The following is a 53,451-nucleotide window of genomic DNA, read 5'->3' on the forward strand; positions in this document are numbered from 1 at the left end:
TCGCCAGGAACAGGATGACGAACGGCAGCGCGAGCCCGTCGTTGACGCCGGACTCGACGTTGAGCAGCTGCCGCAGCCGCGGCGGCACCTTCTCGCCGGCCCCAGGGGGCCGGCACCGCGCCGACACACGACCCACGCCACGAGCCGATGGAGTGAAGGGACCTCTCATGAACGTCGGGCACCGGCACGGCGACCGGCTCATCGCCTGGACGGCCCGCGCGACCTGGGCGCCGCTGGCGGGGACGGCCGTCGCCGCGGCGGCCTCGATCGCCGTCTCCCTCGCCCTGCCCTCGGCGGTGGGCGCGGCGGTGAACGCGGTCCTCGCCGGAACGGGCTCCACCGCCGCCTACGCCGAGCTCGCGGTGCTGCTCCTGGCCGCCGCGCTCGCCGACGTCGTCTCGGGCGTCGCGGGGATCACGTCCGTCGCCGCCGCCACCAGGCTGCTGCGCCTGCGCGCGATCGACCGGGTGCTGCGGACCGACGCGGCGGGCGCGGGCGCCTTTCCCGCCGGGGAGCTCGTCAACCGCCTCGTGGGCAACACCGCGACCACCGGTTACGTGCCCGCGACGCTGCTGCAGATCGCGTCCGGGCTCGTCCTGTCGGCGGGCGGCGTCGTCGCGCTCTTCACGATCGACTGGCGGGTGGGCGTCGCCTTCCTGAGCGGCGTCCCGGTCGCGCTCGTCGTCATGCGGGTGTTCGTCGCCCGGGTCTCCGGCCTGTACGGCGACTACCAGCGGGCCCAGGGCCGGCTGGCCGCGCGCCTCGCCGAGACCCTGGCCGGCATCCGGACGGTCCGGGCCGCGGGCACCGCCGACCGGGAGATCGCCCGCGTGCTGCGGCCGCTGCCCGAGCTGAGCGCCGCCGGGCACGCCCTGTGGCGGGCGCAGGCGCAGAGCGTGTGGCGGATCACCCTGATCCTGCCGCTGGTGGAGGTCGTCGTGCTGGCCGTGGCGGGGCTCGGCGTCGCGCAGGGACGGCTGCCGGCGGGCGCGCTGCCGGCCACGGCCGGCTACACCGCCCTGGGCCTGGTGTTCGTCGAACAGATCGACCCGCTGCTCGGCATGGCCTTCGGCCGGTCGGCGGCGGTCCGCGTGCACGACGTGCTCGCCCTGCCCGTCCCGGCCGCCGGCACGCGGCCGCTGCCCCCCGGCCCGGGGACGCTCTCCTTCCGTGGCGTGACGGTGCGGCGCGGGCAGGCCCCGCTGCTCGACGGCGTCGACCTGGAGATACCGGCCGGGGTGATGACCGCCGTCGTCGGCGGCTCGGGCGCGGGCAAGACCACCCTCGCGCTGCTGGCCGGCCGGTTGGCGGACCCGGACGACGGCCAGGTCCTCCTCGACGGCGTGCCCCTGCGCGACGTCGATCCCGGGCCGCTGCGCGATGCCGTGGCGTACGCGTTCGAACGCCCGATGCTGCTCGGCGGCGACATCGCCGGGGTGATCTCCTACGGCGCTCCGGCGTGCGCCCCGGAGGCGGTGCGCGCCGCCGCGAAGGCCGCGGCCGTGCACGACGTGATCCGCCGCCTCCCCTTCGGGTACGCCACCCCGGCGGCGGACGCGCCGCTGTCCGGCGGCGAGGTGCAGCGGCTGGGACTGGCGCGGGCGTTCCTGCGGCAGGCCCGGGTGACCGTCCTCGACGACGCCACCTCCAGCCTGGACACCGCGACCGAGGCCCGGGTGAGCCGTGCCCTGGCCGAGGGCATGCGGGGGCGCACCCGTCTGGTCATCGCGCACCGCCCGGCCACGGCCGCCCTGGCCGACCTGGTCGTCTGGCTCGACGCCGGCCGGGTGCGCGGGCGCGGCACCCACCAGGAGCTGTGGCGGGACCCGGCCTACCGCGCCCTGTTCGCCGCCGAGCACGCCGACACCCCGCGACGGGACGAGGAGGACACATGGACGTCCGCACGGTGACCGGGGCCGAGGCGGACCGGCGGCAGGCCGTCCGGCCCTGGCGGTTCCTGGCGGGGCTGCTGCGCGCCCGGCGGCGCCCGCTGCTGCTGGCGCTGGCGTGGTCGCTCGTCGAGTCGGCGCCCGCGCTGCTGGCCGGGCTGCTCGTCGCCACCGCGGTGGACCGCGGCTTCCTGGCGGGACGTCCGGGCGTCGGCATGGCCTGGCTGGGCCTGCTGGGCGCGACGATGGTCGTCAGGTCGGTCGCGACCCGGCTGATGTTCCCGCAGCTCGCCGCGGTGGTCGAGCCCATGCGCGACGAGCTGGTCCGCGCCGTGGCCGGGGCGACCGTCCGCCGTGCGGCCGACGGCGGCCAGGCGCCGGACGCCGCCGCGCTCAGCCGCCTCACCGGGCAGGTCGAGACCATGCGCAAGCTGGTGTCCACGATGCTGCGCACCAGTCGTGAGCTGGGGATGTCGGTGATCGCCGCGCTGGTGGGGCTACTCGTCCTGTCGCCGGTGGCCGCCGCCGTCGCCGCCGGGCCGCTGGTGCTGACGCTGGCCGCGTTCGCCAGGCTGATGCCGGCGCTGACGGCCCGGCAGCGCGCGCTCGTGCTCGCCGAGGAGCGGCTGACCGCGCAGGCCACGCCCATCGTGGCGGGGCTGCGCGACGTCGCCGCCTGCGGGGCGCGGGCCCAGGCCGCGGACACGTTGCGGGCCCTGGTGTCCGCGCAGGCCGCGGCGGCCCGCGCGCTCGCCTGGGCGGGCACCGGCCGCCGGGTCGCCGTCCTGCTCGGCGCGCACGCGCCGCTGGTCGGCCTGCTCCTGCTGTCCCGTCCGCTGATCGAGGGGGGCCGGCTGAGCGCGGGAGAGGTGGTGGGGGCGGTGACGTACCTGTTCACCGGTCTGGAGCCGGCGCTGCGCACGATCCTCGACACCCTCGGCGGGTGGGGGGTCGGGCTCGCGGCGACCACGCGCAGGATCGCCGAGACGATCGCCGTCCCCGGCCCGGCGGAGGTGGGCACGCCGGCGACCGCGGTCCCGGCCGGTCACGAGCTGCGGGCCGAGCGCCTGACGTTCGCCTATGCCGCGCGGGCCACGCCGGTCGTGCGGGACCTGGACCTGACGATCGGCGAAGGCGGGCATCTCGCGGTGGTCGGGCCCAGCGGCGTCGGCAAGTCCACGCTGGCCCTGCTGATGACCGGGCTGCTCCGGCCGACCGGCGGGCGGGTGCGGCTCGGCGGGCGGCCCCTGGACTCGATCCCCGGCGCGTCGGTGCGCAGCCGGATCGCGCTGGTGCCGCAGGAGGCGTACGTCTTCGCCGGGACGGTCCGGGAGAACCTGGCCTACCTGTGGCCGCTCGGCGAGAGCCCGGACGACGAGCGCCTGCGCGCCTCCGTGGCCGCCGTCGGCGCCGGACCGCTCGTCGAGCGGCTGGGCGGCCTCGACGGGGAGATCGACGAGCCGTCCGCGCTGTCGGCCGGGGAGCGGCAGCTCGTCGCCCTGGCCCGCGTGCACGCCTCCCCCGCCGACGTCCTCATCCTGGACGAGGCGGGCTGCCACCTCGATCCGGCCGCCGAGCTGCGCGCGGAGTCGGCGCTGGCGGCCCGGCCCGGCACCCTGGTCGTGATCGCGCACCGCATCAGCTCGGCCGCCAGGGCACGCCAGGTCCTCCTGATGGACGGGACCACCGTGCTCACCGGCACCCACCGGGAACTGATCGACCGGTCCCCCCTGTACGCCGACCTGGTCGGCCGCTGGCACGACGACGGGACACGGTAGACCGGTGGCCCGTCAGGACCCGGCGGCGTCGGTGCCGGCGTCCAGCGCGGTCTCCAGCACGGCCAGGAAGTGGTCGACCGGCCCGATGCAGGCCACCGCCGACCCCCCGGAGATCCGCCCGGCGTAGGGCAGCAGCTTCTCGTACGTCGTCCAGCAGGCCGCCACGTCGCCCACGGCGGCCTGGGCCGCGCCCTGCAGGCAGGTCATGGTCAGCCACGACCAGTCCATCGGCGGAGCGGGCCACCCCTGCCCGGCCAGGGCCACGGCCTGGCTCCGGCGCCCCTGGGCGCACAGCTCCAGCACCCGTGCGTCGTGTTCCACGGTGGGGTGGATGCCGCTGATCAGGTCGATGAGCGGGCCCGCCTCGGCCATGGCGCCGCGCTGGTAGTGCAGCATGAGGCGGCCGTTCACCGCGACGGCGCCCGCGTACCACATGCCGATCCGCTTGGCCTGCCGTTCGGCCTCGCCGTACAGCGCGTCGGCCTCGGCGAACCGGCCGGCCAGGGTGAGCCGGTTGGCCCGCCACATGGTGTGCTGGAACCGCGGCCACGGCAGTTGCAGGTCGTCGAGCAGCGCCTCGCAGCGGGCGGCCGCCAGGTCGGCCCCGGCCAGGTCGCGCATCTCCAGCCGGTAGTGGGTGTCCATCATGTGGGCGAGCAGCTCGAAGCCCGGCGTCCGGGTCCGCGCGGCCAAGCCGTGCAGCTCGTCGGCGATCTCCATGAGCTCGGCGATGTGGGTCGCCTGCGGCACGGACAGCGCGCGCGCGTTCAGCGCCCGCATGAGCAGGTGCGGGTCCGCGATCCGGCGGGCCATCGCGACGGCCTCGGCCGACAGCGACAGGCATCGCAGGTCGTCGTCGCTGCCGTTGTACAGTTCCTGCGCCAGGCCGCCGAGCAGCAGCGTCCGCTCGACGCCGTCGGTCTCGGGCAGCGCGCTCAGCGTGGCCTCGAACTGCTCCACCAGCCGCAGTTCCACCGGTTCGTACGGGTTGCGCAGCGTCCAGATGGCCGGCGCGTCCAGTGCGGTGAGCGCGCGGGTGGTCAGGGCGGGGTCGGCTTCGGCGCGCTGGGCCACGCGCAGGGCCTGGGCCCGCAGGTCGCGCGCGCCCATCGCGTCTCCGGCGTCCAGCAGGGCGCGCACCTGGTGCAGCAGGAGTTCCACGTGCTGGGCGGGGGCGCCGTCGCAGGCGCCGTGCGCGGCGACGGCCCGTCCCCACCAGGCGGCGGCCTCCTCGTGCGCCATGCGCCGGCTCGCCTGCCCGGCCGCCGCGCGGGCCCAGTGCGCCGTCTCCCGATACGCCAGCGGCCCGGCCTCCACGGCGTGGTGGGCGATGACGGTCACGTCGGTGCTCGGCCTGGCCGACAGGGCCCGCATCACCTCCCGGTGGAGCACGCCCCTGCGCAGCGGCGGGACGCCGGCGATCAGCGTCTCCCTGACCAGGTCGTGGACGAACGTCATGACCCCGTCGCCGCTGGTGACCAGCCCGGCCTGGGCGGCCCAGTCGAGCAGCTCGTAGGTCTGCTCCGGCCACGACGCGCAGGCCCGGAACACCTCGACGACCAGGCCGGGATCGAAGCTGCGGCCGATCAGGGCGGCCGGCTGGAGTATCTCCGTCGCCCGCGGCCCGAGCATGGCCAGCCGGCGGCGGATCAGGTCGGACACCGCGTCGGGCACGACCTCCAGGCCCTGCCCCTGCGCCATCAGCCGGACGCTCTCGCGGACGAAGAACGGGTTGCCGCCGGTACGCCGGGCCAGCAGCTGGGCCGTCGAGCCGTCCACCGGGACGCCCATCTCCCGGGCGAGCGTCCCGACGTCGGCGGCGTCGAGGCCGCTCAGCCGGATGCGCACGAGGTCGTAGCGGGCGAGCTGGTAGAGGACCTCGTCCACCGAGAGGTTGAAGGAAGCGGCGGGGGTGACCGTCCGGTCGTCGTGCGCCGCGTCGCGGAAGGCGGTGACCAGCAGCAGCGGGCGCTCGCCCGGGTACGCCTCGGACAGCACGGCGACGTCCCTGAGCAGTTCGAGCGTGGCGGAGTCCGCCCAGTGCAGGTCGTCCAGGACGATCACCAGGGGGCGGGCGCGCGCGGCCTCGACGAGCCACCGGGCGACGGCCCGGTTGCGGTGCGGCGAGGCCGGCGCGCCGGTGGGCCAGTCGTCGTCGAGCAGCCCGCTCAGCGCCTGGCGCTCGGCGGGCGGCACGGTCCCGGCCAGCGCGCGCAGCACCTGGAGCCACGGCCACAGCGGCGGCACGCCCTCCCCTCCGCGGCAGCGGCCCCACAGCACCAGATGTCCGAGGTCCACGCAGTCGTCGCGGAACGCCTGCAGCAGCCGGGTCTTGCCGATGCCGGGCTCGCCGCTGACCGCGGCGACCACGACGCCGTTGTGGTGCGCCGCGCCGGGCAGCGCCGTCAGCTCCGCCAGCCCCCGCTCGCGGCCGATCAGCCGTCCCCGCGCCGCGCGCCGGGCCTGATCGGCCTGCGCGGACGCGTCCTCACCGGCGTGCGCGGCGGCCTCCTCACCGCCGCCCGCCACGGTGGCCTCCTCACCGCCACGCGCCACGGTGGCCGGAACGGCCTCGGTGCGGACGAGGGACAGCCGCACGGGCCCCGGCTCGGGCGGCGGGGTGATCGACCGCGCCTGCCGGAGGATGTCCTTCTCCAGTTCCCGCAGCTCGGGCCCGGGATCGAGGCCGAGCTGGTCGGCGATGACCTGCCGCGCCCTGCGTAACGTGGCCAGCGCGTCGGCCTGCCGCCCGGACCGGTAGAGAGCCAGGGCGCGCAACCACCACAGCCGTTCGCGCAGCGGGTGCTCCGCCGTCTCGGACTCCAGCTCGTGGATCACCGGCTGCGGGCGGCCGGCGTCCAGCAGCGCCTGGGCGCGGGACTCGATCGCGTTCATGCGCAGCTCGCCCAGGCGGTTCACCTCCGCGGCGGCCCACAGCTCGTCGGCGAACTCGCCGTAGGGGACGCCGCGCCAGAGCCCGAGGGCCTCCTCCAGCAGGGGCAGCGCCTCGGCGGGCGGGCGCAGCTCGGCGTCGGTGACCAGCTTGGCGAAGCGCAGCGCGTCGACGTCCATGGTGGCCAGGAGATAGCCGGGCCGGCGGGCCACCAGCAGCCGGGGCGGCGTGCGCGGCGGGCGTGACGGCTCCAGCACCCGGCGCAGGTTCGACACGTAGACGTGCACGGAGCCCACTGCGGTCGCCGGCGGCCTGCCCTGGTACAGGTCCTCGATCAGCGTGTCGGTGGAGACGACCGTCCCGGCGGCGGCCACCAGCCGGGCGAGCAGGGCGCGCTGCCGGGGCCCTCCGGGGCTGACCGGGCCGCGGGCGCCGAGGATCTCGAACGGCCCGAGCACCCGGAACCGCACGCCCGCCGCACCGGTCCCGCCGTCGGAGCCCTGCTGTCCGAGCCCTCCGCACCGTTCCCCATCGGCTGTCTCCTCGTGACGAGAGGTTCGCGACATCGCTCCATCGTGGCCGCTGCCCGGCCCGGTCTCGTCACTCGGGAGGGTGATGCGGAAATCAGTCCCGGGCGGGACGCGGGGGTCTGCAACTTTCGCGGCAGTAGATGTCCACCCTTGGTTTGATGCGCCGGGGGTGGTGCCGGGGTTAGCGTGACGGGTGCCCTTCACCGCCCCGTCCATCGTCCGGCGGGTGTTCGCGGTCCACCCGCTGCTGCTCGACGGCGCCGTGGCCCTGCCGCTCGTCGTCGGCACCTGGCTGTGGGAGATGTTCGAGCCGGGCCGGGGGCGGCCGGGCGACGCCCTGTCGGTGGCCTTGACCGTGCTGGTCAACGCGCCGCTGGCGCTGCGCAGGGTGACGCCGGTGGCGGTGCTGCTGGTGTCGGTGGGCGCCTCGCTGGTCTACCACGTGCTGGGCTACCACCTCGGGCTCAACAGCATCGGGCCGCTGGTGGCGCTCTACTCCGTCGCCGCCCACCGGTCGTGGGCGTGGTGCGCGGCCGGTGCGGTGCTGATCGTCTTCGAGTGGACCTACGCCTCGGCGCAGCAGCCGGGCGTCGCGCTGTGGTCGGCCGCCGCGCAGTCGTGCATCGTGGCGGCCTGCGGGGTGGGCGCGGGCACCAGCGTGCGGCTGCTGTCGGAGCGCACCGGGCAGCTCGCCGACCTGGCCGCGCAGCTGCGCGCGGAGCAGGGCGCCGCCGCCCGGCGGGCGGTCACCCGCGAACGGGTGCGCATCGCCCGCGAGTTGCACGACGTCGTCGCCCATCACATGTCGGTCATCTCCGTACAGGCCGGGCTGGGGCGCTACGTGGCGCTGAGCGATCCGGCCACCGCCCACGCCACGCTGGGCGTCATCGCCGACACCAGCCACGAGGCGCTGACCGAGATGCGCCGCCTGCTGTCGATCCTGCGCATCGAGGCCCACGACGACGACGAGGGCCTCTACGCCACCGCGCCGGGCCTGCTGGCCCTCGATCCGCTGGTCGAGCGCATGCGCGGGGCGGGCGTGGCCACCGAGCTCGTCGTCGAGGGCCGGGCCCGGCCGCTGCCGTCCGGCCTCGACCTGTGCGCCTACCGCATCGTCCAGGAGTCGCTGACGAACGTGCTCAAGCACGCCGACCCCGGCCGGGTCGAGATCCACATCGGCTACGGTCCGGCCACGCTGACGTTACGCGTCAGCAACGACGGCGCCGCCGTCCAGGCGGAGGACGGGCCGTCCGGCGGTCACGGGTTGATCGGCATGACTGAACGTGTCAGGCTCTACCAGGGGTCGATCACCGCCGGGCCGCTGCCCGGAGGCGGGTTCGAGGTCCTGGCGACCTTCCCGCTCCCCGTGCCCGGTGCCGACGATCGGCCGCCGTGACGACCGTGAAGCAGGTGCGAGATCAAAGTCCTCGTCGTCGACGACCAGGTGCTCATCCGTGCGGGTCTGGCCGCGCTCCTGCGCGCCGCGGGCCTGGAGGTCGTGGGCGAGGCCGCCGACGGTGAGGAGGCCGTGCGCCTGGCCGCCACGCTGCGGCCCGACGTGATCCTCATGGACATCAGGATGCCCGGCATCAACGGTCTGACCGCGACCGAGCGCATCCTGGCCGCCGCGCACGACCCGCCGCCCAAGGTGCTCATCCTGACCACGTTCGACCTCGACGAGTACGTCTACAACGCGCTGCGCCTGGGCGCCGGCGGGTTCCTGCTCAAGGACACCCCGCCCGAACGCCTGATCGCCGCCATCCACACGGTCGCGGCGGGCGACATCCTGCTGGCCCCGGCCGCGACCAGGCGGCTGATCGAGGCGTTCACCGAGCCGCCCGCCCCGCTCCCCTCCCCCTCCCTCGACCGGCTCACCGGCCGCGAGACGGAGGTGCTGCGGCTGGTCGGGCACGCGCTGTCCAACAAGGAGATCGCCGAGCGGCTGTCGGTCAGCGAAGGCACGGTCAAGACGCATCTCAATCGGCTGATGGCCAAGCTGGGGCTGAGCAGCCGGGCGCAGGTGGTGGTGGTGTCGTACGACGCCGGCCTCGTCCGCCCCGGCCGCCCCCTGCCCCGCCGGACGGCCGCCGACGACCAGGGCTAGCGCAGGGCGGCGGCCGCGGTCAGCGGTCGGGCGTGAGCAGGGGCTTGACGTCGAGGATCGGGGTCGCGTCGAGCGCCTCCAGGTTGCGGACGTGCACCCGCCGGCCCTCGACGGCCAGGATGTGCACGGTGTGCAGGCCGATCGGGTTGGGCCGGTCGGGTGCGCGGGTGGCGAAGACGCCGGTGAGCGGCCGGGCGGCGTCGCCACGCGGGTGGACGGCGAGGGTGTCGCGGTCGGCCCGGTCGAGCCAGGTGAGCAGCAGCACGTCGGTGCCCGGGGTCAGGCCGTCGAGGGCGGCGGCGTACCGGTCGTCGAAGACCAGCCAGGCGTCGGGGGCTCCCTCGTCGGGCTGCCGGGGCGCCGCCATGCGATCGGTCAGTGTCGACTCGACGCGCCCGACCGGGCGCAGCGTGGGTTCGGTCACGAGTCCTGGATCTTTCCCCGTGCGGGGACGCCGGTCAAGACCGTCGATCGCCCGAAGCCCGCCGGAGGGCCGGCGGCGGCCAGGACGACGCCCGGCTCGCCCGTGCCGTCGACGGCGGCGACCTTGTCGGCGTGGCCGAGCAGCGCGGTCTTGCCGATGCCCGGCTCCCCCACGACGACCAGGGCGCCGCTGCCCCCTTCCCGGGCGCCGTCCAGCAGTCCGTCGATGTCGGTCGCCAACCTCTACTACGAGCTCGGCCACGACCCGGGCGCCTACGCCCCCAAGCCGCGGGTGACCGTCCCCACGGCCGTGCTGCTGGCCAAGGACGACGTGACGATCCGCCGCTTCGCCGAGCGGGACGCCGACGTCCGGCGCTGGACCGAGCTCGACCGCGGCGGCGCGTACCTGGCGCTGGAGGTGCCGGAGCTGCTGGTGGCGGACGTGCGGGCGTTCTTCGGCCCACTGGCGGCTGCCTGACCGGCGGGCCTGAAGGATTCATGGCCCGGCTGATGACATCCGCATCTGGTGAGCGGCCCGCCCGGGGGGCAAGGTGGGACCGGCATTGCGCCGGCGGCGTGTCGAGAACGCGGCGCCGGCTCCGTCCTGGGAACATCGGCGGCCGGCGAGCGGCCGCGTTTGACGAAGGAGGCCCGGCGTGGCGATCCAGCGGATGGACAACGTGCTCATCGTCGTCGAAGACCTTGACGCGGCGATCGCGTTCTTCCTCGAACTCGGCATGGAGCTGGAGGGCAGGGGGCCGATCGAGGGGCGCTGGGCGGAGCGGGTCATCGGGCTCGACGACGTCCGGCAGGAGGTCGCGATGTTGCGGATCCCGGGCGGCGCCGGCGGGATCGAGCTGGCCATGTTCCACACGCCGAAGCCGATCCGTCCCGAGCCGGCGGACCCGCCGGCGAACACGCTGGGCATCCGCCGGGTCATGTTCGCCGTCGACGACGTCGAGGACGTCATCGCCCGCCTGCGCCGGCACGGCGCCGAGCTCGTCGGCACGCTGGAGCGGTTCGAGGACAGCTACCTGCTGTGCTACGTCCGCGGCCCCGAGGGCATCGTCGTCGGCCTGGCCCAGCAGCTCGGCGGGTGACCGGGCGGCCGGTGCGTCCGTGCCGCTAGGGCCGCCGGACCGCGGCGAGGTCGAGCTCCAGCGCCACCTTCCTGGCGACGAGTCCGGCGGCGGCGTTCCATTTCACGCCCCAGTCGGTGCGGTCGATCGTGACGCCGTCCTTGAGCCGCAGCCGCAGGCCGTCCCCGTCGCCGGTCAGCTCCAGCTCCAGGGTGATCGGGTTGCGCACGCCGCGGATGCTCAGGTCCCCGGTGACCTGGAAAGCCGTCTCACCGGTCCGCTCCACCCGGTTCGAGGTGAAGGTGATCACCGGGTGGTCGGCGTCCTTGAGGTACTTGCCGCGCAGGTACCGGTCGCGCTGCGGGTTGCGGGTCTGGACGCTGCCGGCCTGGACGGTGAGCTCGATGCGCGACCTGGACGGGTCGTCGCCGTCCAGGTGGCCGGTTCCCGTGAACCGGTCGAACCGCCCGTGTACGGCGGGGCCGACGGTGTGCCGGGCGACGAAGCCGATCCGGGTGCGGGCCTGGTCGAGGACGTAGTCGCCGGTCAGGGCGCGAAGGCTGGTGGTCATGCCGGGCGCTCCTGGTCGCCGGCGGGGGCCGCGCCCGGCAGCGGGCTGGCGTCGAGGTACCTGACCTCGTAGACGCGTTCGGCGAACTTCCAGCCGTCGCCGGTGCGCTCGTAGCGGTCGTGGTAGAGGGCGTGGTTGGCGTGGGAGCCGCCGTCGCGCATGCGCCCGAACTCGTAGATGTAGGCCCGGCCGGTCGCGGTGTCGCCGTCGATCCGGATGACACCCGGATGGACGTTCTGCACGAAGAACTCCCAGAGGCCCTGCCCCCACTCGATCCCGGCGCGGATCGCCTCCCGGCCGGCGAACTCCTTGCCGATGTGCGGCCATCGCATGACGCCGCCGGGCGTGAACAGGGATTCGACGCGGTCGTAGTCGCGGGTCATCACCGCGTCGGTGAGCTCGCCGCGCAGCGCCTCGATCTCGACGCGGTCGGCTACGGCTTGCAGGTCGGTCATGTGGTTCTCCCCCTCGCTCAGGTGCTCCCAGCATCGAGGCAGGTCGGAGGGCGAACAAGGTAGGGTTCGTGGGGCGATCCATAACATGGGGGTTATCCGTGGAGCTGAGGGACATCGAGATCTTCCTGACGCTCGCCGAGGAACTGCACTTCGGCCGTACCGCCGAACGGCTGCGCGTCTCGCAGGCGCGCGTCAGCCAGGCCATCAGCAGGCAGGAACGGCGCCTCGGCGTGGCGCTGTTCGACCGCACCAGCCGGCGCGTGGCCCTGACGCCGGTCGGCCGCCGCCTGCGCGAGGATCTGCGGCAGGCCTACGACCTGCTCCAGGAGGGGCTGGCCCGGGCCGAGGCCGCGGGGGTGAGCGCGGGCCGCACCCTGCGCCTGGGCGTGTTCGGCCACGCCGGCTACGAGCTGCGCCCGCTCGTCGACGCCTTCCGCGCCCGTCATCCCGGCGCCGAGGTCCGGTTCAGCGAGGTCACCGGCGGCGACCCGTTCGCCGCCCTGCGCGCCGGGGACGCCGACGCGCACGTGTTGTGGTTGCCGGTGGCCGAACCCGATCTCACCGTCGGCCCCACCGTGCTCGTCACCGGCCGGGTGCTGGCGGTGTCGGCCGGGCATCCGCTCGCCGGGCGGCGCGGCGCGTCGCTGGAGGACCTGGCCGACGAGCATGTCGTCGACCTGGGCCCCGCCGCCCCGGAGTACTGGGTGGCGTCCATGGTCCCCACCCGCACGCCGCTGGGCCGCCGCATCCCGCGCGGGCCCGTCGCGCGGACGTTCCACGAGATCCTGGCCCTGGTCGCCGCCGGGCAGTGCGTGCATCCGCTGGGCGAGATCGCCGCCCGCTACAACCGGCCGCCCGGCGTCGTCTTCGTGCCGCTCCACGACGCCCCGGCTCTCCGGTTCGCCCTGGTCTGGTCGTCCACCGGCGACGGCCCCGCCGTCCGCGCGTTGGCCAGGACCGCCGCCGACCTCGGCCCGCTCTCACTCGGCGGGAACGGCGAGCCGGGCTGAGGCCCCGCCGGCCGGGCTGAGGTCCGCTCCGGCGCCCTACGCGGTGGTGGGTGCGCCCGCGACGCGGCGTTCGCCGCCGTTGCGCTCCTGCCAGAACCGGTACACCTCGACGGCGTCCGCGCGCGGCTCGTGGCGCATCGGCAGCCGGCGCTGCTGCCAGGGCTTGGCGAACTCGTCGTAGAAGGTGCCCAGCTCGAAGTACTTGCGGTCGTCCACGTAGTGGGGCTCGTATGCCTCGCGGGTGGTGAGGAAGACGACCTCGGCCGGGGAGCAGTAGTACAGCGCGCCCAGGCACATCGGGCAGGGGTGGGCCAGCACGTAGATGGTGGTGTCGGTCAGGTGCTCGGTGCCGAGCCTGGTGCAGGCCTCGCGGATGGCGAGGATCTCCGCGTGGGCGGTCGGGTCGCCGGTCTGGGCGACCTTGTTGGCGCTCTCGGCCAGGAGCTCGCCGTCCCTGACGATGACGGTCGCGAACGGGCGGCCGCCCTCGGCGACGTTCTGGCGGGCGAGGTCGATGGTGCGCTGGACGAAGTCCATGAAGGTCCTCCGGAAGTGGCCGGGCGGGGCCGCCGTCGGGGCGGCTCCGCGAGGGACGGGCCCCGGGCCCGCGATCGGGCCCGGGCTCGGTCAGAAGGGCTTGGTCGGCAGGTACTTGCCGTCCAGGGTGATGACGGCGCGCTCGCCGCCCTCCGGGTCGGCGACCTTCTTCACGTCGAGGCGGAAGTTGATCGCGGAGATGATGCCGTCGCCGAACTGCTCGTGGATCAGGGCCTTGAGGGTCGTCCCGTAGACCTGGAGCATCTCGTAGAAGCGGTACATGGTCGGGTCGGTCGGGATCCGGTCCGGCATCGAGCCGCGGATCGGGATGGTCTGCAGCAGCGCCGCCGCGTCCTCGCCCAGGTCCAGCAGCTCGGCCACGGCCCGGGCGGAGCTCTCCGGCAGCGGGTGCTGGCCGAGGACGGCGGCGGTGGTGAAGGCCACCGACAGGCCGGCGGCGTCGGCGATCTGCTGCCAGGACAGGTCCTTGCGGATCTTGGCCTCGACGGCGGTGGCGGCCAGGGCCTGGCGGGCGGTGGGGTCGAACTGTGCATGCACCATTTGTCGGTACGTCCTTCTCTTCAGGTGGTGTCGGGATGGATGCGGGCTCCCCGCGGACGGTCGCGCGCGGGAACCCCGGAGCCGGGTCAGGCCGTGAGCGCGGCGCCCGCGGCGGTCAGGTCCTCGACGCGGCCGGTCGGGATGTCGTAGACCCAGCCGTGCAGGGTGACCTTCCCCGCCGCCAGCGCGCGGGCGACCGACGGGTGGGTGGCCAGGTTCGCCAGCTGGGCGAGCACGTTCTGCCGCACCAGTGCCGGCACGTCACCGTGGGTGGCGGTGCGGGCCCGGGCGGCGTCCGCGTGCCGCAGCCAGGCGGCGACGGTCGGGGCGCCGCTGAGGTCGTGCCCCTCTGCGAGGGCGGTCATCGCGCCGCACGCCGAGTGGCCGCAGACGACGACGTCCCGCACGCCCAGCGCGGCGACCGCGTACTCGATGCTCGCGGCCACCCCGTCGGCTTCGGGGCGGTAGGCGGGCACCAGGTTGCCGGCGGTGCGGATGACGAACAGGTCACCCGGCTCGGTGCCGGTGATCAGCTCGGGGACGACGCGGGCGTCGGAGCAGCCGATGAACAGCGTGTGCGGTGTGTGATGGGTGGCCAGACGGGCGAAGAGCTCCGCCTTGGCCGGGAAGACGTCCCGCTGGAAACGGGCGACGCCCTCGGCGAGGTCCTGCATGGTCACTCCCTTCGGCGGTGGCCGGCCCTTTTGGGCTGCTGACATCCAGGATGTATGACCTGGCCCTATAGTGTCCAAGAGGCGTTCCGCCTGATAGTCATTGCTCTCATCTATAGTTTGTCCATGGCCGCTCTCGAACTGCGTCACGTGCGCTACCTGCTCGCCGTGGCCGAACACGGCAACTTCACCCGCGCCGCCGAGGAGCTGCACATCTCGCAGCCCACGCTCTCCCAGCAGATCAGGCAATTGGAGCGGACCCTGGGCGTGCAACTGCTGGACCGCACCGGCCGCGCGGTGCGGCTCACCGACGCCGGGGCGGTCTACACCGACCACGCCCGGCGCGCGCTTCGCGACCTGGCCGCCGCCGAACGCGCCGTGCACGACGTCCAGGACCTCTCCCGCGGCCACCTGCGGCTGGGCGTCACCCCGACCTTCACCGCCTACCTGGTCGGCCCGCTCACCGCCGAGCTGCACGTGCGCCACCCGGCCGTCGACCTCACCCTGACCGAGATGACCCAGGACCGCATGGAAGCGGCCCTGCTCAGCGACGAACTCGACCTCGGCATCGCCTTCGCCGGCCCCCACCTGCCCGGCGTCACCCCCACCGCGCTGTTCACCGAGACCCTCAGCCTCGTCACCGGCACCCCGCACGCCCGGACGCTGGCCGCACCCCTACCGGTGCGCGCGCTCAAGGGCGAACGGCTCGCCCTGCTCAGCGGCGACTTCGCCACCCGGGGCCACATCGACGCCTACTTCGCCCGCCACCGGGCCGCCCCCCGCATCGCGGTCGAGGCCAATTCCATCCAGGCGCTCACCGAGATCGTGCGCCGCACCCCGCTGGCCACCGTCCTGCCCGACGCCATCGCCCACGGCCACCCGCAGCTCACGCCCGTCCCCCTCGACCCGCCGCTGCCCAGCCGCACCGTCACCCTGCTGCACCGCGAGGGCGCCTACCGCAGCGCCGCCGCCCGCGCCTTCACCGAGCTCACCGGAGACTTCGTCCGCGCCCGCGGCTACGCCCCGCCCGCCTGAACCCCGGCGCGCAGCGGGCATGTTTCGGTCAGAAGCCCGACACATGCCCGGCCGCCGACTCGGAGCCGCCGTCGCCGCCCGGCGCCGCCGGTTCGCCGGTCGCCGGGACGCCTCCGTCCGGCTGGACGGCGGCGGCCTGCGCCGGTTCGTCGTGCTGCCGGCTCGCTCCGGCCTGGGCCTGCTGCGCCGCGTCCGGACCGCCATGGGCATGGCCGGTGTCACCGGACGCCGCGGCCGCGGTCTCGGGCTGGGAGCCGGGCAGCGGGTGCCAGCCGCCGTCGGGCGACTGGTAGGCGGCCGAGACCAGCTCCGTCGTCCCGGTCTGGCCGCCGTCGCCGGCCGTCCCGTCGTGCACGGGGAGCGGGTGCCAGGCGCCGTCGTGCCCCAGGAACCAGGCCGCGTTCAGCTCGACCCCCGGCGTGCCGCCACCGGCGTCGGGCGAGAGAGGCGCGGCGGGCGGGACGGGGTGCCACGAACCGGCGGCGTCCTGCGTCCAGTCCAGGTTGACGACGCTCTGGGCGCCCGCGATCGTGTGGCCGTCCGGGCCGATGGGATGCCAGGTGCCCTCCGGGCCGCGCCAGCCCGACCCCGCGGTGCCGGGCGGGTCGCTCGCCGACACCTGGTGCCAGGCGCCGGCGGCGTCCCGGTAGCCGCCCTCGGTGTGCGTGATCGCGCCGGGGACCGGGGTGGAGGAGATCGCGTGCCAGGCGCTGCCCGGTTCGTACCACCATCCGCCCTGGAACTCGACGATCCCGTGCGGCGTCAGCGGGGCCGCGGCTTGGTGACGGTGTTCCGTGGCGGGACCGGCCAGGTCGGGCAGCGCGTGCAGCGGCGGCGCGACGTCGGAGGGCAGGGTGAACGCGGCCTCCTCGGCGCTCCCGTGGACCGCCCGGAAGAGGGAGTCGCCGAGGTCGTGGGCGACGTCGTGGCCGGTGGCCGCCTCGATGCCCTTGATCGCCGTGGTGCCCACGCCGTAGCCCGCCAGCGCGGCGCCGACCAGCGCGCCGGCCGGGGTGGTGACGTCCAGCAGCCCCAGCGTGGCGGAGTAGACGCCGGCGAGCCCGGTCGCGGCGGTGGCGGCGCCGTCGAGCACCTGTTCGCCGTTGCCGCCGCCCAGCCCCATGCCGAGCTTCACGCCGCCGTTCCAGGTGTCGCGCGCGCCGGCGAACAGGCCGTAGCCGCTGATCGCCTGGTTCAGCGGCGGGAAGGCGAACGGGCCGGAGGAGCCAAGGCCGTGGGCGCTGCCGCCGAGCCTGTCGAAGTCGGTGTTCATCAGGAAGCTGGGCACCGTGAAGACGTTGACCACGTGCTGGAGCGCGTCGTCGGCTCTGCGGGCCGCGTCGTCGACGCCGCGCAGCACGTCCGCGGCCAGGTGCAGGGCGTCCCGCAGGGCCTGCGGCAGGAGGTCCGTCATGACCGGGTGAACAGGCCGGCTCGGGCGACGGTGTCGCCCGGCTCGGGCCCCGGCGCCCCGGTCGCCAGCGCGAGGTCCAGCTCGGCGGCCAGGATGGCCGCCGCGTGCGCGTACGGCCGGGGCCCGACCGCCGCGGGATCGGCCTCCCGCCTGGCCGCCAGCTCGATCCAGGTCGCGAACGCCTCGGCCAGCGGCTGCTCGGCGGGCTCCGGCCGCAGTTCGCCGGCCTGCTCCACGAGCGCGGCGATCAGCTTCCTGCGCAGGCCCGAACCCGGCGGCCGGGGCGGGACCGCCTGGACGACCTGCATCACGGAGATCGCGGCACGCACCACGTCGACGATCATCTCGGCCTCCCGGCCCGCTCAGGACGCCGGGACCCGGACCTCGCCGAGGACCAGGTCACGCCCGTCCGGCCAATGGAAATCGTGCAGGGTGACGGTGAGGCGGGACGCCCTCGGCGAGGTGTCCCACACCGTGAACACGAGCTTGCTGCGCTGACCGAGCGGCGGGTCGCCGTCCCCGCCGCCCTGGAACGGCACCGACCCGAGCTCGCTGCCGCTCGCCCGGTCGCTGATGCGGTAGATCATCCGGGAGGCGAACTGCCGCTCCTCCCGGGTCACGTACGCGGTGACGACGATCGACGGCCTGGTCCTCCCCATCCACCTGCTGACCGTCCGAGCGGTCCGCTCCACCGTGAACCGCCAGCCGTACCCGTGGATCGTCCACGGCGGCGGCCCGGACGCGTTCTTCCTGATCGGCTCGTCGGCCTCCAGGAACGGCAGCCGGGGCAGGCCGAGCCCGGGAAAGGCCGGCCCGTCGAGCCCGATCCGGGGGACGACCAGCGCCGCCGCGATCAGCACGGCGATCACCAGGTTGGCGCGGGCGAAGAAGCGCATCCGCCGGTCCTAGAAGAGGATCTTCTTCATCGCGCGGCGCTCGCGCACGACCGGTCCCTGCAGTTCCTGGTAGAGCTTGTCGACCTGGCCCGGCCTGCCGAGCCCGGCCAGGACGATCGACTCCTTCTCCGTGCCGAGCATGTAGGTCAGCTCCAGCGAGGCGGTGTTCGTCAGGTAGGAGGACAGGGTGCGGACGTAACGGACCTGGGTGATCGAGGCGTACAGGATCACCTGCTTGCTCCGGTCCCTGACGCCCTGGGCCACGTCGACGCGGCGCTGGTGGAAGACGTACGACGTCACCCTGGCGGAGACGACGGCGGCGACCCAGGCCGCCACGGCGTACAGCCCGAGCGCCACGACCAGCAGCGGCACCCGCAGCACCGAGACGGACAGCGCCAGCGCCGTGGCCACGAGCGGGGTGAGCGCGAGGTGCCGGGTCTGCGTCCTGGTGGACCACACTTCCTGGCCGATGTCGTAGACGGCCCGTTCGTCCAGGTCGTCGGCCATGGTGCGGTACGGCGTGACCCCCGCCGCGACGGCGCGGGTGTACTCCAGGGCGGCGGCGTGCTCGGCATCGTCCGGGACCACCACCTGCGGCGGCGCGACCGGGATGGTGGGCTGGGGCGGAGGGTGGCCCGTGGCGGGGCCGTCGGCCGTCCGGCAGGCCGCCAGGCGGGTGTGCACGTCCTTCACCACGTCCCCCGTCAGCGACTGGCGGAAGGCGACCGCGGCCTCGGCGGGCCTGCCCTGCTCCTGGAGCGCCACGCCCAGCTCGTAGGCGGCCAGGTGGTGCGCGGGCTCGGCCGCCACCACCGCCCCCAGGTGCCGCTCCGCCTCGCGCCACTCGCCCAGCTCGTTCAGGCACACGCCGAGCGAGTACCGGCAGACCCGATCGCCGGGGAACTCGGCGACCACCTCCAGGAGCACGTCCCGGGCCTCGGCGGTCCGTCCCGCCCGGTACAGGGCCAGCGCCCGGTCGAAGCCCTCGTCGTCCTGTGCCGACATGCGTCCATCCTCCGCTCTCGGGTCCGAGCCGGACGTCTCAGTGGTGGGGCAGTTCCGGGTACACCACGAGGAAGAAGACGGCCAGGGCGATGACGGCGATGATGATCTGCGTGCCCAGGCTCAGCTCGTCGCCGCCGCCGTCACGGCGGGCCCGCCAGTCGTCGCGGTTGCGCCGGCGCGACGACTCGTCCATGGAGCGCCGGACCATCTCCCGCTGGTGGTCGATCCGCCGCGAGCTCTCCCGCTGGTAGTCGTCGAACGGCATCTGTCACTCCTTCTGGGCCGCACCGCCTGGAGCCAGAGTGATACGGAACGTCATCACCTGGTAACGATAAGACGAAAAACTGCCGTACTCCAGTCGCGCCCGCACATCCGCCGATGGAGACCGACACCCCCACTGTCCCGCCGGCCGGCCGGGACGATGAATACGAAGAAGTGCGTACTTCCGAATCGCTGTGCCGGATGGTAGCCGTTCATGCACAATGCGCCCATGACGTCATTGTTCAGGGACGATGGCCGACGCATTCACGACCTGGCGATGGACATCCTCACGACGAGAAAGCCCGTACGCGTCTGGCCGCTATTGATGGAGCGGCTGACGAAGGACCTGCCGGGAGACCTGGCGGTGCTCATCGACCTGGACTGGACGGCGGGCACCGGGCACGCGCTGACCGGCTCGCCCGACTGGCTGCACCAGGCGCCGCTGGACGCCCTCATCCACTCCCACATGCGCGCGCACCCGCTGCTCCGCCACTACGCCAGGACCGGCGACCGCACCCCTCTGGCCATGGACGACGTCGCCGACGGCGACTGGTGGAAGAGCGAGGCCTACCACGCCGGCCGGGCGGCGATCGGCATCGACCGCCAGCTCGCCCTGCCCCTGGACGCCCGGCCGGGACAGATCCGCGGCGTCATCATGAGCCGCGACGGCACCGGCTACAGCGACCGGGACCTGGAGTACGCCGCTCTCGCGCGTTCGCTCCTCGACACGGTCGAAGCGCACGAGAAGGCCGTCTTCCGCCTGCCCGCGCTCGCGGACCCGGCCGAGCACGGGATCACCCTGCGCGAGATGGCGGTCCTGATGTTGCTGAGCGAAGGGCTGACCGCGTACGCCATCGGCCGCCGGCTCACCATCAAGGAGGCGACGGTGAACAAGCACAAGGAGAACCTGTACCGCAAGCTCGGCGTGCACGACCGGGTCACGGCGCTGCGCAGGGCCCGCGCGCTCGACCTCCTCCCCCCCGAACCGGGACGGGACGCCCGGCTCAACGGTGAGTGATCCACCAGAACAGCAGGCCGACGAGGCCGCCGCCGGCGGCTTCCGCGGCCCCGCGGGCCAGGGCGACGGCGAGGGTGCGGCGGAGGCGGGCGGAACGGCGGCGCGACGCGGAGGGGGCGCGGCGGGATGCTCGGTTGTCGGTCATGCCGGCCATGACACCGGGGCCGGCGGCAAGGGTGAAGGTATGCCGGACAGGTCCGGATTCACGGGATTAAGCTGCCGGTGACGGTGATCCGGACCGGTCCGTCCCGGATCCGGAAGGACGGTCCTGATCCTGCAGGACGGTCCGGATCCGGAAGGACGGTCCTCGCTGGGTGGAGAGGCGGACGTGGTGGCGGATTCACCGTTCCGGCCTCAGGGGTCGGGCTCCCGGGTCCTGGCCGAGCTGGCGCGGCTGTGGGACCAGGCCCGCGTCCACAACCCCGGCCGGGTGACGCAGAAGGAGCTGGCCCGGGTCTCGGGGGTGCCGCACACGACGGTGAACGGGTGGGCGACCGGGGCCGCCGAGCCGCGGAATCTGGACCAGCTCGTCCAGGTCGGCGCGACATTGGCCGCGTGGGCGAACGAGCCCCTCCCGTCGGCGCGGGACTGGGACCGGCTGATGGCCGCCGACCGTGCTCGCCCGGCTCCCGCCCCGGCCGACGTCGGCCCGCCCGCGCCCGCGCCCGCGCCCGTGTTCGCGCCCGTGTTCGCGCCCGTGTCCGCGCCCGTGGAGCGGGTTCGGGTGGGCGTGATCCCGCAGCCTGCCGACTGCTTCCAGGACCGGCAGGTGGCCGAGGATGTGGAGGCGGCGGCCGGCGAGGGCGGGACGGGTGCGCCGGTCCAGGTGCTGGCGGGGACGGGCGGGGTGGGCAAGACCCAGCTGGCAGCCGCCCACGCCCGGCGCGCCTGGCGGCAGGGGGTGCAGGTGCTGGTGTGGGTGGAGGCCGCCACCCGCGACGGCATCGTGTCCGCCTACGCCCGTGCCGCGGCGCGCCTGGGCCTGCCGCCGGCCGGCCTGGACGATCCCGACCAGGCGGCGCGGGAGTTCCTGGTCTGGGCCGAGACCACCGGCCGGTCCTGGCTGGTGGTGCTGGACGACGTGCGGCGCCCCAAGGACGTGGCCGGCCTGTGGCCGCCGGCGGCGGTTTCGGCGGCGGGCGGCCAGGTGCTGGTCACCACCCGGCTGCGGGAGGCGGCCCTGGCCGGGGCGGACCGGCGTACGGTCGGCGTAGGCACCTTCAGCGCGGCCGAGGCCCGCTCCTACCTGAGGGCCAAGCTCGGCGACGACGTCCCGGTCGCCGACCTGGACGCCCTGGCCGCCGACCTGGGTTTCCTGCCGCTGGCGCTGGCCCAGGCGGCGGCCTACGCCGCCAACGCCGCGATCGGCTGCGCCGAGTACCGGCGGCGGCTGGCCACGAGGTTGCTGGTCCACGCCGTGCCCGGCGAGGGCCACCTGCCCGACGGTCATCGCCGGATCGTCGCCGCCACCTGGGAGCTGTCGATCGAGGAGGCCGGCCGGGCCGCACCCGCCGGGCTCGCCCGCCCGCTGTTGTGCCTGACCAGCGTCCTGGACGCGGCCGGCATCCCGCAGGCGGCGCTGACCAGCCCGCCCGCCCTGGCGTACCTGACCAGCCACCTGCCCGATCCCCCGCCCCGCGGCGATGGCGGCATGGACGCGGCGACGGTGGACGCGGCGACGGTGGACGAGGTACTGCGAGTGCTGCACCGGCACAGCCTGCTCGACCACGACCGCACCGCCGCCCACCGCGAGATCCGCGTCCACCGGCTCGTGCAGCGCGCCACCCGCGAGAACCTCGTCGCCCGGCCCGAGCTCGGCCCCCGCCTGTTCGCCGAAGTCGCCGCCGCCGCCGCCGACGCCCTGCTGCGCGTCTGGCCGCCGGTCGAACGCGACGGGCTCGGCGAGATCCTGCGCGCCAACACGACCGCCTTGCAGCAGGCCGCCGGAACCGTCCTGTGCGATCCCGGCGCCGGCGCCCATCCTCTGCTGTTCCAGGCCGCCGCCAGCCTCGGTCACGCCGGACGGGTCACCGCCGCCGTCGCCGCCTCCGCCGGCCTGCACGCCACCTGCCTGCGCGACCTCGGCCCCGACCACCCCGACACCCTGGCCATCCGCGGCAACCTGGCGGGGTGGCGGGGGCGAGCAGGGGACGCGGCCGGCGCGGCCGCCGCGTTCGCCGAACTCCTGACCGACATGGAACGGGTCCTGGGCCCCGACCACCCCGACACCCTGGCCACCCGCGCCAACCTGGCGGGCTCGCGGGGCCAGGCCGGAGACGTGGCGGGGGCGGCCGCCGCGTTCGCCGAACTCCTGACCGACATGGAACGGGTCCTGGGCCCCGACCACCCCGCCACTCTCGCCACCCGCCACAACGTGGCGTCCGCGCGACGCGAGGCGGGGGACGTGGCGGGTGCGGCCGCCGCGTTCGAGGAGCTGCTGGCCGATCGCTCACGGGTGCTGGGCCCCGGCCACCCCGACACTCTGGCCACTCGCAGCCATGTGGCCTCCTTGCGGGGTGACGTGGGGGACATGGCGGGCGCGGCGGCCGCGTTCGCCGAACTCCTGACCGACATGGAACGGGTCCTGGGCCCCGACCACCCCGAAACCCTCGCCACCCGTGCCAACCTGGCCGGACGGCGGGGCCAGGCAGGGGACGCGGCCGGCGCGGCCGCCGCGTTCGCCGAACTCCTGACCGACATGGAACGGGTCCTGGGCCCCGACCACCCCGCCACCCTGGCGGCTCGCGCTCACCTGGCGTCCTTCACGGGCGAGGCGGGGGACGCGGCGGAGGCGTACGCCGCGTTGGAGGAGCTGCTGGCCGATCGTCTGCAGGTGCTGGGCCCCGATCATCCCAGCACCCTCACCACCCGCAGAAACCTGGCGAGATGGCGGGGCGAGGCGGGAGACGCCGCGGGTGCGGCCGGCGCCTACGAGCGGTTGCTGACCGATCTCCTGCGGGTGCTGGGCCCCGGCCATCCCTGGACCGTGGCCGCCCGCGAGGAGCTGGCGTACTGGCGGGAGGCCGGACGGCAGTAGGCGCGCACGGGTCCCGGCACGTGGCCAGACCCTTTTCCGGCTCGATTCCTGTGCCCGTGAGGCCAAGCATTCCTGACCTCGACACCCTTTGTGGTGGATCGAATACTGAGCGTGACAAACTTCCCGGACGGAAGGATCCCCCCCATGCCCACCGCCCGCATCGCCTCCGGTCAGACCGCCCCAGGACAGGGCTGGCAGGCTTACGGCTCCAACGGCATCTACATCGACGTCGACACCAGCTCCGCGCACTTCTCCGGGCGTCCCGTCTACGTCACCTCCATCAGCAGCACCGGCGGCAACCAGTGGAACCTGGTCGGCCCCAGCGCCGTCTACGACGCCACCGCCACCAAGTTCCGCGTCTACGTGCAGTGGCGTGACGCGTCGGCGCTGTCCCCGGGCACCGCCCAGCAGTTCGGCTGGTACATCCAGTGGATCGGTTACGACAACCCCTGACCCGCGGCTCGCACGGCCGGCCGGCGCCCGGACGGGCCCGGCCGGTCTCGCCATGAGGGGTCCCCGGGCGGCTCCTGGGCCCGGGGTGGCCGGCTGTGGCGTTCGTCGGAACCTTCGTGCCCGCCTCACGCGTTGATCAACAACACGGGAGGTGGGCATGGATGTGATGCTCGCAGGGTTGGCGGTGCTCCTCGGGGCGGTCACCGTCGGCACGGTCCTCGCCGCCGAGATGGCGCACGTCCGCGCTCGCCTGCGGCTCGGCGGGCTGCGCGAGGTCGACCTCGGCCACTACGAGCTCGCCTGTCTCGCGGGCGGTCCCGTACGGGTGGCGGACACCGCGATCGGGCTGCTGGCCAGGGAAGGGGAGATCCGCGTCTCCCGAGGCGGGAAGATCCATCGCGTCTCCACGGCCGTGACGGCGGGATATCCCGTGGAGGAGCGGCTGGTCGCGATCCTCGCCGAGCGCAGGAGCTCGCCGGTCGTCCAGGTCAAGCGCCGCCTGGCGGACAGCGCGGAGGTCGCCGGGATCAGCCGCCGGCTCGCCGACCTGGGCCTGCTCGTCGACTCCCGGAGCGTGCCCGGCTTCCGCGTCTGCCGCGACGTCCTGAAGCTGATCCCCACGGTCGCGGCCGTCGCCGCCGGGGCCGACGTGATCTACATGATCGTCGCGCAGTCGCCGCCGCTGAGCGTGGCTGCCCTGCTCGGGTTCGGCGCGAGCTGGCTGGCGGCCAGGAAGATCCGGACCCTGTACGTCAGGAACCGGACGGTCCGGCTCGGCCGCGCGGGCCGCCACCTGTTGGAGAAGGCCCGCCTGGCACACCCGTACGGGGCCGAGACCGACGCCGTGGCCGTGCCGCTCGCACTGTACGGACTGAGCCACCTCGGCGACCCGCACCTGTCAGCCGAGCTCAGCAAGCGTTCGATCCCGGACGGCCACCTCTACCCGGCCGCCCCCAGCACCCCAAACGACCAGTGCGGCTCCGTCGGCTGGACCCCGGACGACAGCGGAACCGGCACCTGGGACGGCGGCGGCGGCTGGAGCGGCGGCTGGGACGGAGGAGGCGGCGCGGGCGACGGCGGAGGCGGCGGCCCCTGACGAGCGGCACACCCACAGACCAACGGCGAGGTCGAACGGCTTCGACCGCATGCGTCTGGGCCGGGCTTCTGTCGTGACGCGGGGGCAGATCATGAACTGTTCCGACCGGCAGCCGGACGAGGTGCGCCCACTACGGTCCGGTCCGCCCGATTGGATCACCCAGCGGTGCCTGATGGCGGGTGCAGGTCCAGGATCATGTCGAACGACTGTGCGCCGTCCTTCCCGGTGAAGGAGCCGACCTGCTGGAAGCCATGCTTGTTGTAGTAGCTGATGGCACGTGTGTTGTCGGCGAGAACGCCGCCGAACAGGATGATTCTCTTCCTGCCGAACTGCCGTGCGACGTCCGCGATGAGCGGGAAGACCTGCGTTCCCACCCCCCTCCCCTGATAGTCGTCGGCCAGGGTGGGGCCGAAGCGGCAGTCCGTCGCCGCCAGGTGGATGCCGGCCTCCTCGTAGCGGGCGATGTCCGACGGGTGGAGATCGAGACTGAATTCGACAAGGCCGACGATTCTGCCGGACGGGCCGTCCTCAAGCACCAGCCTGAGCTTGTCATGACGCGCGATCGCGTCACACAGCTTGCGGGCAGCCTCGAGGTCGTACCCGTCGAAGGTACTCAGTCGCCTCGATTCGGCGGACAGCCCCTCGAGGAAGGCTGCAAGACGCTCCGCGTCGGTGTGCGTGAGCGGCCGGAAGAAGACCTCCTGACCGTCATCCAGGTTCAGGCGACGGGTCAGGAGCAGCGGGTCTTCGGCGACCGCCGTCAGTGTGAGCACCTCAGCAATCCCTTTCCGCTCAATCCTCGGTGGCGAACCTAACGGTCACCAACCTTCGGCGGCAACGCGAATATTCGATGTCAGCCATCGTCCCGTCGCGTTGTGGGCATGAGTGATCGCTCATGGCGGGGGCGTGGTTCGGCATTGGCGCTCATGACGGGGCCGTCGCAGAGTGAGGGCCATGGACCGATCCCTGCGCGTCGCGGTCATCGGCGACCGCGATCCGGCGTTTCCTCCGCACCTGGCCACCGACGACGCCCTCCGCCACGCCGCCGCGCACCTCGGCATCGGGGTGGACGTCCGCTGGCTCGCCACCGAACCGCTCGAATCCGACCTGGCCGAGGTCGAGGCCGCCGACGTGTTGTGGTGTGCGCCCGGCAGCCCGTACCGCAGCCTGTCCGGCGCTGTGGCCGCGCTCCGGCACGGCCGCGAGCACGGCGTCCCCACGCTGGGAACGTGCGGCGGCTGCCAGCACATGGTCATCGAGTACGCACGCCACGTGCTCGGCTTTGAGGACGCCCAGCACGCCGAGTACGACCCGTACGCCTCGACCTTGTTCGTGTCGGAGCTGACCTGCTCGCCGGCGGGCAGGACCATGCCCGTGACTCTGGCTTCCGGTTCCCGGGTGGCCGCGTTGTACGGGCGGACCGAGGTCGAGGAGGAGTACTACTGCAATTTCGGCCTCGCCCCCGACCGGCAGGCAATCCTGCACGACGGCGGCTTCCTGGTCACCGGCGTGGACGGCGACGGCGAGGCCCGGGTGCTGGAGATCCCCGGGCATCCGTACTACGTGGCCACGCTGTTCGTGCCGCAGGCCCGCTCGCGTCCCGAGGAGCCACACCCCTTGGTGGTCGGTCTGCTGCGTGCGGCGCCATGACGTTCACCCAGCTCAGAATCCTGCAGGCGGTCGCGCGGACCGGCGGGCAGGAGCGGGGCAGCCTGCGCGTCGGCGTCATCCCGAGCGCCAACGCCCGGCTGCTGCCGCCCCTGCTGCGCCGGTTCGCCGAGGCGCATCCGCGGGTGCGGCTCGCGGTGATGGAGGGCTCGGACCACGAGGTCCTGGAGTGGCTGGAGACCGGGGCAGCCGACATCGCCACTGTGTCGGCCGCGGCCGGCAAGGTCTCGCTGCCCGCCGGGTCGGTGGCGCGGCCGCTCGCCGCCGACCGCATGCTGGCCGTCCTGCTCAGCGGCCACGAGCTGAGCGTCCGGCCTTCGTTGCCGGTGGCGGAGTTGGCGCGGCACCCGTTCATCATGTCCACGGGCGGGTGCGAGCCGCTGATCACGGCGATCGCGCGGGCGGCGGGTGCGAGCCTGAAGTGTCATTACCGGGTGCGTGACACCAACAGCATCCTGGCCATGGTCGCCGAAGGGCTCGGGCTGAGCATCGTCCCCGAGCTGTCGCTGCCCGCCCACCTCAGCGGCGTGCACGCGATCCCGCTGGAGCCCGCCGTCGAGCGGACCATCCTCCTCGCCCTGCCCGCGGACCCCCTCCCGGCGGCCGTCGCCTTCGCCGAACTGGCCGCCGCCCACCATGCGTCCCCGTGAACTCACGGCGATCGGCGCAGGGGCCGGGATCGGCCGGGCCGTAGCGCCGACCTGCCCAGGGGCGACTCAGGCATGGGGTGGGGCCACGGCGTCGGGCGGCAGGCGGCGGGCCAGGCGGAGCAGCGCGAGTGCGGCCGGCCCCACCAGGGCTGCCAGCGTCAGCCACAGCAGCAGCGGGGCCGTGTCGAGCAGGGCCGAGAAGCCGGCGGGTGCGAGGACCGCCGCGAGCGCCCAGGTCTGCTGGTAGATCGCCAGGTAGCGGCCCCGCAGGGCCGGTGGTGCGGTGGCCGCCGCGAGGGCCCAGCTGGGCACGGTGTGCATGAGCTCGCCGAAGGTGAGGACGAGCGTGGCGACGAGCAGCCCGCCGACGCGCGGGAGTCCGGCGGGCAGCAGCGCGGTCGCGGCGTAGGCGGCGCACGCCGCCATCAGGATCAGGCCACTCAGGGCCATGGCGTGCGTACGGCGGGCGTGCCGCTGCCACCTCCGGACCGGGAGCTGACCCGCCGCCACCAGGACCGTGTTGATCGCGTAGAGGACGCCCAGCAGGGCCGGCGGGACGCCGAGCACCGTGACCGCGTACACCGGCAGGGCGACGGGGAGGATGAGGTGGATCAAGGTGTACGCCTGCTCGGCCGCCACCAGCGTGAGGAACGGCCGGTCGGCGAACACCTGCCGGTAACCGCCCGGATTCCGGGGCGTCGGTGCGGGCGCGCGCCGTCCCGAGAGCAGCAGGCATGCGGCCGCCAGGGCGAAGCTGGCCGCGTTCATCAGGGCGACGACCGCGAAGCCGGTGGCGCCGGCGAGGGAGACCACGCCCGCCGACAGCAGGCCGCCCAGGCCGAAGGCGACGTTCCTCGCCGTGGCGATCAGGGTGTACAGCCGGTCCCTGAGCGCGCCCTCCGCCAGTGCGGAGACGTGGCCGCCGGAGGCGGGATAGTAGGCGCGGTCCCCGGCCGCGATCAGGGCGGCGACGACGAGCAGGGCCACGAACCCGTCCACCAGGGGATAGACGGCGAAGGCCGCCGCACGCAGCACGTACGTGGCGATCAGCACGCGGCGCGCGTCGAACCTGTCGATGAGGGTCCCGGCCACCGGGTTGGCCGCCAGCCCCACGACCGCCGCCACGGTGACCCCGAGCCCGACGGTCGTCATGGGCAGGCCGGTCACCTCGTGGATGAACAGCAGGGTCAGGGGCACGTACAGGCCGTTGCCGAGCGCGTCGACGAACATGCCGACCAGGAACGGGCGTACGCCGACGACACTCGTGAGGGAGGGGGAAGCCATGTGATCAGTGTTGCCAGGCGCTCATGGGGACGGCATCGGCCGCTGGTCCCATGAGGGCGGCCTCCGGTCCGTCCATGGTCCTAGGTCTCCGGTTCCCTGGCGGGGCCGGACGCGTGGCGGAAGGGAAGTCCCGCACCGCGCACCGGACCACGTCCGGCTGTCCGGCGGGAGGCGGCACCGGCGACGGGCGCCTGATCGTCACACGGTCGATTGGATGACAGGCACGTCCAGCGGTCCCCCCACCCCCGCCGGGCGATCGGCGGTCCTGGGCGCGGGCAGGCAGCCGCCCGCGCCCCTCGGGGGTCAGTTGTTCGCGATGAAGTCGGCGACCAGCCGGTTGAACTCGTCGGCGTGCTCGATCATCGCCCAGTGCCCGCAGCGGTTGAGCAGCACCAGCCGGCTGTCCGGGATGCTGGCCAGCAGGTACAGGGAGGTCTCGAACGACACCACCCGATCGTCGCGGCCGTGGATGAGCAGGGTCGGCACCTGGATCCTCGGCAGCAGCTCCGGCTTGACCCACTTGGCAGCGGGGCGCCCTTCGGCAGGCCGTCCACGTAGTTGCTCAGGTGGTCGGGGCGGGCGAGGGCGGCGTCCGAACGGGCCTGGCACAGCTCGGGGGTGGCGAACCGCGCCTTGTCGTAGACCATGATCTCGACGAGCCGGCGCATGTTCTTCGCCCACTTCGGCATGGCCGGTTTCGACGGCGCCTTCGTCTCGCTCCAGTCCGGGGACGGCAAGCCGATCGCGGAGTTCATGGAGCAGCTCGCCGACGCCCTGGTGGCGATCGGCGAGTCACTGATCGCCGGCCGCCGGGGCGCGCCCGGCGGCTGACGGTCAGGCGGACCGCTGCTCGCGCCCGGCGGCGAGCGTGAGGGCGATGTCGACGATCATGTCCTCCTGGCCGCCGACCAGCCGGCGGCGGCCGCACTCCATCAGGATGCCGCGCACGTCGACGCCGTACCGCGCGGCGGCTGCCTCCGCGTGCCGCAGGAACGACGAGTAGACGCCGGCGTACCCCAGGGTGAGCGTCTCCCGGTCGACCCGCACCGGACGGTCCTGCAACGGGCGGACGATGTCGTCCGCGGCGTCCTGGAGCTGGAACAGGTCGCACCGGTGCTCGAAGCCGGACAGGTCGGCGACCGCGACGAACGCCTCCAGCGGGCAGTTGCCCGCGCCCGCGCCGTGACCGGCCAGCGACGCGTCGACCCGGTAGACGCCGTTCTCGACCGCGACGACGGAGTTGGCGACCGACAGCGAGAGGTTCTCGTGGGCGTGGATGCCGATCTCGGTCCCGGCGTCGAGCACGTCGCGGTACGCGCGGACCCGCGCGGCCACGTCGTTCATGGTGAGCCGGCCGCCGGAGTCGGTGACGTAGACGCAGTGCGCGCCGTAGGACTCCATGAGCTTGGCCTGCCGGGCCAGCTCCTCGGGCGGGGCCATGTGGGAGAGCATCAGGAACCCGGACACGTCCATGCCGATCTCGCGGGCCGCGGCGATGTGCTGGGCGGAGATGTCGGCCTCGGTGCAGTGCGTGGCGACCCGGACGGACCGCACGCCGAGGTCGTAGGCGCGCTTCAGCTCGTGGACGGTGCCGACGCCGGGCAGCAGCAGCGTGGTCAGGCGGGCGTTCTCCAGCACCGACGCGGCCGCCTCGATCCACGCCCAGTCCGTGTGCGAGCCGGGACCGTAGTTGAGCGACCCGCCGGCCAGGCCGTCGCCGTGCGCGACCTCGATCGCGTCGACGCCGGCCCGGTCCAGCGCCGTGACGATGCGCTTGACGTCCTCCAGGCCGATGCGGTGGCGGACGGCGTGCATGCCGTCGCGCAGGGTGACGTCCTGGACGAAGATCGGGGTGGTCATCGAAGGCCCGCCTTCCGTGCGGCGACGCGTTCCGCGACCCGCAGGCCGGCGGAGGTCATGATGTCGAGGTTGCCGGCGTAGGCCGGGAGGTAGTGCGCGGCGCCCTCGACCTCGAGGAACACCGACACCTGGTGGGTGGGCCGCGCCGCGCCGGCGGCCAGCAGCGTCTCCACCGGCTGGTCGGCGGGCACCTCGGTGATCTGCACCTGCTGCTTGAGCCGGTAGCCGGGGACGTAGGCGGCGACGTCGGCGACCATCTTCTCGACCGACCGGCGGATCTCGTCGTGGACGGCGGGGTCCGGCGCCGCGACGAGGCACAGGACGGTGTCCCGCATGATCAGCGGTGGGTCGGCGGGGTTGAGGATGATGATCGCCTTGCCGCGGCGCGCCCCGCCGATCTGCTCGATGGCGGCCGAGGTGGTCTCGGTGAACTCGTCGATGTTGGCCCGGGTGCCCGGCCCGGCCGACTTCGAGGCGATGGACGCGACGATCTCGGCGTACTCGACCGGCGCCACCCGGCTGACGGCGGCGACGATCGGGATCGTGGCCTGGCCGCCGCAGGTGACCATGTTGACGTCGGGCGCGTCGAGATGCTCGTCGAGGTTGACGGCGGGGACGACGTAGGGGCCGATCGCCGCCGGGGTCAGGTCGATCAGCCGCTTGCCGAGCGGGAGCAGCTTGGCGGCGTTCACCTCGTGCGCCTTGGCCGAGGTGGCGTCGAAGACGATCCCGATCTCGTCGAAGCCCGGCAGCGCGATCAGGCCGTCGACGCCCTCGGACGTCGTCGGGACGCCCATCCGGGCGGCGCGGGCCAGACCGTCGGACGCGGGGTCGATGCCGACCATGGCGCCCATCTCCAGGTGACGCGAACCGCGCAACACCTTGATCATCAGGTCGGTGCCGATGTTGCCCGAGCCGATGATCGCGACCTTCGTCCTGCTCATGCTGCTGCTCCTTCGGTGAAGCGGACCGTCACCGTGCCGAGGCCGGACAGGGTGGCGGTGACGGTGTCGCCGGCGGCGACCGGCCGCATCGGGCCGAGCGCGCCGGACAGGACGACCTGGCCCGCGCGCAGCGGCTCGCCGAGGTCGCGGGCCATGCGGGCCAGCCACACGACCGCCTCGATCGGGTCGCCCAGGCAGGCCGCGCCGGTGCCGGTGGAGACCTCCTGGCCGCCGATGCTCATCGACATCGCGACGTCCACGGGGTCGAACTCGCCGAGGGTGCGGCGTTCCGTCCCGAGGACGTAGGCGCCGGCGGAGGCGTTGTCGGCGACCGTGTCGCCGAAGGAGATGTCCCAGCCGGCGATCCGGCTGCCGCAGATCTCCAGCGCGGCGACGGCGTACTCGATCGCGGCGCGGACCTGGGGGGCGTCGAGCGAGCCGTCGTCCAGGTCGGCGCCGAGCACGAGCGCGATCTCCGCCTCGGCCCGCGGCTGGAGGATCCGGCCGACCGGGATCGCGTCGCCGTCGGCGTAGGCCATGTCCTCGAACAGCACGCCCAGGTCGGGCTGGTCGACGCCGAGCTGGCGCTGCACCGCCTCCGACGTCAGGCCGATCTTGCGTCCGGTGATCCGCGCGCCGGCGGCCAGCCGGGAGGCGGTCAGCGCGGCCTGGACGGCGTACGCGGCGGCCAGGTCGGCGCGGCCGATCAGGTCCCGCACGGGGGCGCACGGCACGCCGGACGCGGCGGCGCCGGCCAGCCGCCCGGCCGCGGCGGCGATGTCGGACGGGCTCGCGGCGGCGGGCCCGTTGGTTTCGTTCATCCCCCCACTGTGCAGACAGGATGCCGCCCCAACCAGCACATCGTCTCGTTCAGCGATACGCTGTGCCGGTGACCGATCGGGCGGACCTCGACACCGTGCTGGGCAAGGCGGTGACGATCCTGCGCGCCTTCCGGCCCGACGACCGCGTCGTCAGCCTCGCCGAGCTGGTGCGGCGCACCGGCCTGCACAAGGCGACCGTCCACCGGCTGTCGGGCGATCTGGTCGCCAACCGCCTGCTCGACCGCGCCGACGGCGGCTACCGGCTCAGCCGCGGCCTGTTCGAGCTCGGCATGCTCGCCTCGCTCGAACGCAGCCTGCTCGAACTGGCGATGCCGTTCCTCCAGGACCTCTACGAACGCACCCACGAGACCGTGCACCTCGGCGTGCGCGAGGGGCACGACGTCGTCTACGTCGCCAAGATCGGCGGCCACCGCCAGGCCAGGGCGCCCTCGCGCACCGGCGGCCGGATGCCGCTCCACTGCACCGCGATCGGCAAGGCGCTGCTCGCGTACGCCGGTCCCGACCTGCGGCGCGAGGTGCTGACCGGGCCGCTGGAACGGCGTACGCCGCACACCGTCGTCGTGCCGAGCATCCTGCGCGGCCAGTTGCGGCGCGTCACGGAGACCGGGGTCGCGTTCGAGGCGGAGGAGTCGGCCGTCGGGCTGGTGTGCGTCGCCGCGCCGGTGCTGGGGCGCGGCGACGAGCCGCTCGCCGCGATCAGCGTGGCCGGGCCCACCGGCCGGTTCCGGCCCGAGGGGCACGTGGCCGCGGTGCGCGCGGCGGCGGCCGCGCTCGGCAGCACGCTCACCCGCCGCGACCTCCTCCGGTGAGGCGACGGCTCAGCCGGCGGTGAACCGGCGCTCAGAGGGCACGACCTCCTCTGACCAACCGGTGCTCAGAGGGCGCGACCTACTCCGATCAAGCGGTGCTCAGAAGGCGCGACCTCCTCCGATCAAGCGGTGCTCAGAAGGCGCGACCTCCTCCGATCGACCGGTGGCTCAGAGGGCGCGGCTGATCGCGTCGGCCGCGGCCGTGAGCGCGGCGACGAGGGGTTTGATCTCCTTCGGGGAGTAGCGGACGCTGGGCATCGAGATCGACAGCGCCGCGCCGGTCGCGCCGTCGCGGCCCTTCACCGGGCAGCCCACCGCGACCACGCCTCGCTCGGTGCGCTCCAGGTTGAGCGCGACCCCGCTGTGCCGCACGGACCGCAGGTCCCGCCGCAGCCGCGCCAGGTCGGGCAGCTCCTCGGCCGGGTCGCCCCGGTCGCCGGGGGCGTAGAGCTGCGCCAGCTCCTCGTCGGAGAGGGCCGCCAGCGCCACCAGGCCGCCGGTGGCCTGGTGGGCCGGGAAGACCATGCCTTCACGGCTGCCCACCCGCAGGGCCTGCCCGCACTCGACCGAGGCGATGAAGCGCACGTTGCGCCCGGTGCGGATGCTGAGGTTCACCGTCTCGTCGATCCGGTCCACCAGCGCCCGCATCTCGCCCAGCGCTGCCGCCCGCAGCGCGCCGACGTCGGACTGCGCGCGCTCGGCCAGCGCGAGGACGGGGCCCACACGGTAGCTGCGGTCGTCGTTCTGCACCGCGAAATCGCGGTACACCAGCGCGGTCAGCAGCCGGTGGGCCGTGGAGCGGGCCACGCCGAGCCGCTCGGCGGCGGCCGAGACGGTGATCACCTCGTCGAGCTGGAGGATCTGCGCGAGCCGCAGGGCATGGTCGACGCTGGTGGGCGCGTAGGCCGGCGGGGTCTTCATGGGCTTGGCCATGGAACCGATCCTGGCACATGAATTCCGCTGTGCAGAATCCTCTTTTCCAGCCCGGTCGCCTGCGCGGATAGTCGGGGCCATGCCCCACGTGAACGCCGGCGGCTCGCCGGTCAAGATCGCCGCCGTGGACCGGCCGGACCAGCCCTCGCTCAGCCCCGAGCTGGAGGACCTCTACCGAGGTTTCGAGAAGGCGCTGCTCGTCCCGTTGTGGACGGAGATCGGCGACCTGATGCCGCCGCACCCGCGCTCCAGCGCGCAGCCGCACCGGTGGGAGTGGGGCACGCTGCTCGACCTCGCCGGCCGCGCCGGTGAACTGGTCCCGGTCGGGCGCGGCGGCGAGCGCCGGGCGATCGCGCTGGCCAACCCCAGCCTGGGCGGCAAGCCGTACGCGACGCCGACCCTGTGGGCCGCGATCCAGTACCTGATGCCGGGCGAGAACGCCCCCGAGCACCGGCACAGCCAGAACGCCTTCCGCTTCGTCGTCGAGGGCGAGGGCGTGTGGACCGTGGTCGAGCGCGACCCGGTGCCGATGCGCCGCGGCGACTTCCTCCCCCAGCCGGGCCTCCACTGGCACGCCCACCACAACGCGGCCGACACGCCCATGGCCTGGATCGACGGGCTCGACATCCCGTTCCAGTACGGCGTCGAGGCGCAGTTCTTCGACTTCGGCCGGGACACCCTCGCCGAGGAGGAGCACGCCACCCCCGACCGTTCGCGCGCCGAGCGGCTCTGGGGGCACCCCGGCCTGGCCCCGGTCTCCCAGCTCCGCCGGCACGAGGGCACGCCGTTGCTCTGCTACCGCTGGACCGACACCGACGCCGCGCTGACCGACCAGCTCGCGCTGGAGCGGGAGGGGCACGCGGGCCCGATCGAGCCAGGCCACGCCCTGGTCCGCTACATCGACCCGACGACCGCCGGCGACGTGCTGCCGACGATCCGGGCGCAGTTCCACCGGATCACGACGGGGGTGGAGACCGCGCCGTACCGGGAGACCGGCTCGTCGGTCTACCAGGTCTTCGACGGGTCCGGCCAGGTCACCGTCGGCGACCGGTCGTGGCGGGTGAGCCGCGGCGACCTGTTCGTCGTGCCGTCCTGGCAGCCGCTGTCGATCCGCTCGGAGGCGTCGGCCTCCGACTCCGACTCCGGCGCGCTCGACCTGTTCCAGTTCAGCGACGCCCCGATCTTCACCAGGCTCGGCCTGTACCGCAGCCACACCGAGAAGAACAGCCGATGAAGCTCGCCACCGTCCGTCGGGACGACCACCGCACCACCGCCGTCCGCGTCGAGGGCGACGAGCTCGTCGAGGTGGGCCAGGCCGACGTCGGCGCGGTGCTGGCCGCGCCCGGCGGCCTGGAGGAGGCCGCGGCGGCCGACGGCCCGCGCCACCCGCTCGCCGGCGCCGACCTCGCCCCGGTCGTGCCGCGGCCGAGCAAGGTCGTCTGCGTGGGGCTGAACTACCAGAACCACATCAAGGAGATGGGCCGCGACCTGCCCGAGTACCCGACGCTCTTCGCCAAGTTCGCCGACACCCTGATCGGCGCCGCGGACGACATCCGGCGTCCGGCGGAGACCGACCAGTTCGACTGGGAGGCCGAGCTCGCCGTGGTCATCGGCCGGCCGGTGCGGCGGGCGGACGAGGAGCAGGCGGCCGCCGCGATCGCGGGGTTCACCGTGCTCAACGACGTCACCTGCCGGGACTGGCAGTTCCGGACCCGGGAGTGGCTGCAGGGCAAGAACTGGGACTCCACCACCCCGATCGGCCCGTTCCTGGTCACCGCGGACGAGACCGGCCCGCGGCCGGCGCTCGACGTCCGCTGCGAGGTCGACGGCCGGGTGATGCAGTCGGACAACACCGGCGACCTGCTCTTCGACCCGGTCCACCTGGTCCGCTACGTCTCGACGATGGTCCGGCTCAACCCGGGCGACGTGATCGCGACCGGCACGCCGGGCGGCGTCGGCCACGCGCGCAAGCCGCCGGTCTTCCTGCGCGGCGGCGAGCTCGTCGTGACCGAGATCGAGGGGCTGGGCAGGCTGGAGAACCGCGTCGTCGGCGAGGGCGCGTGATGGCGCGCGACCTCGCCACCACGCTCGCGTGGGTCGAGACGGGGACCGGCCTGTGCGCGTCGGCGATCGCCGGTCTGTCCAAGCGGGAGTACGACGCCGCGTCGGCCCTGCCCGGCTGGACGCGCAGGCACGTCGTGGCGCACCTGGCGGCGAACGCCGAGGCGATCGGCAACCTGGTCCGCTGGGCGCGCACCGGCGAGCCGACCCCGATGTACGCCTCCCCGCAGGCGCGCGCCGCCGGGATCGAGCGCGGCTCCCTGCTGGACGGCGGCGAGCTGGCCCGGTGGTTCACCGAGTCGGCCGCGACCCTGGCGACCGCCATGGCGGCACTGCCCGAGGAGGCGTGGCGGGCCGAGGTGGTGACCGCGCAGGGACGGACCGTGCCGGCGGGCGAGATCCCTTGGATGCGCAGCCGGGAGGTCATGGTGCACGCCGTGGACCTGGCCACCGGGCTCACCTTCGCCGACCTTCCCGACGGGTTCCTGCGGGAGCTGCGGGAGGACATCCGCGCCAAGCGCGGCCCCGGCGCGGTGCCCGACGTCGAGGGGTCGCTGCCCGACGTGACCGCCTACCTGGCCGGACGCCCGGCGGGCGGAGTGACCGCCGCCGGCGGCGGACGCCTGCCGACCCTGCCTCCGTGGCTGTGACGAGAACTCTGTGGCTGTGGCGAGAACTCTGTGGCTGTGACGAGAAGGAAGATCCTATGGGCACCCTCCCCTCCCCCCGTGCCGACGTGATCGTCGTCGGGGGCGGCATCGGCGGTCTGTCCGCCGCCCTCGCCCTGGTCCGCCAGGGCCTGCGGGTCCGGGTGTACGAGCAGGCCTCGGCGTTCGGCGAGGTCGGCGCGGGCCTGCAGCTCGCCCCGAACTGCACCCGCATCCTGGACCGTTACGGCCTGCTGGCCGAGGCGTCCGCGCTCGGCGTGCTGCCCGAGACCATGGTCATGAAGGACGCCCTGGACGCCACCGAGCTGACCCGGCTCGACCTGCGCGACGTCGAACGCCGCTACGGCTACCCCTACCTGGTGATCCACCGCAGCGACCTGCACGGCATCCTGCTGCGCGCCTGCGAGCGGGCGGGCGTCGAGCTGCTCACCGACGCCCGCTGCACGTGGTACGAGAACGTCGGCGGCGGCGCCCGCGTGCGGTTCGCCGACGGCGTCGTGGACGAGGCGGACGTGGTGATCGCCGCCGACGGCCTGCACTCGATCGCCCGCGAACTGCTGGTCCAGGACGAGCCGGTGAACTCCGGATATGTCGCCTACCGCTGCGCGGTGCCGTTCGAGCAGGTCGCCGGCAACGACGTCCAGGACAAGGACGTCGTCGTGTACGTCGGGCCGCGCTGCCACTTCGTGCAGTACCCGCTGCGGGGCGCGGAGACGTTCAACCAGGTCGCCGTGTTCGAGTCGCCGAAGGCGCTGGCCGGCCAGGACGACTGGGGCACCCCCGACGAGCTGGACGCGGCGTTCGCGGGAACCTGCGACCAGGTCCAGCGGGGCCTGCCGCTGATGTGGCGCGACCGGTGGTGGCGGATGTTCGACCGCGACCCGATCATGACCTGGGTCACCGGGCGGATCGCGCTGCTCGGTGACGCCGCGCACCCGCCGCTGCAGTACATGGCGCAGGGCGCGATCATGGCGATCGAGGACGGCTGGGTGCTCGGTGAGCACGTCGCCGCCCAGCGCGCCGCGGGTGGACCGGTCGTGGACTGGGACCGGGCGCTGGCCGCCTACGAGGCGGTACGGCCCGAGCACTGCCGCCGGGTGGTCGACACGGCCCGGGCGTGGGGCGCGTTGTGGCACCTGGAGGGCGTCCGGAGACTGCAGCGCAACGCCCTGCTGCGGGAGCGCGACGTCCATGACTACTCGTTCGTCGACTGGATCTTCGGCCCGACGGCCCTGACCCCCGAGGACGAGCCGGAGATGTTCCGCCCGATCCCCCTCGACTCCGCCCCGCTGTGAGGCGTCAGGTCGCCAGGCCCCGGCGGTAGGCGTAGACCACCGCCTGCACGCGGTCCCGCAGGCCGAGTTTGGCCAGGATGCGTGACACGTACGTCTTGACGGTCTCGTGGCTGATCACCAGCGTGGCGGCGATCTCGCTGTTGGACCGGCCGTCGGCGATCAGGCGCAGCACCTCCAGCTCGCGCGGGGTCAGCGCGGTCTCCCCGGACGGCGGCTCGGCCGGACGGATGCGGGCCGCGTACCGGCCGACCAGCCGGCGCGTCACCTCGGGGGCCAGCAGCGCGGCGCCCGAGGCGACGGTGCGGATGCCGTGCAGGAGCTGCGCCGGCGGGGCGTCCTTGAGCAGGAAGCCGCTGGCCCCCGCGCGCAGCGCCTCGTAGACGTACTCGTCGAGGTTGAACGTGGTCACCACGAGCACCTTGACCGGGTCGTCGACCCCCGCGCCGGCCAGCAGCCGGGTGGCCTCGATGCCGCCGAGCACCGGCATGCGCACGTCCATGACGACGAGGTCGGGCCTCAGCCGGCGGGCGAGGTCCACCGCGGCGCGGCCGTCGCCGCACTCCCCCACGACCTCCAGGTCCGGCTGGGCGTCGATGATCGTCGCGAAGCCGGTGCGGATCAGCGCCTGGTCGTCGCAGACCAGGACCCGGATCGGCGCGCTCACGACGGGCCGCCCGCGGGGACGCGGGCCCGCACCACGAAGGCGCCGCCCGCCTGCCGGCCGGCGCTGAACTCGCCGCCGAGGGCGTCCACCCGCTCGCGGAGCCCGGCCAGGCCCCGCCCGCTCCCGCCGGGAGCGGCGGCCCGCGAGCCGGGCCCGTGGGTGCTGACCACCACGCTGATCTCCTTCTCGCCGTGACGCACCCGGACCGCGGTCGGGCTGCCGTGGGCGTGTTTCAGGGCGTTCGTCAGGGCCTCCTGGACGACCCTGTAGGCGACGAACTCGGCGCTGCCCGCCGGTTCCGCCCGGCTGCCCTCCTCGGCGAACTCCACCGGCTGCCCCGCCCGGCGGGTCCGCTCCACGAGCGTGTGCAGGTCGGCGGCGGACGGCAGGCCGTCGGGGTCGTGGTCGGCCTTGAGCAGGTCGAGCATGTGCCGCAGGTCGGCGATGGCGCGGCGGCCGGTGTCGGTGACGGCGTTCAGCGTCGCGTCGAGCCGTTCCGGGACGGCGGTCAGGTAGCGGGCGGCCTCGGCCTGCACCACCATCGCCGTCACGTGGTGCGTCACGACGTCGTGCAGCTCGCGGGCGATCCGGGTGCGTTCGGCGGCGCGGGTGGCCTCGGCGACGTGGCGGCGGCGTTCCTCCTCGGCGGCCCGGGTCGAACGCAGCCAGGCCCCGATGCCCCAGGTGAGGGCCAGCGCCAGGTAGAACACCACGTACCCCTCGACCCGCTCGTCCGCGCCGAGCCGGTCGAGCGCGAGGGCCAGCGGCACGTACGCCAGCGACAGGAGGACCACCGTGGCGCGCCGGAAACGCTCCAGATGGGCGCCCGCGCTGATGAGCGCGACGGGCAGCACGTTGCTCGCGAACAGGTGGTAGGCGCGCAGCTGGTCGAGGGCGAAGCCGAGCGACACCAGCACGAGGCACACCGCCGGCCACCGCCGCCGGACGGCGAGCGGCAGGCACTCCAGGGCGATCGCCACCAGGGCCACCCCGTCGAAGGGACGGGCGGGCAGGTCGCCCACCTGCGTGCCCTTGTCGTGGAGGCCCGGCAGGAGCGACGCGACGGCCACCAGCAGCCCGAACGGCAGATCCCGGACCACGACGTCACACCGTCGCCACACCTCCGTGGCCCGCCGCAGATCGATCACCGGGCGAGCGTAGCGGCACCACGGGCGTGCGGGCGCCGATAAGCCTGCTTTGTCCCCCGTGCGAGCTACCGGGGAATGTCCACCGTGCGGTGACGATCCCGGCGCCGCCCGGTCCGTAACGTTGCGGGGCGGCCGCGGCGTTCCGCCGGCCTTTCCCGTTCGCACCCCCGCCGTGCGCATCGCCTCCGCGGCGGCCGGCTCACTGGAGGACCTCATGCTCGCCAAGATCAGGACACCCGTCGCGGCCGTGCTGTGCTGCGTCGGTCTCGGCGCGGGGGTGGCCGGCTGCGACGGCGACGCGATGGAGAACTGGGACCCCTTCGCCGCCTCCACGCCCTCCACGTCCGCCGCCTCCTCCGCGTCCTCCGCGCCGACGGCCGCGGCCGCGGCGATCTCCGGCACCGAGAAGATCACCGTGGCGGGACGGTCGGTGAACGTGTCCTGCTCGGGCGAGCCGGTCGAGGGCGGCCCGGTCGTCGTCCTGATGCACGGCGGCGGCGACGGGCTGGACAAGATGGCGTCCCTGCAGAAGACGTTGAGCGGCAAGCACCGGGTCTGCTCCTACGACCGGCTCGGCGCGGGCAAGAGCGACCAGCCGGACGGTCCGCAGGACCTCGCCGCCAGCGGCCGGATCCTGACCGGCGTGCTCGACCGCGTCGCCGGGAAGGCCCCGGTCGTCCTGGCCGGTCACTCGCTGGGCGGGCTGATCGCCGCCCGGTACGCCCCCGACCACCAGGACAGGGTCAAGGGCCTGGTCCTACTGGACGCCACCCCGCCCACCATGATGAACGACATCGAGAAGGCGATCCCGAAGTCCGCCGAGGGCCCGGCCGCCGAGCTGCGCGCGCAGAACCTGGCGATCTTCCAGGGGCAGAACCCGGAGAAGCTGGTCATCCCCGACGGCCCGGTCCGCTCCGCCGGTGACATCCCGGTCGAGGTCGTCCGGCACGGCAAGCCGTACCTGGAGGCCCTGCCCGAGTACGGACCGCGCCTGGAGCGGGCGTGGGCGGCGGGCCAGCGCAAGTGGCTGGCGCTGTCCGGTCGCAGCAAACTGAGCACGGCCGCGGGCAGCGAGCACTACATCTACGTGGACGAGCCCGGCGTCGCCGTCCAGGCCGTCGACCGCGTCACCGATCAGGCGCGCAGCCGGTGATCCGGCCGGTCGCGGGGATCTGGTGGAAGGCTGGATCATGACAGCAGCGTTCATCAGGTTCGTCCCTGACGATGTCGACGACCTGGTCGCCTTCCTGACCGGCGAGGACTGGCCCTTCCACGTCGGACGGCCGGAGGCCGAGGCCGTCCGGCGGCGGGCCGCCGACGGTCACCACGACGACGCGGACGAACGCACCTTCTTCGTGAAGGAGGCGCACTACCGCCGGGCCTGGCCGGGACGCGACGGACGCCTGTACGACTCGGTCGCCTACGCGATCCTGCGCTCGGACCGGGAGACCGGCGAGGTCACGCCGGTGGCGTGGGAGGACGAGCCCCGCCCCTGACGGTCACGGCGGACGGTCGCGAGGAGGCGCCGCCGTCGTGATCGCCGAACGAGCGGCGGTAGGCGGCGGGCGTGGTGTGCACCAGGGAGTGGAAACGTCTGCGCAGGTTGGCGGCCGAGGACAGGCCGACCCTGGCCGCGATCGCCTCCACGGGGAGGTCGGTCTCCTCCAGCAGGGCCCGCGCCGCCGTGACGCGCTGCTGGAGCAGCCATCGGCCGGGGCTGACGCCGAGCTGGCCGGCGAACCTGCGGGCGAGGGTCCGCGGGGAGACCCCGGCCCGTGCGGCGAGGTCGTCGAGGGTGAGGGGCTCGTCCAGGCGTTCGGCGGCCCAGTCGAGGAGCGGCGCGAGCGACTCCGGCCGGCGGTCCGTGACGGGCGCGGTGCTGTACTGGAGCTGGCCGCCCTCGCGGTGCGGCGGCATGACCATGTGGCGGGCGATGTGCGCGGCGTAGACCGCGCCGTGGTCGGCGCGGGCCAGGTGCAGGCACAGGTCGATGCCGGCGGCGGTGCCGGCGCTGGTGGCGAGGTCGCCCAGGTCGATGTACAGCGTGTCGGGTTCCACCTGTACGTCGGGAAAGCGGTCGGCGAGCTCGGCGGCGAGCCGCCAGTGGGTGGTCGCCCTGCGGTGATCGAGCAGTCCGGTCCCGGCGAGCAGGAAGGTTCCCGAGCAGATCGCGACGATCCGGGCGCCTCGCCGGTGGGCCCGCCGGATCGCGTCGATCACGGCGGGCGGCGCCGGGTCGTCGCGGCGGTGCCATCCGGGGATCACCACCGTGTCGGCGGCCTCCAGCGCGGACAGGCCCGCGCCGACCGCCATGTCGTACCCGGCCAGGGTCGGCACGGCGCCCGGACGTTCGGCGCACACCTGGAACGAGTAGCGGGCGGGCAGCCCCGGCCGGCGCACGCCGAAGACCTCCGCCGCGCACGCCAGCTCGAACGTGGACTGCGGCGGCAGGACCAGCGCCACCACTCGGTGAACGGTCATGGCAGGAAAGTACCGCCACACGTCAATCCAGACACTGGGCGGGGGACGGCGTCCGCCGCGACGATGGGGTCATGACGCAAGACGCGAACGACGTCCAGATCCTGCACGTCGACGAGGTGGAAGCCGTCGAGGTCGTCCCCGGGATCGTCCGGCGGCGGCTGCCCGCCACCGACCGGGCCCGCGGCTGGATGTACGACTTCGCCCCGGGCACCGAATGGCCCGAGGTGGACGTGCACGACGGCGAGGAACGCTACTACGTGATCTCGGGCGAGTTCATCGACCGGGGTCACCGGCTCGGGCCGGGCAGTTACGTCGTGTTCGCGCCGGGCAGCACGCATCGCCCGCGCACCGAGACGGGCGCCCGCATGCTGGGCATCAGCATCCTCACCCCGTAGGGACGCCGCAGGCCGGGGACCGGCGGGCGGCGTCAGTCACGCGGGCGGCGGACGCGGGGAACGGGCTGGCCACGGCGGGCGGCCTCGGCCTCCAGCCGCTTCCGCAGCAGCCTGCCCTGGCCGAGGAACGAACGGCTGCGCTCCCGGCGGCTCCCCGCGAGGCTCCAGTCGTTGAGCGCCCGCTCGACCCGCACGCTCAGCCGGTCGCCCGCGCCGGTGGCCCGCCCGACCAGCACGACGTTCTCCTGCCACTCCATGGCCGGGCCGTGCCGGTGGAAGGTCAGGCACACCGGCCCGTCGGCCGCCTGGACGCCCGCGGGCAGCCGCAGGTCGAAGCCCGCCTCGGTGCGTACGGCCGAGCGGGTGGGCACGGCCAGCGGCATGCCGTCGGCCACCATGGTGACGGCGGGCTCGCCCAGGCGGGCGGCGCGGCCGGCGAACGGCCGCCAGTCCGCCGGCGGGGCCGACCGGCTCGGCAGCCGGGGGCCGGTGGGGGCGGGATCGGAGGCGGGCGCGGCGACGTCCGCGGGGCCCGTCCAGATCTCGGGCGTCCTGGACAGGTCGCCCTCGGGCCACCAGACGATCCGCTCGGGGGTGACCTCCACCCAGATGCGGGCGAAGTACCAGCCCAGCCGTCTCACCAGGAACCACGGCATCCCGGCGAACCCGGCGCCGGTCTTGGCCAGGGACTCGCGGACGTACCGGTCGGTGCCGGCCTGCAGGTCCGCGTCGCGCACGGTCGCCCGGCCCTGCACCAGGACGACGGGCGCCCGGTCCGGGCCGCCCTCCGCGCCGGAGCACAGCAGCGCGACGCGCGGGTCCCGGCGGGCGCGCTCGGCCTTGTCCGGGTAGGTGAGCCCGGTGCTGACGTCGAGCGTGCCGCCCGCGCCGGCGTACGGCGTGACGGGCCAGGTGACGGGGCGGCCGTCGCGGGTGAGCGAGGCGTACTCGCAGACCAGGGCGCGGCCGAAGACCTCGGCCGCCCGGCGCGGCGAGACGGTCGGCGCGGATGCGGTCATCACGGCTCCAGGATCAGGTCGGCGGGGGTGGTGCCGTACAGGCGGATGAAACGCCGCCGGTAGGCCGGCCACCAGAACAGGCGGAACATCAGCCGGGCCACGACCGGCAGGTCCGCGTACGACGCCGCGAGCAGGCGGGCGTCGGCGCTGGAGGCGAGCCAGCCGAGGATGACGGGGACCCGGCGGCGGCCGAAGTCGTCCATCGCCTGGCGCCGGTCGGCCTCGACGTCGGCGGGGGTGAGGTGGGCGAGCATGAGCGGCACGGCGACCCGCTCCTCGTGGTCGAGGTGCTCGTTGACGAGCTCGTGCAGCCGCCGCAGGACGGGCGCGCGCCCGGCCAGGGGCGCCCCGCGGTCGGCGGCGGCCTCGATCAGCGGGTCGAGCAGGGAGTGCTCGGACTCCAGCTCGGCCAGCGCGTCCGCCGCCTGCGGGGCGCGGCCGGTGAGCTTGGGCCACAGGGTGGCGTCCTCGTGCGAGTGGTGGGCGTGCAGCATGTCCAGGACGAGCGCGAGCTGCTCGGCCAGCAGCTCCTCGTGCGCGTCGTCACGCGGGTCGCCGCACGCCTTGGCCAGGCGGCCGAACTCGGCGCGGAAACCGGCGTGCATCATCAGGAAGCCGGTCAGGTGTTCTGGTGTGATCATCAGTCTGTTCCCTCACGTGTCGGGAACAGCGTGCGCGCCGGGCCTCTACGTGCACTTGGCGAGCGCTTGGCGGGCCCTTGTCAGCCAGTAGGCCGCACCCGCCCGCTCCAGCTGGCGCACCGCCTCGCTCAGGTGGACCCGGGCCCCCTCGCGGTCACCGAGCGCCAGCAGCGCCTCGCCCAGGTGGCCGTCGTACGCGCCGTCGACGGTGGTGCACGCGCCGTTCACGTGCAGCAGCCCGGCGAACGGGCGGAACGCGTCGTAGACCTCCTGGACGACGTCCGCCTCGCCGAGCCGGATCGCCGCGTGCAGCCGGCACATGGCGGCCATCGCCCAGTGGTAGTCGCGCGGCGGCATGGGCGTCTCGCGCAGGATCCGCCGGGCACGCTCGGGCTCGCCCAGCTCCGCCAGCGCGTACGCCAGGGCGTAGGCGGGCCCCGCCAGGCCGGTGTGCCGGGCCATCTCCTCGATCCAGGCCGCCTCCTCGCCCAGGCGGTCCTCCTGGATGATCGTCTCGGCCCGTCCGCCGAGCATGCTGAGCTCGAAGTAGGCCAGGTCGGCGAACGACAACATCGCCCTGACGGGCTCGAAGTGCCGGGCCGGGTCGGGGACGCCCTGGAACAGGTCGAGCCCCACGTGCGCCACCGCGGCCTGCAGCGCCAGCGTGGGGTTGTGCAGGTCGCGCAGCAGCGTGCCGATCTCCGCCAGCAGGTCGCGGGCCTGCGCCACCCTGCCGTGCTCCACGTGATGGCCGACGAGGTGCAGCTGCGCGATCACCCTGAGCTGGGGCGACAGGTCCGGCTCGGCCAGCAGGCGGCGGGCGGTCCCGGCGCGCTGCTCGACGAAGTCCTGTCCCTGCAGCGCGATGAGCCGCAGGTGCAGGACGCGCCGCAGCAGGGCGGGGTCGTCCAGGCGCTCGGCCGTCGCCACGGCCCGCGAGGAGACCGCGCCGACCTCGTCCTCGCGGCCGGTCTGGGCGAGCACGACGGCCCTGACGGCCTGCGCCGTCGCCCAGGCCGGGGTGGACGGCGGCAGCTCGCGCGCGGCCCGGTCCGCCGCGTCGCGTACGGCGGCCACGTCGACGCCGTACCGGAAGGGCACCCAGATGCCGTGGCCCATCGCGATGTCGGCGGCTCTGACGGCTTTGTCCAGGTCGTCGCCGGCCATGGCGAGCGCCTGCTCGACCGCCTCGTACCCCTCGTCGAACCGGCCGGCGGCGTAGCGGCTCTCCGCCAGCCCGACGGCCAGCTCGAACCGCTCGGCCGCGCTCGCGCCGGCCGGCTCGGCGGCCGCCAGCGCCTCCTGCCAGGACACGGCCGCGTCGTCGGGCGCGTGCCGTCGCTGGGCCGCCCGTGCCGCGCGGGCCGCGTAGTCCATCGCCATGCGGGCGGGCTCCGCGCCCAGCTCCGCCGCCGCCAGCCAGTGCCGCGCGATCACCGCCGCGCGGTCGTCGCGGTCGCCGTGGTCGCCGCGGTCGCCGTGGTCGCCGTGGTCGCCGTGCACGGCGGTGAGGGCGGCCGCCACCTGCTCGTGGACCCGCGCCCGCCACAGCCGCGACCGGCGCGACAACAACGCGTCGGTGACCAGGGCGTGCGCGAACTCGTAGCCGCCCAGCCGGTACGACGACTCCCGGACCAGCCCCGCGCCGAGCGCCGCGTCGAGCGACGGCAGCAGGTCGCCGACCGTGCCGCCGGCGACCCGGGCCAGGACGACCGCCTCGAACTCGTCGCCCATCACGGCGGCCAGCTCCAGCACGCGGGACGCCTCCTCCCCCAGGCCCGCCACCCGGTGCAGCACGACGTCCAGGACGCCCTGCGGCAGCCCGTCGCCCGCCCGGGCCAGCTCGGCGAGGAAGAACGGGTTCCCGGCGGTGCGCCGGCGCAGCTCCTCGGCCCCGTGACCGCCCGGATCGCGGCCGGACAGCTCCTTGACCAGCGCGCGGACCTCCTCGGTGGCCAGCCCGTCCAGCCCGAGCCGGCGCGCGCCGAGCCGGGACAGCGCCGACAGCGTGGCGGTGAGCGCCGACGCCTCGTGCCGCCGGAACGTCGCCACCAGCAGCAGGCCCGGCCGGGCGGTGGCGGCCACGTGGACCAGCAGCCGCAGCGTGGCGTCGTCGGCCGCGTGCAGGTCCTCCAGCACGACGACCGCCGGGCCGACCGCGGCCAGGAACGTGCCGACGGCCTCGAAGAACCGCAGCCGCGCCCCCTGCGCGTCGGACGCCGGGACCGCCTGCGGACCGCCCGACAGGAACGTGCCGACCTCGCCGGGCAGGGCGGCCTGCGGGGCCGCGGCGGCGAGGTCGCGCAGGACGCGTTCCCAGGGCCACAGCGCGGGCGCGGTCTCGTGGTCGGGGCTCGCCCCCCAGCCGACCGGCACACCGACGGTCGCGCGGAACCGCCTCAGCAGGCTCGTCTTGCCGACGCCCGGCTCGCCGTCCACCAGCACGACCTGCCCGGCGGCGGACGCCGCCCTGGCCGCCTCGGTCAGGAACGCGAGCGCGCTCTCCCGGCCGACGAACACCGGCTGGTCCGGCGCGGGCTCGCCGGCGCCGGGCGCCGCCGCGCGCACCGGCGTCAGCGGCGGCTTGGGGTGCGGGGCGGGCAGCAGGGACGGCGGCGGGGTGGCGGGACGGCCGGACGGTAACAGCGCGGCGTCCTGGCGCAGCACCGCGGCTTCGAGCTCGCGCAGCCGCGGACCCGGGTCGATGCCCAGTTCCCCGGCGAGCACGTCGCGCACCCCGCGCAGGCATTCCAGGGCCGCCGCCTGCCGGCCGGCGCGGTAGTGGGCCAGCACCAGCAGTTCCCAGGCCCGCTCGCGCAGCGGGTGCTCGCGGACGAACGGGTCCAGCCGCGCGACCACGTCCGTGTGGCGGCCCAGGTCCAGCAGGGCCGCGGCCAGCGCCTCCACCGCGTCCAGCCGTACCTGCTCCAGGCGGCCGATCTCCGGTTGCGCCCACTCCTGGGCGCGCACGTCCGCGTACGGGTCGCCGCGCCACAGGCCGAGCGCCTCGGCGAGGTCGGCCGCCGCCTGCTCGTGCCGTCCCGCGGCCAGGTGCGCGGAGCCGACCGACACGAGCGTGCCGAAGTCCGTCGTGTCGAGGACGAGCCCGCCGGTCATCAGGCCGTAGCCGTCGGCGGCGCTGACCAGGACGGCCGGAGTCGCGCCCGGCCGCCGGTCGGGCTCCAGCCGGCGGCGCAGGTTGGAGACGTACACCTGCAGGCTGCCCTGGACGCTCGGCGGCGGGTCGCCGGCCCACAGCCGGTCGGCCAGCAGGTCGGCGGGGAGCACGCGACCGGCGTGCATCGCGAGCAGGGCGAGCAGGGCCCGCTGCTTGGGCGGCCCGACCGGTACGGCCTGCCCGGCCACGACGAGTTCCATGGGCCCGAGGACGTTCAGCCGCACGCGCCCATGGTAGGGGCCGCCTTTCAACCGGTCCAGACGCGACATCGACGACACCGGCCGGCCGCCTCGGCACGCCTTACCGGGCCCGGGTCAGCCCGCCCCGGCCTCGGCTCAGGCCGGGGTGGGCTGGTCGTCGAGCGCGGCGAGCTTGGCCGGGTCGACGACGATGTGGATGCCGGTGATCCGGCCGCCGGTGACGGTGAAGGCGATGGCGGACAGCGGGGTCCCGTCGGCGCGCCAGGACAGGTGGCCGGGGAGCCCGTCCACCAGCACGGGCCGCTGCCCGGCGACCTCGCCGGAGAACATGCGGGCTCCGGCGGCGACGGCGGTGGCGCCGAGGGTGACGACCACGCCGCCGGGGGTGTCCACGGTCAGCTTCACGTCCGGGTCGAGGACCCGCAGGAGCGCCTCGAAGTCGCCGCCGAGCGCGGCGGCGCGGAAGGCGTCCACGGCCTCCCGGTGCTCGCGGCCGGGGCCCGCCGCCCGGTCCGTGGACCGGACCTTGCGGCGGGCGCGGCTGGCGATCATCTTGGCGGCGTCGGCGGACCTGCCCAGGATGTGGCCGATGTCCTGGAACGGGACCGCGAACAGGTCGTGCAGGACGAACGCCAGCCGCTCGCTCGGGGTGAGCGAGTCGAGCACCACGAGGAGGGCGAGCCCGACCGAGTCGGCCAGCGCCGCCTGCTCGTCCGGCGTTGGCTCGTCGTCGGGCGTCACCAGGAGGTCCGTGAACTCCTGCCCGTACGCCGTCTCGGGATGGGTCCGGCGGGATCGCAGCAGGTCCAGGCTGATGCGGCCGACCACGGTGGTCAGCCAGCCCGCCAGGTTGCCGATGGCCGACACGTCCTGGCGGACCAGCCGCATCCAGGCTTCCTGTACCACGTCCTCGGCGTCGGCGTGCGAGCCCAGCACGCGGTACGCGACGGCGCGCAGCCGGTCGCGCTGGGCCTCGAACGCCTCGGCCACCGGGCCGGACGGGTGCACGGTCACGGCCTGCGCTGCTGACGGAGGGAGATCCGGTTGCCGTCCGGGTCCACCGCCTCGGCGCGGACGCCGAACGGGTAGTCCACGGGCTCGGACTCCTCGAAGGTGACGCCCCGCCCGCGCATGACCTCGAAGTCCTTGCGCAGGTCGTCGGACTCCAGGATCAGCGGGCCCGGCGCGCCGTTCCCGCCCGCGACGCCCGGCTGCCCGGCGGCCGGCGCATGGGACCACAGGAGGATCTGGACCGGGCTGCCGGGCACGCCGACGGTGAGGAAACGGCCGTCGGGCCCTCGGACGTCGATGCGCTTGTCCAGGCCGAGCCCGGCGGTGTAGAACTCCAGCGCGCGGTCCTGGTCGGTGACGTAGACCGTGGTGTACATGATGGTGGTCAGCATCCTGCTCTCGATTCACTCGTGGGTCTGACGACCGTTCGTTCTCGGTCCTCACCCCCATGACGAGTGGCGGCGGGAAAAGGTAACACGGCCGGTCCGGCCCGGCGGATTCCCGGCTTTACGGAACATGAGAACTCGTTCACGATCACTGCGAGGGGGTGCAGGCTCGATCAGAAGGGGGCCCTATGCGGCCTGGCAGACGATCCTTGGGAGCGGTTGGCCTCACCCTCGGATTCCTCACTCTGGCGTTGTTCCTCGCCGCGCTGGCGATCGGCCCCACCGGGAGGACCGCTCTGGCCTCCGTCCCGGCGGCGCACGACGTCGCGCACGCGACCGTCCCGGCGGCTGCTGTCTCCGGGGCGGCTGTCGCGGCTGTCTCCGGGGCGGCCGACGACGCGCCGCCGACCCGTCCCGGCGGGCTGCGGCCGTGCCCGGTGCCGTTCGCCGCCAACCCGACCGGCTACGCGTCCATCTGCTGGGCAGCCTCCTCCGACGACACGGGCGTCGCCGGGTACGACCTGTACCGCCTGGACCCGGACGGATTCGTCCTCGCCAGCAGCACGACCAGCACGATCGGCGGCTTCTCCGGCGAGCTGAACCGCCTCTACACGATGTACGTCGTGGCCAGGGACCTGGCGGGGCACCTCAGCCCGCCGTCCGCCCTGATCACGGTGCCGGCGACGCTCGGGATGACCCCGACCAGCTCGCCGACCCCGCTGCCCGGCGACCACGTGCCCCCGTCCAGGCCCACCGGGCTGCGCGACGCCTGCCTGCAGGACTACCCGGGCGTCACGTTCTGCTGGCAGCCGTCGACCGACAACGTGGCGGTGACGGCCTACGACGTGTACCGGGAGACAGCGACGGCGTACAGCAGGGTCGGCACGGTCCTTCCGCCGAGCCTGAACTTCGCCGAACCCGGCCTGGTCGTCGGGCAGCGTTACACGTACGTCGTGGTCGCCAAGGACGCGGGCGGCAACGTCAGCGTGCCGTCGGACCCGCTGTCGGCGCTGGCCAGGGAGGGGCTGCCGTCGCCCACCCCGTCGTCGGGCGCGCCGTGCACGGTGACGTACCGGGCCACGACGGGAGGGCCGCGGCTGGACGCCGAGCTCGTCGTGCGCAACACCGGCACGGCCCCGGTCGACGGGTGGACGCTGACGGTCGACTACCCGGCGGCGGCCGCCGTGCGTCTCGTCTCGGGCTGGTCCGCGAACTGGACCCAGGCCGGTGCGGGGGTGGCCGGCGTGAACAAGCAGTGGAACAAGGTCATCGGGGTCGGCTCGCAGACCCAGGTCGGGTTCACCGCCACGTACGGCGGCGGCGCGCCGCCCTCGCCGGCGAGCTTCGCACTCAACGGCAAGACCTGCGCGACGGGCTGACGTTCCGCTCGTAACTGCTCGGCGGGGACGACCACGGCGACCACCAGCCCCACCCCGCCGAGCCCGACCGGCTCAACCGTCCACCTCCCGAGCCCGACCGGCCCCGCCCGTCCGGCCGGTCCGGCCCGTGGCGAGCGGGAGCTCCCGGTGGCGGCGGTGGGCCGCTTCAGGCGCGTAGGGCGTCGAGGAGGCGGGACAGCGCGGCCTGGGTGTCGGCCAGCTCGTCCGGGGCGGACTGCGCCAGCCACAGCGCGGCCTCGTTCATCGCCCCGGACAGCAGGCGGGCCAGCGGCGCGACCGGCTGGGCCGGGATGGCGCCGGCCGCGACGAGCGCGGCCAGCGCCTCGGTCAGGTGCCGGACGCTGGTGGCCTCGTCGATCGCCCGCCACTCGTTCCAGCCGAGCACGGCGGGGCCGTCGATCAGCATGATCCGCTGCACGTCGGGATCGGCCCCGGCCGCGACGAACGCCGCGCAGCCCGCCTTGAGCTGCGCCCACGGGTCGTCCTCGGCGTCGGCCGCCGCGGCCACCCGGTCGGCCACCTCGCGCTGCACCTGCTCCAGCACGGCCCGGAAGAGGTCGGGCTTGCCCTCGAAGTGGTGGTAGAGAGCGCCTTTGGTGACGCCGGACTCGCCGACGATCTCCGCCAGCCCCACTCCGGCGTAGCCCCTGGTCGCGAATAAGCGCCGCGCCGTGGCGAGCAATGTGCGGCGGGTGCGTTCCTTCTGCTCCATCCTGGTCACTGCGTCCCCTTTGACATACCGACGGTATCCCAAATAGTGTACGCCCACATACCGTTGGTACGTGAAACTGATGAGGAGGAACGCATGGAGCTGAGCAGCGTGTATCCGGTGGTGTGCACGGCCGACCTGGCCGCGTCGAAGGACTTCTACGTCCGGTTGTTCGGATATGAGGTGACCTTCGAGGCCGACTGGTACGTGAGCCTGCGCCACGGATCGTACGAGCTGGCCCTGCTCGACCACCGCCACCCGACACTGCCCGCCGCCTACCGCCGTCCGGTCGCGGGGCTGCTGATCAACTTCGAGGTCGCCGACGTCGACGCCGAGTGGGAACGCCTGGTCGGGCGCGAGGGGCTGACCCCTGAGCTGGCGCTGCGCGACGAGGACTTCGGCCAGCGGCACTTCATCGTCGCCGACCCCAACGGCGTCCTCGTGGACGTGATCACGCCGATCCCGCCCTCGCAGGAGTACGCGTCCCAGTACGCGCCCGAGTGAGACCGACGCCGGGCGCTGGACCCGGCGTACGCGTACGTGAATCATGGAGGGGTGCGTACGGGTTTCGCCCATGAGGCGACGATCGTCATGGACGCGGACGGCGATGTGCGCGCCCCCGGCGCGGCGATCACCGTGGCGCTGTGCGGGCACTGGGAGCACGAGCCGCCCTGCCCGATCGCGGCGCACCACACGACCGCCGACCGGCGGGGCGACGTCGTCCGGGTGCGGGTCCTGTTCGCGGCCGAGGCGGCGGCCGAGGCCGACGTGCGGGCCCGCATCGACGCCGCGCTGGCGCGGGGGACGCTCGACGGCCCGGACGGGGTCACCACCCGATGGCGGCTCCTGGACACCTGCCCCGGCCGCCCGCGCGCGGATGAACTGCCGCACCTCGAACGTCTCCGGCGTGGATGAAAGCTCGCCGAATTACGGCGGCGGTCACGGCTCGGCGGCCCTCCTGATCGGTCCGGACAAGTACGCTGACCGCTGTTTCGCGCGACAGTGAAGGAGCACCGATGACCGCCGATCCGACGATGGCCAGGATCGGCCAAGGGGTGGACTTACACCACCACCAAGGCCGGCCCGAAGCCGCTCGCGAATTGTTCGCGCGGATCTGGGACGACATCGGCGGCGAGCAGGGCGATCCGCTGCACGTCTGCGTTCTCGCCCACTCGATGGCCGACGTCCAGGACGACGTGCGCCAGGAGCTGATGTGGGACCTGCGCGCGCTCGCCGCCGCCGACCAGGTCACCGACGAACAGGTGGCACAGGCCGGGGTGGCGCTCCCGGTGGTGGCGCTGTACCCGTCCCTGCACCTGAACCTGGGCGAGTGCTACCGCAAGCTGGGCGATCTCGACCGCGCCCGCGACCACCTCGACCAGGCCCGAGCCGGGATCGACGCCCTGGCCGACGACGGATACGGACGACTCATCAGAGGCGGCCTGGACCGTCTGGCCGACCTACTGAATTCCAACAATTCCGCCGTCGCCCCACCCACGAATTCCTGAACCGATTTCCCAGCACCATTTCGCACCAGAGCAATTCCCCCCGAACCCCCGTCTGGCCGGCAAGCTTCAGCGGGGGAAACCTCCACCACAGGACCCCAAGTCTCGGTTCCCAGTCTCAGCGTAGCGTTCGCCAGGCTTCTTTCTCAGCTACGTATTCAGCCAGGCCAGGCCCTTCTCCGTGTCGAAGCGGCCGTCATCGAGCACCGGCGAGGTGGGCGGAGCCTCGGCGTGGGCCAGCGGCAGCCGGTCGAACCCGGTCACGCGGAACCAGAAGTGCAGGTCACGCCCCAGCGGGCGCTGGGCCACGACCTGGATCGGCTCCCGGCTGGCCAGCGTCACCCGGCGCCCGGTGGCCAAGTCGGTGGCCAGTTCGTAGGCGACCTGGACCGCCGAGTTGCCCGCCCCCACCACGACGACGTGCTCACCGGACAGCGAGGCGGGGAAGAAGAAGCCGCGTCCTCGCCGCTCGTTCACACCGGAGTTCGAAGCCGAGATCGTCGAGCTGTGCCAGCGCGGTGACCGCTCGGTCGGCCAGGTGGCCAAGGACTTCGATCTGACCGAGACCGCGGTGCGCCAGTAGATCCGCCAGGCCGAGGTCGACGCCGGTCAGCGAAACGGGCTGACCAGCAGCGAACGCCAGGAACTGGAGGCGTTGCGGCGGGAGAACCGGCGGCTGCGCGAGGACGTCGACTTCCTCAAGCGAGCGACAGCTTTCTTCGCCAATGGCCGGCAGGCGGGTGAGCGTCGCCGGGGCCGTGCTCACCGGCGCGCAGTACGCCGCCGCGCTGAGCCTGGCGCTCGGCGAGCCCGTCACGCACCAGGCGGTCAGCCCCGACATGATCCGGGCCGCGGGGTTCCCGGGCGCAGGCGAGGTCGGCAACATGCTTCAGTACCTGATCGCGGCCGCCCCCGACATCGCCCAGCTCATCGACTTCGAGCTGCTGCGCGAGCTCAACCCGCGGCTGCAATCGTTCGACGCGT

At 74.2% G+C, this 53,451-nt stretch carries 60 protein-coding genes (1 of these 60 only partly in view); 29 read left to right on the forward strand and 31 right to left on the reverse strand.

Translation table 11 applies throughout. The annotated features are described in order from the left end of the window. The first annotated feature begins 167 nt into the window (after positions 1-167). Both AB0C33_RS48430 and AB0C33_RS48435 read left to right on the forward strand, forming a co-directional pair. Positions 168-1,910, forward strand: coding sequence for an ABC transporter ATP-binding protein (locus AB0C33_RS48430; protein WP_358301727.1), 1,743 nt, complete (start codon positions 168-170; stop codon positions 1,908-1,910). Further along, positions 1,892-3,667, forward strand: a complete 1,776-nt coding sequence (locus AB0C33_RS48435) for an ABC transporter ATP-binding protein (RefSeq protein ID WP_358301730.1) — start codon at positions 1,892-1,894, stop codon at positions 3,665-3,667. Before AB0C33_RS48430 ends, AB0C33_RS48435 begins: the two co-directional genes overlap by 19 nt. Positions 3,668-3,679: 12 nt before the next feature. Here AB0C33_RS48435 and AB0C33_RS48440 read toward each other — a convergent pair whose 3' ends face one another. Further along, entirely contained in the window at positions 3,680-7,126 is a 3,447-nt protein-coding gene (locus tag AB0C33_RS48440; RefSeq protein WP_358301732.1) for a BTAD domain-containing putative transcriptional regulator, read from the reverse strand. Between the two features lie 157 nt (positions 7,127-7,283). On the opposite strand from AB0C33_RS48440, the gene AB0C33_RS48445 reads away from it, so the two are divergent. Continuing rightward, positions 7,284-8,486 carry a histidine kinase gene (locus AB0C33_RS48445; RefSeq protein ID WP_358301735.1) on the forward strand — a complete coding sequence of 401 codons (1,203 nt, stop codon included), beginning with the start codon at positions 7,284-7,286 and terminating at the stop codon, positions 8,484-8,486. Between the two features lie 21 nt (positions 8,487-8,507). Continuing rightward, on the forward strand, positions 8,508-9,194 hold the full coding sequence (locus AB0C33_RS48450; protein WP_358301905.1) for a response regulator transcription factor: 687 nt from the start codon (positions 8,508-8,510) through the stop codon (positions 9,192-9,194). Positions 9,195-9,213: 19 nt separating this feature from the next. Here AB0C33_RS48450 and tsaA read toward each other — a convergent pair whose 3' ends face one another. Both tsaA and AB0C33_RS48460 read right to left on the reverse strand, forming a co-directional pair. Beyond that, entirely contained in the window at positions 9,214-9,618 is a 405-nt protein-coding gene (tsaA, locus tag AB0C33_RS48455) for a tRNA (N6-threonylcarbamoyladenosine(37)-N6)-methyltransferase TrmO (RefSeq protein WP_358301738.1), read from the reverse strand. Further along, positions 9,615-9,857 (reverse strand): hypothetical protein, encoded by a 243-nt coding sequence (locus tag AB0C33_RS48460; RefSeq protein ID WP_358301741.1) that lies wholly within the window; start codon positions 9,855-9,857, stop codon positions 9,615-9,617. The genes tsaA and AB0C33_RS48460 overlap by 4 nt, the downstream gene beginning before the upstream one ends. Here AB0C33_RS48460 and AB0C33_RS48465 point away from each other — a divergent pair. Both AB0C33_RS48465 and AB0C33_RS48470 read left to right on the forward strand, forming a co-directional pair. Continuing rightward, positions 9,844-10,095, forward strand: coding sequence for a hypothetical protein (locus AB0C33_RS48465; RefSeq protein WP_358301743.1), 252 nt, complete (start codon positions 9,844-9,846; stop codon positions 10,093-10,095). The genes AB0C33_RS48460 and AB0C33_RS48465 overlap by 14 nt on opposite strands. Positions 10,096-10,288: 193 nt before the next feature. Next, entirely contained in the window at positions 10,289-10,717 is a 429-nt protein-coding gene (locus AB0C33_RS48470) for a VOC family protein (protein ID WP_358301908.1), read from the forward strand. A gap of 25 nt (positions 10,718-10,742) precedes the next feature. On the opposite strand, the gene AB0C33_RS48475 is transcribed toward AB0C33_RS48470, so the two are convergent. Further along, on the reverse strand, positions 10,743-11,267 hold the full coding sequence (locus AB0C33_RS48475; protein ID WP_358301745.1) for a YceI family protein: 525 nt from the start codon (positions 11,265-11,267) through the stop codon (positions 10,743-10,745). Continuing rightward, complete coding sequence (locus tag AB0C33_RS48480) at positions 11,264-11,722, reverse strand: nuclear transport factor 2 family protein (RefSeq protein ID WP_358301748.1); 459 nt, start codon at positions 11,720-11,722, stop codon at positions 11,264-11,266. Before AB0C33_RS48480 ends, AB0C33_RS48475 begins: the two co-directional genes overlap by 4 nt. 98 nt (positions 11,723-11,820) lie before the next feature. On the opposite strand from AB0C33_RS48480, the gene AB0C33_RS48485 reads away from it, so the two are divergent. Continuing rightward, positions 11,821-12,732, forward strand: coding sequence for a LysR substrate-binding domain-containing protein (locus AB0C33_RS48485; RefSeq protein ID WP_358301751.1), 912 nt, complete (start codon positions 11,821-11,823; stop codon positions 12,730-12,732). A 36-nt stretch (positions 12,733-12,768) separates the two neighbouring features. Here AB0C33_RS48485 and AB0C33_RS48490 read toward each other — a convergent pair whose 3' ends face one another. The 3 genes from AB0C33_RS48490 to AB0C33_RS48500 form a co-directional block, all read right to left on the reverse strand. Continuing rightward, positions 12,769-13,269, reverse strand: a complete 501-nt coding sequence (locus tag AB0C33_RS48490) for a nucleoside deaminase (RefSeq protein WP_358301754.1) — start codon at positions 13,267-13,269, stop codon at positions 12,769-12,771. 90 nt (positions 13,270-13,359) lie between these two features. Beyond that, the gene (gene cynS, locus AB0C33_RS48495; protein WP_358301757.1) at positions 13,360-13,830 is read right to left on the reverse strand and encodes a cyanase; all 471 of its coding nucleotides are present in this window, start codon (positions 13,828-13,830) and stop codon (positions 13,360-13,362) included. Between the two features lie 86 nt (positions 13,831-13,916). Continuing rightward, positions 13,917-14,504, reverse strand: coding sequence for a carbonic anhydrase (locus AB0C33_RS48500; RefSeq protein ID WP_358301760.1), 588 nt, complete (start codon positions 14,502-14,504; stop codon positions 13,917-13,919). Positions 14,505-14,627: 123 nt separating this feature from the next. Here AB0C33_RS48500 and cynR point away from each other — a divergent pair, with 123 nt between their 5' ends. Then, positions 14,628-15,536 carry a transcriptional regulator CynR gene (cynR, locus tag AB0C33_RS48505; protein ID WP_358301763.1) on the forward strand — a complete coding sequence of 303 codons (909 nt, stop codon included), beginning with the start codon at positions 14,628-14,630 and terminating at the stop codon, positions 15,534-15,536. A 28-nt stretch (positions 15,537-15,564) separates the two neighbouring features. Here cynR and AB0C33_RS48510 read toward each other — a convergent pair whose 3' ends face one another. From AB0C33_RS48510 to AB0C33_RS48530, 5 genes are read right to left on the reverse strand one after another with little or no spacing between them, the layout of a single operon-like run. After that, a complete protein-coding gene (locus tag AB0C33_RS48510; RefSeq protein ID WP_358301765.1) occupies positions 15,565-16,950 on the reverse strand; it encodes a hypothetical protein in 1,386 nt (461 codons plus the stop codon). Next, positions 16,947-17,294 carry a hypothetical protein gene (locus AB0C33_RS48515; protein ID WP_358301768.1) on the reverse strand — a complete coding sequence of 116 codons (348 nt, stop codon included), beginning with the start codon at positions 17,292-17,294 and terminating at the stop codon, positions 16,947-16,949. Before AB0C33_RS48515 ends, AB0C33_RS48510 begins: the two co-directional genes overlap by 4 nt. 18 nt (positions 17,295-17,312) lie before the next feature. Further along, on the reverse strand, positions 17,313-17,846 hold the full coding sequence (locus AB0C33_RS48520) for a hypothetical protein (protein ID WP_358301771.1): 534 nt from the start codon (positions 17,844-17,846) through the stop codon (positions 17,313-17,315). A 9-nt stretch (positions 17,847-17,855) separates the two neighbouring features. Continuing rightward, complete coding sequence (locus tag AB0C33_RS48525) at positions 17,856-18,851, reverse strand: tetratricopeptide repeat protein (protein WP_358301774.1); 996 nt, start codon at positions 18,849-18,851, stop codon at positions 17,856-17,858. 37 nt (positions 18,852-18,888) lie between these two features. Then, the gene (locus tag AB0C33_RS48530) at positions 18,889-19,116 is read right to left on the reverse strand and encodes a hypothetical protein (RefSeq protein WP_358301777.1); all 228 of its coding nucleotides are present in this window, start codon (positions 19,114-19,116) and stop codon (positions 18,889-18,891) included. Between the two features lie 225 nt (positions 19,117-19,341). Here AB0C33_RS48530 and AB0C33_RS48535 point away from each other — a divergent pair, with 225 nt between their 5' ends. Beyond that, positions 19,342-20,130: a helix-turn-helix domain-containing protein gene (locus tag AB0C33_RS48535; protein WP_358301780.1), complete on the forward strand. Its 789-nt coding sequence runs from the start codon at positions 19,342-19,344 to the stop codon at positions 20,128-20,130. Here AB0C33_RS48535 and AB0C33_RS48540 read toward each other — a convergent pair. After that, the gene (locus AB0C33_RS48540) at positions 20,117-20,275 is read right to left on the reverse strand and encodes a hypothetical protein (RefSeq protein ID WP_358301783.1); all 159 of its coding nucleotides are present in this window, start codon (positions 20,273-20,275) and stop codon (positions 20,117-20,119) included. The genes AB0C33_RS48535 and AB0C33_RS48540 overlap by 14 nt on opposite strands. Positions 20,276-20,458: 183 nt before the next feature. Here AB0C33_RS48540 and AB0C33_RS48545 point away from each other — a divergent pair, with 183 nt between their 5' ends. The 3 genes from AB0C33_RS48545 to AB0C33_RS48555 all read left to right on the forward strand — a co-directional run bounded on the left by AB0C33_RS48545 (position 20,459) and on the right by AB0C33_RS48555 (position 24,716). Then, positions 20,459-23,167 carry a tetratricopeptide repeat protein gene (locus tag AB0C33_RS48545; protein WP_358301786.1) on the forward strand — a complete coding sequence of 903 codons (2,709 nt, stop codon included), beginning with the start codon at positions 20,459-20,461 and terminating at the stop codon, positions 23,165-23,167. A 144-nt stretch (positions 23,168-23,311) separates the two neighbouring features. Next, entirely contained in the window at positions 23,312-23,620 is a 309-nt protein-coding gene (locus tag AB0C33_RS48550) for a hypothetical protein (protein ID WP_358301788.1), read from the forward strand. Between the two features lie 166 nt (positions 23,621-23,786). Continuing rightward, positions 23,787-24,716 carry a TIGR04222 domain-containing membrane protein gene (locus AB0C33_RS48555; RefSeq protein WP_358301791.1) on the forward strand — a complete coding sequence of 310 codons (930 nt, stop codon included), beginning with the start codon at positions 23,787-23,789 and terminating at the stop codon, positions 24,714-24,716. A gap of 155 nt (positions 24,717-24,871) precedes the next feature. On the opposite strand, the gene AB0C33_RS48560 is transcribed toward AB0C33_RS48555, so the two are convergent. Beyond that, positions 24,872-25,489, reverse strand: a complete 618-nt coding sequence (locus tag AB0C33_RS48560) for a GNAT family N-acetyltransferase (protein ID WP_358301794.1) — start codon at positions 25,487-25,489, stop codon at positions 24,872-24,874. Positions 25,490-25,670: 181 nt separating this feature from the next. Between AB0C33_RS48560 and AB0C33_RS48565 the strand changes: the two genes are divergently transcribed. Next, the gene (locus AB0C33_RS48565) at positions 25,671-26,366 is read left to right on the forward strand and encodes a hypothetical protein (protein WP_358301797.1); all 696 of its coding nucleotides are present in this window, start codon (positions 25,671-25,673) and stop codon (positions 26,364-26,366) included. Then, a complete protein-coding gene (locus tag AB0C33_RS48570; RefSeq protein WP_358301799.1) occupies positions 26,363-27,034 on the forward strand; it encodes a LysR family transcriptional regulator substrate-binding protein in 672 nt (223 codons plus the stop codon). The genes AB0C33_RS48565 and AB0C33_RS48570 overlap by 4 nt, the downstream gene beginning before the upstream one ends. 66 nt (positions 27,035-27,100) lie before the next feature. Here AB0C33_RS48570 and AB0C33_RS48575 read toward each other — a convergent pair whose 3' ends face one another. Continuing rightward, positions 27,101-28,318 carry an MFS transporter gene (locus tag AB0C33_RS48575; RefSeq protein ID WP_358301802.1) on the reverse strand — a complete coding sequence of 406 codons (1,218 nt, stop codon included), beginning with the start codon at positions 28,316-28,318 and terminating at the stop codon, positions 27,101-27,103. A gap of 303 nt (positions 28,319-28,621) precedes the next feature. After that, complete coding sequence (locus AB0C33_RS48580) at positions 28,622-28,999, reverse strand: alpha/beta fold hydrolase (protein ID WP_358301805.1); 378 nt, start codon at positions 28,997-28,999, stop codon at positions 28,622-28,624. On the opposite strand from AB0C33_RS48580, the gene AB0C33_RS48585 reads away from it, so the two are divergent. Next, positions 28,964-29,149 (forward strand): hypothetical protein, encoded by a 186-nt coding sequence (locus AB0C33_RS48585; RefSeq protein WP_358301914.1) that lies wholly within the window; start codon positions 28,964-28,966, stop codon positions 29,147-29,149. The genes AB0C33_RS48580 and AB0C33_RS48585 overlap by 36 nt on opposite strands. A gap of 3 nt (positions 29,150-29,152) precedes the next feature. On the opposite strand, the gene dmpG is transcribed toward AB0C33_RS48585, so the two are convergent. Genes dmpG through AB0C33_RS48600 form a run of 3 tightly spaced genes read right to left on the reverse strand, consistent with a single transcriptional unit; the run spans position 29,153 to position 31,943 of the window. After that, complete coding sequence (gene dmpG, locus AB0C33_RS48590; protein ID WP_352364326.1) at positions 29,153-30,178, reverse strand: 4-hydroxy-2-oxovalerate aldolase; 1,026 nt, start codon at positions 30,176-30,178, stop codon at positions 29,153-29,155. Next, positions 30,175-31,122 (reverse strand): acetaldehyde dehydrogenase (acetylating), encoded by a 948-nt coding sequence (locus AB0C33_RS48595; protein WP_358301808.1) that lies wholly within the window; start codon positions 31,120-31,122, stop codon positions 30,175-30,177. The genes dmpG and AB0C33_RS48595 overlap by 4 nt, the downstream gene beginning before the upstream one ends. Further along, positions 31,119-31,943, reverse strand: coding sequence for a fumarylacetoacetate hydrolase family protein (locus tag AB0C33_RS48600; protein ID WP_358301811.1), 825 nt, complete (start codon positions 31,941-31,943; stop codon positions 31,119-31,121). Before AB0C33_RS48600 ends, AB0C33_RS48595 begins: the two co-directional genes overlap by 4 nt. A gap of 68 nt (positions 31,944-32,011) precedes the next feature. On the opposite strand from AB0C33_RS48600, the gene AB0C33_RS48605 reads away from it, so the two are divergent. After that, the gene (locus tag AB0C33_RS48605; RefSeq protein ID WP_358301814.1) at positions 32,012-32,773 is read left to right on the forward strand and encodes an IclR family transcriptional regulator; all 762 of its coding nucleotides are present in this window, start codon (positions 32,012-32,014) and stop codon (positions 32,771-32,773) included. A gap of 168 nt (positions 32,774-32,941) precedes the next feature. Here the strand turns inward: AB0C33_RS48605 and AB0C33_RS48610 are convergent, their stop codons facing one another. Continuing rightward, positions 32,942-33,706: an IclR family transcriptional regulator gene (locus AB0C33_RS48610; protein ID WP_358301817.1), complete on the reverse strand. Its 765-nt coding sequence runs from the start codon at positions 33,704-33,706 to the stop codon at positions 32,942-32,944. A 79-nt stretch (positions 33,707-33,785) separates the two neighbouring features. On the opposite strand from AB0C33_RS48610, the gene AB0C33_RS48615 reads away from it, so the two are divergent. The 4 genes from AB0C33_RS48615 to AB0C33_RS48630 are packed head-to-tail and all read left to right on the forward strand — an operon-like array spanning position 33,786 to position 37,730. Beyond that, positions 33,786-34,940, forward strand: coding sequence for a cupin domain-containing protein (locus tag AB0C33_RS48615; protein ID WP_358301820.1), 1,155 nt, complete (start codon positions 33,786-33,788; stop codon positions 34,938-34,940). Next, positions 34,937-35,770, forward strand: coding sequence for a fumarylacetoacetate hydrolase family protein (locus tag AB0C33_RS48620; protein WP_358301823.1), 834 nt, complete (start codon positions 34,937-34,939; stop codon positions 35,768-35,770). Before AB0C33_RS48615 ends, AB0C33_RS48620 begins: the two co-directional genes overlap by 4 nt. Continuing rightward, positions 35,770-36,417, forward strand: a complete 648-nt coding sequence (locus AB0C33_RS48625) for a maleylpyruvate isomerase family mycothiol-dependent enzyme (RefSeq protein WP_358301826.1) — start codon at positions 35,770-35,772, stop codon at positions 36,415-36,417. The genes AB0C33_RS48620 and AB0C33_RS48625 overlap by 1 nt, the downstream gene beginning before the upstream one ends. A gap of 56 nt (positions 36,418-36,473) precedes the next feature. Beyond that, positions 36,474-37,730 carry an FAD-dependent monooxygenase gene (locus AB0C33_RS48630; RefSeq protein WP_358301829.1) on the forward strand — a complete coding sequence of 419 codons (1,257 nt, stop codon included), beginning with the start codon at positions 36,474-36,476 and terminating at the stop codon, positions 37,728-37,730. A 4-nt stretch (positions 37,731-37,734) separates the two neighbouring features. Here the strand turns inward: AB0C33_RS48630 and AB0C33_RS48635 are convergent, their stop codons facing one another. Both AB0C33_RS48635 and AB0C33_RS48640 read right to left on the reverse strand, forming a co-directional pair. Then, the gene (locus tag AB0C33_RS48635; RefSeq protein WP_358301832.1) at positions 37,735-38,394 is read right to left on the reverse strand and encodes a response regulator transcription factor; all 660 of its coding nucleotides are present in this window, start codon (positions 38,392-38,394) and stop codon (positions 37,735-37,737) included. Further along, positions 38,391-39,542, reverse strand: coding sequence for a histidine kinase (locus tag AB0C33_RS48640; RefSeq protein WP_358301835.1), 1,152 nt, complete (start codon positions 39,540-39,542; stop codon positions 38,391-38,393). Before AB0C33_RS48640 ends, AB0C33_RS48635 begins: the two co-directional genes overlap by 4 nt. Positions 39,543-39,714: 172 nt before the next feature. Between AB0C33_RS48640 and AB0C33_RS48645 the strand changes: the two genes are divergently transcribed. Beyond that, the gene (locus AB0C33_RS48645; protein ID WP_358301838.1) at positions 39,715-40,695 is read left to right on the forward strand and encodes an alpha/beta fold hydrolase; all 981 of its coding nucleotides are present in this window, start codon (positions 39,715-39,717) and stop codon (positions 40,693-40,695) included. A 37-nt stretch (positions 40,696-40,732) separates the two neighbouring features. Further along, on the forward strand, positions 40,733-41,038 hold the full coding sequence (locus AB0C33_RS48650) for a hypothetical protein (protein WP_358301841.1): 306 nt from the start codon (positions 40,733-40,735) through the stop codon (positions 41,036-41,038). On the opposite strand, the gene AB0C33_RS48655 is transcribed toward AB0C33_RS48650, so the two are convergent. Then, positions 41,001-42,023, reverse strand: coding sequence for a helix-turn-helix domain-containing protein (locus AB0C33_RS48655; RefSeq protein WP_358301844.1), 1,023 nt, complete (start codon positions 42,021-42,023; stop codon positions 41,001-41,003). The genes AB0C33_RS48650 and AB0C33_RS48655 overlap by 38 nt on opposite strands. Positions 42,024-42,094: 71 nt before the next feature. Here AB0C33_RS48655 and AB0C33_RS48660 point away from each other — a divergent pair, with 71 nt between their 5' ends. Continuing rightward, positions 42,095-42,418, forward strand: coding sequence for a cupin domain-containing protein (locus tag AB0C33_RS48660; protein ID WP_358301847.1), 324 nt, complete (start codon positions 42,095-42,097; stop codon positions 42,416-42,418). A 32-nt stretch (positions 42,419-42,450) separates the two neighbouring features. On the opposite strand, the gene AB0C33_RS48665 is transcribed toward AB0C33_RS48660, so the two are convergent. The 5 genes from AB0C33_RS48665 to AB0C33_RS48685 all read right to left on the reverse strand — a co-directional run bounded on the left by AB0C33_RS48665 (position 42,451) and on the right by AB0C33_RS48685 (position 48,859). Continuing rightward, positions 42,451-43,437, reverse strand: a complete 987-nt coding sequence (locus tag AB0C33_RS48665) for a hypothetical protein (RefSeq protein WP_358301850.1) — start codon at positions 43,435-43,437, stop codon at positions 42,451-42,453. After that, positions 43,437-44,078 (reverse strand): hemerythrin domain-containing protein, encoded by a 642-nt coding sequence (locus AB0C33_RS48670; protein ID WP_358301853.1) that lies wholly within the window; start codon positions 44,076-44,078, stop codon positions 43,437-43,439. The genes AB0C33_RS48665 and AB0C33_RS48670 overlap by 1 nt, the downstream gene beginning before the upstream one ends. Before the next feature lie 45 nt (positions 44,079-44,123). Continuing rightward, positions 44,124-47,480: a BTAD domain-containing putative transcriptional regulator gene (locus AB0C33_RS48675; protein WP_358301855.1), complete on the reverse strand. Its 3,357-nt coding sequence runs from the start codon at positions 47,478-47,480 to the stop codon at positions 44,124-44,126. 111 nt (positions 47,481-47,591) lie between these two features. Continuing rightward, on the reverse strand, positions 47,592-48,470 hold the full coding sequence (locus tag AB0C33_RS48680; RefSeq protein WP_358301858.1) for a sigma-70 family RNA polymerase sigma factor: 879 nt from the start codon (positions 48,468-48,470) through the stop codon (positions 47,592-47,594). Continuing rightward, positions 48,467-48,859 (reverse strand): VOC family protein, encoded by a 393-nt coding sequence (locus tag AB0C33_RS48685; protein WP_358301861.1) that lies wholly within the window; start codon positions 48,857-48,859, stop codon positions 48,467-48,469. The genes AB0C33_RS48680 and AB0C33_RS48685 overlap by 4 nt, the downstream gene beginning before the upstream one ends. Positions 48,860-49,062: 203 nt before the next feature. On the opposite strand from AB0C33_RS48685, the gene AB0C33_RS48690 reads away from it, so the two are divergent. Next, a complete protein-coding gene (locus tag AB0C33_RS48690; RefSeq protein WP_358301864.1) occupies positions 49,063-50,232 on the forward strand; it encodes a cellulose binding domain-containing protein in 1,170 nt (389 codons plus the stop codon). A 166-nt stretch (positions 50,233-50,398) separates the two neighbouring features. Here the strand turns inward: AB0C33_RS48690 and AB0C33_RS48695 are convergent, their stop codons facing one another. Beyond that, the gene (locus tag AB0C33_RS48695) at positions 50,399-50,965 is read right to left on the reverse strand and encodes a TetR/AcrR family transcriptional regulator (RefSeq protein ID WP_358301911.1); all 567 of its coding nucleotides are present in this window, start codon (positions 50,963-50,965) and stop codon (positions 50,399-50,401) included. 93 nt (positions 50,966-51,058) lie between these two features. Here AB0C33_RS48695 and AB0C33_RS48700 point away from each other — a divergent pair, with 93 nt between their 5' ends. From AB0C33_RS48700 to AB0C33_RS48710, 3 genes are all read left to right on the forward strand, one after another. Then, complete coding sequence (locus AB0C33_RS48700; RefSeq protein ID WP_358301867.1) at positions 51,059-51,466, forward strand: VOC family protein; 408 nt, start codon at positions 51,059-51,061, stop codon at positions 51,464-51,466. A 51-nt stretch (positions 51,467-51,517) separates the two neighbouring features. Beyond that, the gene (locus AB0C33_RS48705; RefSeq protein WP_358301870.1) at positions 51,518-51,877 is read left to right on the forward strand and encodes a hypothetical protein; all 360 of its coding nucleotides are present in this window, start codon (positions 51,518-51,520) and stop codon (positions 51,875-51,877) included. A 101-nt stretch (positions 51,878-51,978) separates the two neighbouring features. Next, on the forward strand, positions 51,979-52,470 hold the full coding sequence (locus AB0C33_RS48710; RefSeq protein WP_358301873.1) for a tetratricopeptide repeat protein: 492 nt from the start codon (positions 51,979-51,981) through the stop codon (positions 52,468-52,470). Between the two features lie 147 nt (positions 52,471-52,617). Here AB0C33_RS48710 and AB0C33_RS48715 read toward each other — a convergent pair whose 3' ends face one another. Continuing rightward, the gene (locus tag AB0C33_RS48715; protein ID WP_358301917.1) at positions 52,618-52,944 is read right to left on the reverse strand and encodes a hypothetical protein; all 327 of its coding nucleotides are present in this window, start codon (positions 52,942-52,944) and stop codon (positions 52,618-52,620) included. Between AB0C33_RS48715 and AB0C33_RS48720 the strand changes: the two genes are divergently transcribed. Together AB0C33_RS48720 and AB0C33_RS48725 are read left to right on the forward strand one after the other, a co-directional pair. Next, positions 52,865-53,050 (forward strand): transposase, encoded by a 186-nt coding sequence (locus AB0C33_RS48720; RefSeq protein ID WP_358301876.1) that lies wholly within the window; start codon positions 52,865-52,867, stop codon positions 53,048-53,050. The genes AB0C33_RS48715 and AB0C33_RS48720 overlap by 80 nt on opposite strands. 142 nt (positions 53,051-53,192) lie before the next feature. After that, positions 53,193-53,451, forward strand: the 5' portion of a protein-coding gene (locus AB0C33_RS48725) for a hypothetical protein (protein ID WP_358301879.1). The gene runs 35 nt beyond the window's last position; the window shows 259 of its 294 coding nt (coding positions 1-259); the start codon lies at positions 53,193-53,195; its stop codon lies beyond the right edge, outside the window.

Source organism: Nonomuraea sp. NPDC048881, assembly GCF_040649795.1.
GTDB lineage: Bacteria > Actinomycetota > Actinomycetes > Streptosporangiales > Streptosporangiaceae > Nonomuraea.

Excerpts from the sequence above, each read along its gene's own strand:
- AB0C33_RS48625 (WP_358301826.1), top strand. The coding sequence starts at position 35,770 with ATGGCGCGCGACCTCGCCACCACGCTCGCGTGGGTCGAGACGGGGACC.
- AB0C33_RS48660 (WP_358301847.1), top strand. The coding sequence starts at position 42,095 with ATGACGCAAGACGCGAACGACGTCCAGATCCTGCACGTCGACGAGGTG.
- AB0C33_RS48490 (WP_358301754.1), bottom strand. The coding sequence starts at position 13,269 with ATGGACTTCGTCCAGCGCACCATCGACCTCGCCCGCCAGAACGTCGCC.
- AB0C33_RS48575 (WP_358301802.1), bottom strand. The coding sequence starts at position 28,318 with ATGGCTTCCCCCTCCCTCACGAGTGTCGTCGGCGTACGCCCGTTCCTG.
- AB0C33_RS48565 (WP_358301797.1), top strand. The coding sequence starts at position 25,671 with ATGGACCGATCCCTGCGCGTCGCGGTCATCGGCGACCGCGATCCGGCG.
- AB0C33_RS48710 (WP_358301873.1), top strand. The coding sequence starts at position 51,979 with ATGACCGCCGATCCGACGATGGCCAGGATCGGCCAAGGGGTGGACTTA.
- AB0C33_RS48510 (WP_358301765.1), bottom strand. The coding sequence starts at position 16,950 with ATGACGGACCTCCTGCCGCAGGCCCTGCGGGACGCCCTGCACCTGGCC.
- AB0C33_RS48520 (WP_358301771.1), bottom strand. The coding sequence starts at position 17,846 with ATGCGCTTCTTCGCCCGCGCCAACCTGGTGATCGCCGTGCTGATCGCG.
- AB0C33_RS48585 (WP_358301914.1), top strand. The coding sequence starts at position 28,964 with ATGATCTCGACGAGCCGGCGCATGTTCTTCGCCCACTTCGGCATGGCC.
- AB0C33_RS48480 (WP_358301748.1), bottom strand. The coding sequence starts at position 11,722 with ATGACCGACCTGCAAGCCGTAGCCGACCGCGTCGAGATCGAGGCGCTG.
- dmpG (WP_352364326.1), bottom strand. The coding sequence starts at position 30,178 with ATGACCACCCCGATCTTCGTCCAGGACGTCACCCTGCGCGACGGCATG.
- AB0C33_RS48700 (WP_358301867.1), top strand. The coding sequence starts at position 51,059 with ATGGAGCTGAGCAGCGTGTATCCGGTGGTGTGCACGGCCGACCTGGCC.
- AB0C33_RS48430 (WP_358301727.1), top strand. The coding sequence starts at position 168 with ATGAACGTCGGGCACCGGCACGGCGACCGGCTCATCGCCTGGACGGCC.
- AB0C33_RS48665 (WP_358301850.1), bottom strand. The coding sequence starts at position 43,437 with ATGACCGCATCCGCGCCGACCGTCTCGCCGCGCCGGGCGGCCGAGGTC.
- AB0C33_RS48540 (WP_358301783.1), bottom strand. The coding sequence starts at position 20,275 with ATGACCGACAACCGAGCATCCCGCCGCGCCCCCTCCGCGTCGCGCCGC.
- cynR (WP_358301763.1), top strand. The coding sequence starts at position 14,628 with ATGGCCGCTCTCGAACTGCGTCACGTGCGCTACCTGCTCGCCGTGGCC.
- AB0C33_RS48620 (WP_358301823.1), top strand. The coding sequence starts at position 34,937 with ATGAAGCTCGCCACCGTCCGTCGGGACGACCACCGCACCACCGCCGTC.
- AB0C33_RS48475 (WP_358301745.1), bottom strand. The coding sequence starts at position 11,267 with ATGACCACCAGCCTTCGCGCCCTGACCGGCGACTACGTCCTCGACCAG.
- AB0C33_RS48695 (WP_358301911.1), bottom strand. The coding sequence starts at position 50,965 with ATGGAGCAGAAGGAACGCACCCGCCGCACATTGCTCGCCACGGCGCGG.
- AB0C33_RS48570 (WP_358301799.1), top strand. The coding sequence starts at position 26,363 with ATGACGTTCACCCAGCTCAGAATCCTGCAGGCGGTCGCGCGGACCGGC.
- AB0C33_RS48465 (WP_358301743.1), top strand. The coding sequence starts at position 9,844 with ATGTCGGTCGCCAACCTCTACTACGAGCTCGGCCACGACCCGGGCGCC.
- AB0C33_RS48685 (WP_358301861.1), bottom strand. The coding sequence starts at position 48,859 with ATGCTGACCACCATCATGTACACCACGGTCTACGTCACCGACCAGGAC.
- AB0C33_RS48500 (WP_358301760.1), bottom strand. The coding sequence starts at position 14,504 with ATGCAGGACCTCGCCGAGGGCGTCGCCCGTTTCCAGCGGGACGTCTTC.
- AB0C33_RS48440 (WP_358301732.1), bottom strand. The coding sequence starts at position 7,126 with ATGTCGCGAACCTCTCGTCACGAGGAGACAGCCGATGGGGAACGGTGC.
- AB0C33_RS48515 (WP_358301768.1), bottom strand. The coding sequence starts at position 17,294 with ATGATCGTCGACGTGGTGCGTGCCGCGATCTCCGTGATGCAGGTCGTC.
- AB0C33_RS48610 (WP_358301817.1), bottom strand. The coding sequence starts at position 33,706 with ATGGCCAAGCCCATGAAGACCCCGCCGGCCTACGCGCCCACCAGCGTC.
- AB0C33_RS48630 (WP_358301829.1), top strand. The coding sequence starts at position 36,474 with ATGGGCACCCTCCCCTCCCCCCGTGCCGACGTGATCGTCGTCGGGGGC.
- AB0C33_RS48530 (WP_358301777.1), bottom strand. The coding sequence starts at position 19,116 with ATGCCGTTCGACGACTACCAGCGGGAGAGCTCGCGGCGGATCGACCAC.
- AB0C33_RS48615 (WP_358301820.1), top strand. The coding sequence starts at position 33,786 with ATGCCCCACGTGAACGCCGGCGGCTCGCCGGTCAAGATCGCCGCCGTG.
- AB0C33_RS48670 (WP_358301853.1), bottom strand. The coding sequence starts at position 44,078 with ATGATCACACCAGAACACCTGACCGGCTTCCTGATGATGCACGCCGGT.
- AB0C33_RS48655 (WP_358301844.1), bottom strand. The coding sequence starts at position 42,023 with ATGACCGTTCACCGAGTGGTGGCGCTGGTCCTGCCGCCGCAGTCCACG.
- AB0C33_RS48600 (WP_358301811.1), bottom strand. The coding sequence starts at position 31,943 with ATGAACGAAACCAACGGGCCCGCCGCCGCGAGCCCGTCCGACATCGCC.
- cynS (WP_358301757.1), bottom strand. The coding sequence starts at position 13,830 with ATGGTGCATGCACAGTTCGACCCCACCGCCCGCCAGGCCCTGGCCGCC.
- AB0C33_RS48555 (WP_358301791.1), top strand. The coding sequence starts at position 23,787 with ATGCTCGCAGGGTTGGCGGTGCTCCTCGGGGCGGTCACCGTCGGCACG.
- AB0C33_RS48650 (WP_358301841.1), top strand. The coding sequence starts at position 40,733 with ATGACAGCAGCGTTCATCAGGTTCGTCCCTGACGATGTCGACGACCTG.
- AB0C33_RS48550 (WP_358301788.1), top strand. The coding sequence starts at position 23,312 with ATGCCCACCGCCCGCATCGCCTCCGGTCAGACCGCCCCAGGACAGGGC.
- AB0C33_RS48525 (WP_358301774.1), bottom strand. The coding sequence starts at position 18,851 with ATGTCGGCACAGGACGACGAGGGCTTCGACCGGGCGCTGGCCCTGTAC.
- AB0C33_RS48470 (WP_358301908.1), top strand. The coding sequence starts at position 10,289 with ATGGACAACGTGCTCATCGTCGTCGAAGACCTTGACGCGGCGATCGCG.
- AB0C33_RS48535 (WP_358301780.1), top strand. The coding sequence starts at position 19,342 with ATGACGTCATTGTTCAGGGACGATGGCCGACGCATTCACGACCTGGCG.
- AB0C33_RS48435 (WP_358301730.1), top strand. The coding sequence starts at position 1,892 with ATGGACGTCCGCACGGTGACCGGGGCCGAGGCGGACCGGCGGCAGGCC.
- AB0C33_RS48595 (WP_358301808.1), bottom strand. The coding sequence starts at position 31,122 with ATGAGCAGGACGAAGGTCGCGATCATCGGCTCGGGCAACATCGGCACC.